Source organism: Microvirga sp. BSC39 (assembly GCF_000739015.1).
Taxonomy (GTDB): domain Bacteria; phylum Pseudomonadota; class Alphaproteobacteria; order Rhizobiales; family Beijerinckiaceae; genus Microvirga.
The window spans coordinates 169,436-225,956 of the sequence record NZ_JPUG01000060.1; the positions used below are offsets into that span (position 1 = coordinate 169,436).

Consider the following 56,521-nt stretch of genomic DNA (forward strand, 5'->3'; position numbering starts at 1 on the left):
TCTGAAGGGGCACAAGAACGACTATCGCGATGCTGAAGCCATTGCGGAGGCGGTGCAGCGGCCGACCATGTCGTTCGTGGCCATCAAGACGCCCGAGCGTGCGGTCGAGAACTGTATGGAAGCAGCCGGGACCCGTAATAGGGTCGTGCCGTTCCGCTTGAAGCAGTATTGAAGGTTATGATGCGGTGAACGCCCCCCCAGCGGCCTTTGTATGCCAAAGTGGAGGTATCAGGCTGTGAAAAGTCCAGGGATGTCCAGCTTGTCGACAGTGATGAACCGACCGTGGGTTGAGGGTCTGTGAATCGGCGCCGAAGATTGTCCTTTTTCAAGACAAGCGCAACACCTTGGCGTAGCGGCACAAAGTGGAGGTTCGGCAGGGTCACCGCGAATGGCCCTTCTTTCAGGCGCTGCTGTCGAACATGGATATGGTTCTGGCCAAGAGCAACATCGCCATCGCTTCCCGCTATGCCCAGCTGGTTGAGGGACGAGGATCTGCGCAAGGCGATCTTCCCACACATCAGGCGGGAGTGGGAGGACACGATCAGACGAGTGCTGTCGATCATGAACCAGCAGGCGCTGCTCGACCGCAATCCGCTGCTGGCACGCTCGATCCGCAACCGCTTTCCCTATCTTGATCCGCTCAACCACCTGCAGGTCGAACTCTTGAAACGTCACCGCTCGGGCGACACTGATGAGCAGGTCGTGCAAGGCCTTCACCTGTCCATCAACGGCATCGCAGCCGGCCTACGCAACAGCGGGTAGCAGGTTATGATCCCTCAATAAAAACCGACCGTGCTTGTCGACCGCACGAAACAGGTACTTCCAGCGTCCGCCGACCCGCACATAGGTTTCGTCCACTCTCCAGGAACCTGAGCGACGTCCCTGGTAGGACCGCACCCGCTTCTCAATCTCCGGGGCATAGCGCTGAACCCAACGAAAGATCGTGGTTGGATCAACGGCGACACCGCGCTCGGACATCATCTCGGCGAGGTCGCGATAGCTGATCCCATACTTGCAGTACCAGCGCACGCACAGCAGGATGATCTCAACCGGGAAGCGACAGCGCTTGAACAGAGACACGGGAGGGGATCCTTGATGAGCCGCTCCTCGCTATACGGCCGAGGTTAATGCAACGGTGCCAATCCTGCTGCGGATAACGGATCCGATCAAAAGCAGAGCGTTTCACATAAAGCTCCGTACCTTGAGCCCCGGACACTCACCAAGACTCAATACCAGTTCGATCATTTCTGTGCCGATGGCGGAGGGCTTAGAGCAGCAATAAATGTGCTTTTGGGCGGTAGCGCAACAAGCGCGTGCAACAAGTCTTCACGGCGGGTGGGCTTTTCAAGCCACGGCACCTCTTGCAGTTGGGTTGGCACCCCAAGATGCCGGGCGTATCCCGAGTAGACGATGAACGGAACGCCGCGACTATGAAGCTCGCTTGCAATCTGTGTTGCTGGACCATCCCTGAGCATAAAATCCAAGATGGCGAGTTCGGGTGTGTTGTCCTTCAGCCATGCTTGCGCTTGCGCAATTGAGGTCAAGGTATGCACCGCAAAGCCGACATCCTCAAAGTAAGCCTCTAAGGACATGGCAATGAGGGCTTGATCCTCAATGATCACGCAGAAGGGCTGAACAGATGTGTGTGCAGTCATGGTGGACATGGGTTCCACTGGTGCGTTGGCCAGTCTGACGGCTCGTAGGGCTGGAGGGGAGTTGTAGCGCGATGCCATGGCTGGAGCGCCACTCCGGCGCTCCAGCCAATCCTATTAGTTGGTTTAGGGGAGGATCACGCTGTCGATCACGTGGATTACGCCGTTCGTTGCGGTGATGTCGGTGGCAGTGACCTTGGCGTCGTTGATCATGACCCCGCCGCCCTTAGTGCTCACCATCAGCATCTTACCGTTGACCGTCTTGGCTTCTTGCACCTTGCCAACGTCAGCCGCCATCACGCGTCCGGGGACCACGTGATAGGTCAGGATGGCGGTCAGCTTGTCCTTGTTCTCCGGCTTCAGCAGGTTTTCAACTGTTCCGGCAGGCAACTTGGCGAATGCCGCGTCAGTCGGAGCGAAGACGGTGAAAGGCCCTGCACCTTTGAGGGTGCTCACGAGACCGGCTCCACCCAGCGCAGCCGCCAGAGTCTTGAACTGGCCCGCCGCGACGGCTGTATCAACGATGTCCTGTTCGGCTGCGTGGGCAGCGGTTGCCCCGCCAGCCACCACACCAAGCGTAGCTATTGCGGCGAAAGCCAGATTTGCAATCTCGAATTTCATAGCTCGTGCTCCTGTGCGTGGGTTTGGACGGTCCCTTACGGCAACCGATGAGACCACCACGCTGGCTCTCGTGAGTTGAGTGTGGGTCAAATCGGTTTTCTTACAACTCACTATTTCGTGTGGCGAACTTTCATTTTCACTGTGGTAGAAGATGGGACCATTCAGTTGATCCTGAAGAAAACGGAGTGCCGTCATGCTGTCGGATACCCTCACCGCTGGGCTGGAGCAGTATCGAATCGGCCCAAAAATCCGAGCGCTCCGCTTGAAGAAGAAGCTCGGCCTTGTGCAGCTTGGGGAGCACACCGGCCTCTCACCCGCCATGCTCTCAAAGATTGAGCGTGGTCAGCTTTTTCCTACGCTGCCGACGCTGCTGCGCATTGCCATGGTGTTCGGCGTCGGATTGGAGCACTTCTTTGCTGAGGCGTCGGAGCGGCCAACCATTGCAGTCGTCCGGAAGAAGGATCGGCTCCGCCTGCCAGATCGGGCTGGGGACGCTATCCCGTCTTACTTCTTTGAGAGTCTCGACTTTCCGGTCACCGACCGCAAACTTCAGGCATTCTATGCAGAGTTCCCCTCGCGATCAGACACGTCTGAGCCGCACCAGCACGCTGGAGCGGAACTGATCTATGTGCTCAAGGGACGGCTTGCTGTCGGCATTGCTGGAGATGATGTCGTTCTGGAGGAAGGCGATGCCATGTATTTCGATTCGGGTGCGCCGCACAGCTATCGGGGAGAGGGAACCTCCGAATGCTCAGCGATTGTGGTAACCGCGCCCAAGTAGGTTAATGGGCCGCTCAAATCCGCTGTATCACTGACTCGTCAGATGACGGAGCCTTCCCAAACAGGGCAAGCTAGATCAAAGGGTTCTGTTGCAGCTTTGAAGGTTCCTCTGCCCGGGCTATGACGGTGAGAGCGTTGAGAGGGGCTCCGTGTTGACAGCAGGCAAGAAGACCCCGTTTAAGGGCCGGCAGTTCACGGCCGAGATCATTCTGTGGGCGGGGCGCTGTCACCTGCAGTTCCCGATCAGCTATCGTGATCTCGAGTGCATGTTTGCTGACCGCGGCGTTAAGGTGGACCAAACGACCCTGTTTCGCTGGATCCAAGCCTATGCTCCTGAACTCGACAAACGGGTTCGTCCGCATCTCCGGATGACAAACGGCTCTTGGCGCGTGGACGAAACATACATTCGTGTAAAGGGCAAATGGGTGTACTTGTACCGGGCTGTTGATGCTGCTGGGCAGACCATCGACTTTCTGCTCTCACCCAAGCGGGATGCAACTGCCGCACGGCGGTTCTTCCGCAAGGCCATGAAGCAGTCGCACACGGTCAGTCGGCGCAGGATCACGGTCGACAAGAATGCCGCTTACCCCATTGCGACGAAAACCATGGAGCGGGGTAGGGAGCTCTGGCGCTTTGCCAAGCTCCGACAGGTGAAGGTCTTGAACAACATCGTCGAGCAGGATCACCGGCGCATCATGCGGCTGGTCAGACCGGGGCTGGGCTTCAAGAGCCTCGTGTCTGCCTCGTGGACGATTGCCGGCTATGAGGCAATGGCGATGTTCCGCAAGGGACAGGTTGTAGGTGCACCAGCGAATGACATGAGCGCTCAACCCGACTTCATTGCTGCCCTGTTCGGCGCAGCCGCATAACCTGCGCCCTTGTCTGGCCTTCGCTTGACCTATGTCAGGAGTTGCAACGGAACCCGCATCAGGTCCTGCGGCATCTGGGTCATCACCTGACCCGATCCGGCCATTAGGGCGGTCGCGGCGAGGCCTGCCGCCAAATGCATCTTCAGCATTGTTTGTCTCCTTGACATGTGCGTTCGGGGAACCAACCAAGCGTACGGACTGCTTTCAACATTGTTGCCTGGGTCACGCGGGCACAAATTGTAATGGCTTACTGAGCCCATTTTCTGAACGAAGCAGGAGTGAGGGCGTTTTGACCGCAGCCATGGTTTCCCGCCTTCCCCATGCTGAGAGCGCCCGATGTTCGACACCGCGATCCAATGGGCCAACACGCTGATCTGGGATTACCTGCTGATCTATGTCCTGCTCGGGGCCGGCACCTACTTCACGATCCGAACTCGGTTCATTCAGTTCCGCCTGTTCGGGCGGTTCTGGGCAGCCCTGGCCCATTCCCGCAGCGGGGCCGGGGAGGGGATCTCGGGTTTCCAGGCCTTCTGCATCGGCCTCGCGTCGCGGGTGGGGACCGGCAACATCGCGGGCGTGGCGATTGCCCTGACCCTCGGGGGCCCGGGAGCGATCTTCTGGATGTGGATGGTGGCCCTCGTGGGCATGGCGACTGCCTTCATTGAGGCCACGCTGGCCCAACTCTTCAAAGTGCCGCAGCCCGACGGCACGTTCCGCGGCGGGCCCGCCTATTATATTGAGCGCGGGCTGGGGTCCCGGCTCTGGGGCAGCGTCTTCGCCATCCTGCTGATCTTTACCTTCGGGCTGACCTTCAACGCCGTGCAGGCGAACACCATTGCCGACACCCTCAGCTCCACCCATGGCATTCCGCCGCTGGTGACCGCCATAGGTCTGGTGGTCCTTGCGGCTCCGGTGCTGTTCGGCGGCATGCGGGCCATCGCCCGTGTGGCGGAATGGCTGCTGCCGATCATGGCCCTGGCCTACATTGCGCTGGCAATCATCATCGTCGCGCTCCGTGTCAACGAGGTGCCAGGGGTGATCACCTTGATCGTCAGGTCCGCCTTTGGTTTTGATCAGGCCGCAGCCGGCGCATTCGGGGGCGTTGCGGCCGCCCTTCTGAATGGGGTCAGGCGTGGCCTGTTCTCCAACGAGGCGGGCATGGGCAGCGCCCCCAATGCCGCGGCGACGGCCACCATTGCGCATCCGGCGACCCAAGGCTTCATCCAGTCCCTGGGCGTTTTCGTCGACACCGTTATCATCTGCTCGGCGACAGCCTTCATTATCCTCGTGTCGGATGTCTACGATCCGGCCCAGCCGACGGCTGTGGCAGGTGCGACGCTGACCCAGGCCTCCGTATCCGAGTGGTTCGGCCGCTTCGGCACCCTGTTCATGACGCTAGCCATCTTCCTGTTCGCCTTTTCCTCCATCCTGGGCAACTACGCCTATGCGGATGGCAATCTCACCTATCTCGGCGCCTCAATGCCGATGACGCAGATCTTCAAGGTGGTCGTGTTGCTTGCGGTCGTCGGAGGCTGCCTGGGCGAGCTGCCGACGGTGTGGAGTTTAGCCGATGTCGCCATGGGCTTGATGGCGCTGGTCAACCTGACCGCCATCGTTCTCCTCGGGCGGTGGGCCTTTGGGACTCTGGCGGACTACGAGCAGGCCCTGCCGAAGGGCACCCCGTTGTTCAATTCGAAAGCGAACCCACACCTGCCCGCCCGGATTGGGACCGGGGTCTGGCGTCAAGACTGAGCGGGACAAAATGTAGGCTCATTGGCGCCGGGATCGCGCCTGTTGGGGCCACGCCACATAGTCCGGTGTTGGGGGACTCTTAGCCGGCACCTACCGGTCGGGGTGTTGACCAGGATCACTACCAATGCCGATTCAGGTCGAGCTGCGCTCATAGAACGTGCGGGCTCCGCGGACCTTACGGCTTTCAGCGTACCGCAACCTTCCCTGGCTGATGGGGTTGATCCTATCATTTTGTCGAAAATGGTGAGCCCAATGTCACGCACCCGCAGGGACGAAGCGCGACTGCTGAGCAGTCATGAGCACGAACTTGTTCAGCAGACACACCATCCAGCTGTTCAGGGCCTCAGCGATAGTGATCTGTCTGACCTGATCAAGCGCCTGCGCGAGCAGCGGGACCGTGCCCGCGACGTTTCCCGCCAGCAGCGGCGGGAGGTCAGAGGCAAGGCGGCACCGTCCGGCACGCGACCAGCCACGGACAACAGCGGCACAAAGGAGAAGGGCGCCATGCTGGCCGCAGCCCTCAAACGCACCAGCAAGGAAAGAGAGCGTCGTCGCGTCTCGGGCGCACGGCAGGAGTTGATGTCGAATGCGCGCCAGGCCCTGGCCATGAAACAGGCTGCCGGTGATCCGGCCACCGACAGGCCGTCTTCGAGAACAGCTGACGAGGGTATGCAGCCGGTGCCGAACGACGGCATCGCACCCTCTGGCGCCCTTGATGCCGAAGGACACCGGCCTGTCCTGGAGCGCAGCCGCAAAGTCCGCTGAGCGCATGGGGGAAGCTCCGAGCGACAGCCACTCGATAGGTTCAGTATCCTGACCGCCATGGCCCTGTCGATCCTTGACGCTGTCGGGCGGTTGGAAGGCGCAGGGCAAAGGGCACGGGGTCATCTTCGATGCTATCTGAGCCCGCTCGTCTTTGTTAGGAACCGTGCCGGAGCGGAGGAATTCAGCCCGATCTGATCCTGTGCTCGCCACACCATCCGAGGGGCGAGCCAATGGAACTTGGCGGGGGACGTCCCGTTGAGCATCGTAGCACTTGGCGCATCGACTCTGCCCTTGCTTTCCTGATGTTGCTCACCTGGACGAACAGGAACCCATCATAGCTTAGGTTGGATCATGGGCAGGGAACTCAGCTCTATGCCGGCCCACCGCTCCGCCGTTCAGTGGGCGGCGCAATTGGCAGCAGGCGTTGTCGATGCAGCCGACGCCATCAACGAGACACTGGCTGCCGTCGACGCCTGTGACGACCCAGCCATTTTCAGGCTGACAACACCAGAGCGGGCGCGCACAGCAGCACAAGCCGCCGCAGTTCGGCACCGGGACGGACGCCCCCTTGGATGGCTCGACGGCGTGCCCGTCGCGTGGAAGGATCTCTTCGACCTCTCGGGCCTGCCGACGACTGCGGGATCCCGCCTGCTTGCCGACGCCCCACCGACCGCTGACGACGCCGCCATCGTCATGCGGCTCGAAGCAGCGGGCATGGTCAGCATCGGACGCGTCAACATGACGGAGTTCGCCTTCTCCGGGATCGGTCTCAACCCGCACTACGGCACTCCGGTCAATCCATACGGGCAGCGAAGAGTGCCGGGCGGGTCCTCGTCCGGATCGGGCGTCGCCGTCGCGCGAGGGCTGGTGCCGATCTCTATCGGGACCGACACGAGCGGGTCGGTTCGCATCCCGGCCGCGTTCAACGGCATCGTCGGCTATAAGACCTCCGGCGAGCGCTGGCCGATGCGCGGCGCCTATCCCTTGTCTCACACGCTGGACACGCTCGGGGTTCTTTGCCTAAGCGTGCTTGATGCGGCTCTCGTCGATGCCGCAGCCCGAGGGCTGGCTGCCCCCGATCTCCGGCGAGGCAGCGTGAAGGATTTGCGCCTGATCGTGCCGACCAATGTGGTCTTCGACGAATGCGAGCCGGCTGTCATCGCGAACTTTGAGACCGCGCTAACCCGCCTAGAGAACGCCGGGGCACACATCGAGCGGCGAGCCTTACCCGCTCTCGATGAAGTCCTTACGCTAAACTCGCAGCATGGTCCCATCGTGAATGCAGAGGCCTACGCGCTGCACAGGGAACGCGTCGAGGGGGAAGCTGCGACCCGGATGGACCGGCGTGTCGCCTCACGGATCAGGCCAGCGGCTGCGACGCCGCTCGCTGCGTATATCGCCATTATGGAAGCACGCCGCAGGCTCGTGGCGGAAACGGCGGCGATGCTGGAGGAGGGCTGGCTCGTGGCTTATCCGACAGTCGCTCACGTAGCGCCGCCTATCGATGCGCTCGAAGCCGACGACGATCTCTTCGTGCGCACCAACATGAAGACGCTGCGCAACACGCTTCTGAGCAATTTTCTCGACTGGTGTGGGATATCCATACCCAACGGAGCCGATGCGGAGGGGATGCCGACGGGCTTCCTCCTGTCGGGCGGCCCTGGACGGGATGATCATCTGCTCACAGCGGCGCTGTCGGCGGAGGGCTTCATCCGTAGCGGGGCAGGATAGCTTAAACCATTTTGGTCTGAATATCACACCGGAGGAGAAGCACCCATGGCGAAGGAAATTCTCTGCAGCTTCGGCATCGACGTTGATGCCGTCGCAGGCTGGCTCGGAAGCTACGGCGGCGAGGACTCACCGGACGATATCTCCCGTGGCCTGTTTGCGGGTGAGGTCGGCAGCCTGCGCCTGTTGCAGCTCTTCGGCCGATTCGGCATCAAGACAACCTGGTTCATCCCGGGCCATTCGATTGAGACCTTCCCGGAGCAGATGAAGGCAGTCGCCGATGCAGGCCACGAGATCGGCATCCATGGCTATAGCCACGAGAACCCAATTGCGATGACCCGAGAGCAGGAAACCGAGGTTCTGGACAGGTGCATCGAGCTCGTGACTCAGCTCTCCGGCCGACGTCCCACAGGCTATGTCGCCCCCTGGTGGGAGTTCTCAACCGTGACCAACGAGCTGCTGCTCGAACGCGGCATCAAGTACGATCACTCGCTGATGCATCATGATTTCCAGCCGTACTACGTGCGCGTCGGCGACCGCTGGACGAAGATCGACTACTCGAAGAAGGCTTCCGAATGGATGAAGCCCCTTGTTCGTGGCGAGGAGACGGACCTCATCGAGATCCCGGCGAGCTGGTATCTGGACGACCTGCCGCCGATGATGTTCATCAAGGCCTCGCCGAACAGCCACGGCTTCGTCAATCCGCGCGATATCGAGCAACTCTGGCGCGACCAGTTCGACTGGGTCTACCGCGAGTATGACTATGCAGTATTCCCGATCACGATTCACCCGGATGTGTCCGGGCGACCGCAGGTGCTGATGATGCTGGAGCGCCTTTACCACCACATGATTGGCCATCCAGGCGTCCGCTTCGTCACCATGGACGAGATCGCCGATGACTTTGCCCAGCGCTTTCCGCGGCAGAAATGAGCCCGGTAGCTTCCCGTGACTTGCCAAGCTGCCGCATGAGGAGAGAGTGAACCATGTGTGCGCTGTGCGGCGTACTGGGCAATGCCGATCACTGGACGGACGCCATCGCCCGTCCAGGAGTGTTCAGCCGTCAATCGGATGCCGCGGAGCGGCGGCGCGAGCGCATGCGACGCGTGCAGTGCGCTAATCGGGTACTGAAGTTCTACGGTCTGAAGCTGAGTGACTGGCAGGGTTCCGCCTTTCTGCTGTCCACCGCTACTGGCAAGACGGAGATAGTTGATCATCTCGCCCACCTGTGGATCAAGGCCGAGAAGCTGACCGGTCGCCTCTGCGACCCTCTCGATCCGGCGCTGATCGCCCAGCTTGAGGCGGCGCATGACTGACAGTTCGGCATTGATTCCGGTCAATCTGATCACCGGCTTTCTGGGTTCCGGCAAGACGACCCTGCTACAGCGCCTGCTGCGGGAACCCGCCCTTTCCGACACGGCTGTCCTGATCAACGAGTTTGGTGAAGTGGGTCTCGACCATCATCTGCTGGAGCGCATCGACGAGACCATGGTGCTTCTGCAGTCCGGCTGCCTATGCTGTACGATCCGGGGGGAGCTCTCGTCCGCAATCAAGGACCTGCATTCCAAGCGCGAACAGGGACGCATACCGTTCTTCCGGCGGCTGGTGGTCGAGAGCACGGGGCTTGCCGATCCATTCCCGATCCTCTCAACTGTCCATGCCGATCCGGTGCTGAAGCATCACTTCAGGCTGGGCAATGTGATTGCGACCGTCGATGCCGTGAATGGTGAAACCCAGCTCGCCCTTCAGAAGGAGAATGCCAAGCAGGTGGCTGTGGCGGACCGGCTGTTCATCACGAAAACGGATTTGACCGAGGAAGCTGCGGTCGAGATGCTCATTTCGCGGATCCGTCAGCTCAACCCGTCTGCCCCGCTCTGGCGCACCCCGCGTGAACCGCTTGATGCAGAGGGGTTGCTCTCCCATGACGTGTTTGAACTCGCAGGCAAGAGCGAGACGGCGCAGCGCTGGTTCGCTGCTGAGATCAAAGGCAGATGGCAGTTGGGCAGGCAGAACCGTCCTGCGCAGGACCTCGACGGCGCCGGCGGTGATGGAGGGCAGGGGAATGACTTCAGCTGCCATAGCGGCAGCATTCATGCCTTTTCGCTGGTCTTCGATGCTCCACTTGATTGGACAGTGTTCGGGATCTGGCTGACCATGCTGCTCAACCGGCATGGAGCCAGGATTCTGCGCGTGAAAGGGATTCTCAATGTCGCGGACTCACCGGCTCCAGTGGCCATACACGGCGTCCAGCATCTTGTTCATCCGCCGGTTCACATGGTCCAGTGGCCTGATGAGGATCGCCGCTCGCGGATCGTTTTCATCGTTGATGGTCTCGAGCACACCATCATCGAGCAGTCGATGTCCACTTTCTTGCGCGCACAGAAACAATCATGGACGGAAAAGTACGACGCACTAGGCGTTTGATCCCGCGGTTTGATAGTGGGTGCCGGTGGACGGCGGCTACACGCTGGAGACGTTCGACATGATGGAGGTGCTGCGGGCGATCAATGCCCCGCTGATGATCCCGATGCACTTCTTCGGCTCCTCCACGCTCAACCGCTTTCTTGCCTCTGCCCGGAAGCACTTTCCGGTGGAGTTCAGCGACACGGCTGTCGTCACCCTCTCACGCGCCACATTGCCGAAGAGCCCGAAGATCCTGGTCCTGCCGGGCCACTGAATGGCCGCCGAGCACCCTATGGCGAGACTTCCTGACTTATAATCAGAGGGTCCTGGGTTCGAGGCCCAGCGCGCTCACCACCTCAAACCATTATACCGGCAAGGGTTTTATCAATTTTTCGCGTCTGCAGCCCTGCACTAATTCTCTCCCGGGTAACGCCAGACAAAACTCGCGCAATCCGCGCGAACACCGAGTCAGTTTGCGCTGGTAGCCAAAGGTCCGCAATTTCGCGATGAGCGGACCTTTATTCATCCACGCTAAAAGGCGGTTCCTGACCCAGAGCTGACTCTAGCTGTTCCAACACGGTTCGCGTTTGCCACCGTTCCGTAGTTCCCGTTGCGCGAAATCACAGACCTATATGCCTCTTCGCGCTGGGCACTTTAGTTCCTGTTCGGTGCATCCGTCTCCACGAAAAATGCTCCCTCGCCGCTGAGGGAGCAGGAGGGAGCCAAGTCTCAGGAGGAAGCGCCCAAAATCGGGCAAACCGAACATACGTGCCTGCTCTAACCGTCCCACCACTTAGGTTAATCGCGGCCGGAGATATCACCCGGTTCGGCGCGCCCGGGCGAGCGGTCGACGTGAAAACTCCCCCGTCGAGGGGCAATCGACGGGGGAGTTCTCTCAGGAGCTGACTTGCTTGTCGTTGGAGGCGGATCGATCCCAATGGCCAAGAAGGAGCAATCCACGGTCCTGAGAGTGCGCTCATCGCAGGGCCACGGCCTTCACCTAAGTAAAGCGAGGCCGAAGATTTAGGCCGGGGCGCCGCACAAGATCTCGCCAGTGTATTCATCGTCGCCAATGGCCCAGCGGCGACTTCCACTTAGGTTATACGGCTGTCTCTACTTAGGTTAAGCGTGGCAACAGTCTTTCGGCCTGATCGCTCATTCGAAGTCCAACCTTAATCTATGTGGTGGTGAAGCTTCCCAAGCGTCCAGAGATTGGGTTGGGCATCACAAGAGTCGCACCATGCCGCGTTACTTCTTTCACACAAGCATCCAAGACCGCTTGATCTTGGATGCGACAGGTCTGGATCTGCCGGAAATCACAAGTTCAGAAGATGCGGAGCTGACCTTAGCGCTTTGGTCTGAGGTTCTCTCCAAGCAGTTCCTGAAGGGCCGGGCTCCCGTGATCACGGATGCAGCAGGCAAGGTGCTGTTCGTCACGGCCAGATGACCGTCTTTTCCCTTTTCTTGACAGGAGAGCCGCAATGCTGAGGCTACCGATCTGTGGGTTTGCACGACGGGTTGAGGACACGGTGGCTCGGGCCATGGCTATTCTCAACACCCGGGAGGACTATACAGCCAGGAGGCCGGCTCCCCGGCTCGTGATGCCAGCTCCAACGTTCAAGAAGCCCGCTTACAGACGCGAGCAGTGACACCAAGGCGCTCGACCCTCAAGCCTGCTCCATGAGGGCCTTCCGCGGAATTCTATTCGCATGCCGTTGAGGCTTTGGCGTGTGAGATACTGGGATCCTGGAATGTCTTCAAATGGCACGGGACTGACCTAAGAGGAATGTCCGCTCAACCTGCGAACACCGGACGTTCCTGAGGGCCAGAGAATTTCCTGGGATGAACCACAACGGACATTGTGTGGGCTCCTGTTCCTCTCAATCCCCGTAAGAGACGCCGCTTGTCAGCGGGTACAGATTGCGGACAGTAAGTTCAACCAGGGGCGGTCATGAGCTGCAACCAAGAGCGGACTAGTAGGAGCGAGCCGACCTGTTCCGAAACTCCACTTTTAATCTTTAGGCCAACCAAATAAAGTGACACTCCTTTCATGTGATGAGCCCTCGGCGGCAACTGTTGCCCAACTACTCGGGAAGGCCGGCACCTCGAAGTTCGTCACAGAAGTATTCAAGCACGGGCCACCGTTTGAGTATCCGGTATCCCGGGTAGATGTTCATATACTCATGAGCCATCGCCCGCGCCTCGGTTACCCTGTCAAGACGCATGAGGCTGGCGATCGAGATCAGGAACGAGGGCGTGTGATTTGGATAGATCTGGAGCCCTTTCCGAGCACTGCTCAGCGCTTCGTTGTATTGCCCCTGCATCAAGAAGGCTCCTGCCTTGGCAGCAAACGCCATGACGCTAAGTGGGTCGAACGGCGATAGTCTCAATGCCCTGTCTGCAAGCGCATGGGCTCTGTCATACCGACCAGCCCAGGTGCTGATCACCGCTCCATGATCATGGGCATGGACGGAGTTGGGACTCAATGCAAGTGCTCTGTCTATCATTTCAAGGGCGGCTTCGAGATCTCGCGTTGCAAGTGCCAGCGCGATAGCAGCATGTGCCAAAGTCGTAGCATCCTCACTCTGGAGCGCCTGTACGGCACGCGCGTGCCGAAGCGCACTCTCGCGGTGATCGCTGGATAGTCCACCTTCCCAGAGCGTCTTAGCAAGATAGCACCAAGCTGCGACACCGTGCGCTTCAGCGTAGTTCGGGTCTATCAGCAATGCCCGTCCAACAAACGCGAGCGCCGCTTCTCGGCCCTGTGGTGTCGTCTCGTACATGTGAGCCACAGCCCTCAGGTAAAAATCGTAGGCATCAAGATCGTCGGGGCGTTTCCGCTTGACGCGTGCAATCTCCGCTCTGCGCAGCGTCGGTTCAAGCGCGAACACTACTCCCTCAGTAATCTGGTCCTGTAGTTCGAACACGTCCGCGAGAGAGCCGTCGAAGCGGTTCGCCCAGAGGTGCCCGCCTGTCTCGGCCTCAACCAATTGGCTGCTGATCCGAACCCGATCTCCCGCCCGCCGGATACTGCCCTCCAGCACATAGCGTACTCCCAGCTCTCGTGCGATCTGGCGAATATCCGAGGTTCGGCCTTTGAAGGCGAAGCTGGAGTTTCGGGCAATGACTGTCAGCCAGTGAATCTGAGCAAGGCCGGTGATGATTTCATCGACCATACCGTCCGCAAAATACTCCTCCCCTTGATCACCTCCGGGATTTGCGAAGGGTAGGACCGCAATCGTGGGCCTCGCGCGTGAGGCTGGAAGACTTGCTCCTTGAAGAGCAGATAGTTGCTCGTTTGGGTCAGCAGACAGAAGCATTGCCACGAATGCTCTGACAGGCTCATCGATGTTCTTAACCTGCTGCTCCCCTAAGTCTTTGAACGTGAGGGAGGTGATCTTTCTGACGTGCCGGTGAACCTCGTCCGACACGCATACGCCTCCAGGGTCTGCCAATGCCTGAAGACGCGCTGCGATATTAACCCCGTCACCCAGGAGGTCGCTACCTTGGACCATCACGTCACCAACGTGGATCCCTATGCGAAAGTGAAGCGGACGCCTGTTGTCCGCACCTTCGTTCAAATCCCTTAGGGTCTTTTGAACCTCCCCAGCGCACATGACAGCGTCAACAGCGCTGGGGAACTCAGCGAGAACACTGTCACCTGCCGTATTGGCAATGCGCCCACCATGCTCCCCGATAAGCCGATCCATGACCTCACGGTGGGCTGTGAGAGCTCGCATGGTTCCCACCTCGTCCTGGCCCATAAGGCGGGAGTATCCTGCGACATCGGCCGCAAAGATCGCCGCGAGCCGTCTCTCCACCCGCTTCGACGCGATCTCCATGGGTTCAAAGGCCTCCTCTGGACGATGGTGCGCATCGGTGCCAGACGACAAGGTACTCCAAAGCAAGGACGTAGCACAGCGCCCGGATCGAAGCTTCATATCGTTATAGGAGCTGGAGCCAGACAGGGCGAGGCACGCCGCTCACATGTGGCGATGTCAGCTCGTGGCATGCGGCCGAACTTAGCCCAAATTCCGTACTAAGGCTGTTAACAGTCCTCCACACAGTCACGCTTAAAAGCTCTGTTTGTCGTGACCCCAGCATTGCCGGTGCCAAAGCGTTTAGCCCATCTGGAATCCTGGCGTCGATCGCGATAATGCGATCTCCTCTTCAGTCATCTCCTCTGAAATCCCCTCGAAGAGCGGCGTCGAGAGGTAGCGCTCGCCAGTGTCGGGCAGCATGGCCAGGATCACTGATCCCTCGGGCGCTCTCTCGGCCACTTGTATGGCGACCGCGAACGTGGAGCCTCCCGAGACGCCGGTGAAGATGCCCTCCTTTTGGGCCAGCATCCTGGCCCATTTCATGCCCTCGGCGCCATTGATCGGGATCAGCTCGTCATAGAGCTCGTGGTCGATCGCCTCCTGAAGCACGAGCGGAATAAAGTCCGGGGTCCAGCCCTGGATCGGGTGCGGCTCGAAGGCAGGATGGCTCTCGGCCGGGGCGCCTTTCTCATTGCGGCCCTGCGCGCGACCGCTTCCGACGAGTTGCGCGTTCGCCGGTTCGGTCAAGATGATCTTGGTCTCGGGCCGCTCGCGACGCAGCACCCGGCCCACGCCGGTGACGGTTCCGCCCGTGCCGTACCCAGTGACAAAGTAGTCCAGCCGCCGGTCCCTGAAGTCGCTGAGGATCTCGCGCGCCGTCGTTGCTTCATGGATGTTGGCGTTTGCTTCCGTCTCGAACTGCCGGGCGAGGAACCAGCCGTTCGCCTCCGCAAGCTCCACCGCCTTCTGATACATCCCGAAGCCCTTGGCGGCGCGTGGCGTTAGCACAACCTTGGCGCCGAGCATCCGCATCAGCTTGCGCCGCTCGACCGAGAAGCTGTCGGCCATGGTCACGACCAGCGGATAACCCTTCTGGGCACAGACCATTGCCAGCCCGATCCCCGTGTTGCCGCTGGTCGCCTCGACAACCGTCTGGCCGGGCTTCAGCGCACCCGAGCGCTCCGCCGCCTCGATGATGCCGATGGCGAGCCGGTCCTTGACCGAGGCCGCAGGGTTAAAGGCTTCTGCCTTGATGTAGATCGTGGCATGCTTGGGCGCGAGATTGTTGACCCGGATGCAGGGGGTATCGCCGATTGTGTCGACAATGCTTTCGAACAGCCTGCCGCGGCCGTCGGTGGTCCGGATCGAAGGCTTCGGGTTGTCCATGGCTGGTCCTCCTCGTGCCCCCTTTCAGGGTAGTGAACTGGGCGGAAGCCGTCCAGGAGTTTCGGAGCGCCGCAGAGTGCGGCGATTGTCAGTGCCGCATCCGCGAACTACTCTGGCGTCTTGAGGTGAGGCAAGCGAGGCGGGCAAGGTGTCACACGCGGCAACACCGGGAAGTGGTAGGGTGCAGCGACGCCTCGCGGCGGTGCTGGCCGCCGATGTTGTGGGCTTCTCGCGCCTGATGGGCATCAACGAGACACGGACACTCCGCGACCTGATCGAAATCAGGCGAACGATCTTTGCGCCCATCGTCACTGACAATCGCGGTCGCGTCGTCAAGCTGATGGGCGACGGAGCGCTCGTCGAGTTCGCAAGCGTCGTTGATGCCGTGAACGCCGCCGTCGAGATCCAGAGGGCGCTGACAGCCCGCAACGGGGGATCGCCGCCGGAGCGCCGGATCGAGCTCAGGGTCGGCGTGAACCTGGGCGATGTCATCATCGAAGGCAGCGACATCTATGGCGACGGCGTCAACCTCGCCGCCCGCCTGCAAGAGGTGGCCGGCCCGGGGGAGGTCGTCCTCAGCGCAACGGCCCATGAGCATGCCGCCACCCGTGTGGATGTGCAGTTCACGGACGCTGGTGAACAGAGCCTCAAGAACATCGCCGCTCCGGTGCGGGTTTTCCGCTGGTCGGCTGCAGGAGGTGGGGCTCGGACGACGGGTGCAGCCGGGGAGGAGGCACGTGAGGTGCCGGAGCGGCCCTCGATCGCCGTGCTGCCTTTCGACAACATGTCTGGCGACCCTGAGCAGGAGTATCTTGCGGACGGCGTTGTCGAGTCGATCACGGCGGCGCTTTCCCGAATCCGCAGCTTTTTCGTCATCGCCCGCAACTCGGCATTTACTTACAAGGGTAGGCACAAGAACGTGCGCGAAATCGGGCGCGAGCTGGGCGTCGGCTATATCCTCGAGGGGTCGGTGCAGCGGGCCGGTGGCCGCGTGCGCATCACCGTCCAGCTGATCGAGACGGCGGGCGGCGCTCACATCTGGGCCGAGAAATACGATGGCGCGCTCGACGACATCTTCGAGCTGCAGGATCGCATCACCGAGCAGGTTGCCGGTGCGCTGCAACCATCGATCCGGCTGGCCGAAGTGGAGCGGGTCCGGCGCAAGCGACCGCAGGATCTGGGCGCCTACGGCTACACCATGCAGGCGATGCCGCGTGTCTGGGCACTGGAGAAGCAGGAAGCCGAGAGGGCGCTCGCGCTGCTGGACAAGGCCCTCGAGATCGATCCCGACTACCCACTGGCGCTTGCCCTGGCCGCGTGGTGCTGGGCACAGCGCTCGGTCTATTCCTGGGTCACGGATGTGAGCGACGCCAAGGCGCGGGCGCTGTCGCTCGGCGAACGGGCCGCGACACTGTCAAACGACGAGCCGTTGATCCTGGCGGTTCTCGGTGCCGTCCACACATTCGCGCGCAACTTTGGCACTGCACGCGTGCTGCTGGAGCGCGCCGTCGCACTGGACCCGAATGCTGCCTGGGCCTTGAGCCGTCTCGGCTGGCTGGAGGTCTACTCCGGTCGGCCGGAGGCGGCGCACGTGTATTTCGAGCGCGCCCTGCGTTTGAGCCCGCTTGATCCGATGAACTTCAACAATCATGTCGGCATTGCGTCTGCCTTCCAAGTCGCAGGGCAGTCCGCGAAAGCGGCCGACGAGTTCCTGCGCGCGCTCCATGAGCGGCCGAACGCGCTCTGGATTCACCGCAATCTGGCCCCGGCTCTGCTGGCCGCCGGGCGGGAGGAGGAAGCGAAGGCATCGCTTAATGCGCTGGCGGCGACCTACCCCGACTTCACGATTGCCCGTTTCAAGGAGGCGATGGTTTTCGACCCGGACACGCTGGAGCGGATCGCCGACGACCTGCGCAAGCTTGGCGTGCCGGAGGCCTGAGCCAGCGGCCTGAGCCGGCGGAACCGTCTGACTGGAACGCCGATTGGCTGTCAGTCGGAGTGCCTGCATCGGGATCTGCCGCAGAGCGAGTTCATCGCCCTGCTGGGGCTCGGTCACATGGTGCATCACCTTGATCCCGAAGCCGTCGCCAGTGCAGTGGAACGAGTCGCATAGAAGGCTGGTGCCGCCCTCTGAGCTCGGCATACCCAGGCTCCATGATCTCGGGCTAACCCAGCATGCGTCCCGTTTTCGATCTCAGCCCTACGGCACGACGTCATTCATCATCGCTGGAAAGCTGACACTCGCCCTTGATGTGGCTTGTGATGGCCGACATAACGCTGTCGAGCGACGGGAAGCTAGCCGTTGCCATGTTGAACAGTCCGGAGTTGCGATCTGCATTGATGACAAATAGCGATGGAGAAGTTTTGGTGATTGTTCCTAGAGGCCGCCCGAGCCTGTCGCTCAACGCCCGAATGCCTGGTTTGAACTTCACAGGCGTCACGACCGCATCCACAGCAGCTTCTCCGTCAATACAGCACAATACGACTTGTCTTGAGCTCAGAGAGTGGCTGTCAAGTGCTGTTCCAGAAGGTTCCGCTCTGATGTTCTCAGAGCACACCACATCCTTAGCTCATGAGAATTTAGCAACGGCTTTCCTCCACCTTGTACAGAGCTCGCCAATCAAGGTAGCGGGGCTTTAGATCAGCTGATCCTGAGGCACTTTGAGGACCGTTGCGAGGCTTTCGAGCATCTCCTCCTCGATATCCTTGTTGCCTTCCTCAATAGCTTCGATATCTCCCTTGGGAATGCCGCTCTTTGCGGCGAGGTCATCGCGCGAGATGTTTCTCCATCGACGGTAGGCCATCAAGGCGGGCTCGCCGCCGGCGATCGCATAGGTAACATCCATCGGTACGCGGAAGACATCAACCATCGTCGTCTCCTCCAGAATCCCAATCTAACACAAAACGAGCTGTCCATGCTGCGGATATGTCACAGCAACCAAGGGAGAGCGCACTGATGCTCGCTCCCGCCCGTCTAGGGGGACTTGCTGCGTGAGCCCGGACGCATGGCTGTATTTGTCGACACGTAGCAAACGGGGATCGAATAACGTTCACGTACAGCTTTGGAGCTTACATAGGGAACCGCTTCGATGCTTGTCGTTGGATATGGGGCAGTCCTTCCTAATACGAGGGGAGCCTTGATGGGGATTGCAATAAAGCGCCTTCATCCCAACGATCCCAAGAAGGCAAGACGCCATAAAGTTGACGGCCACAGGATGTTGGCCTGTCGATCTTCCAATATAGATGAAAGCTTAACTGAGAATAATGCTCACAATTTATCCTAGTTCGCGCTTTGTTCTGGCGCTCAGAGTTTGATTGCGATAGAGTCATTACTCAAAAATTACAGAAGCGGAACTGTGATGAGCATCGACAAGAACAAGGCTATCGAAACAGCGGTGGCCCAAATCGAGCGTGCCTTTGGAAAAGGCTCGATCATGCGCCTCGGTAGCGGTCAGGTCATTGAGGTGGAGACGATTTCGACTGGCTCTCTCGGGCTCGATATTGCTCTGGGTGTGGGTGGCCTTCCGATAGGTCGCGTCGTCGAGGTTTACGGACCGGAATCGTCAGGCAAGACGACGCTGGCACTGCAAACCGTTGCCGAAGCGCAGAAGACAGGCGGCGTCTGTGGGTTCATCGATGCCGAGCACGCACTCGATCCGGCCTATGCGCGAAAGCTGGGTGTGAACCTTGATGATCTCCTGATTTCCCAGCCAGACAATGGCGAGCAGGCGCTTGAGATTGCCGATACTTTGATCCGCTCCGGCTCTGTCGATGTGCTGGTCATTGACTCGGTTGCGGCCCTGACGCCAAAGGCCGAGATCGAGGGCGAGATGGGCGAGAGCCGTCCTGGCCTTCAAGCCCGCCTGATGAGCCAGGCCCTGCGGAAGCTCACCGGTTCGATCAGCCGCACTAAGACGATGGTGATCTTCATCAACCAAATTCGCATGAAGATTGGCGTCATGTACGGCTCACCTGAGACGACTACGGGCGGCAACGCGCTGAAGTTCTACGCCTCCGTGCGTCTCGATATTCGCCGGACTTCAACCTTGAAGGATCGGGACGAGCCGATCGGTAACCAGGTGCGGGTGAAGGTGGTCAAGAACAAGGTCGCTCCTCCCTTCAAGCAGGTCGAGTTCGACATCATGTTCGGTGAGGGCATCTCGAAGATGGGCGAGCTGATCGATCTCGGCGTGAAGGCTAACGTGGTCGAGAAGTCAGGTGCGTGGTTCTCCTACGACAGCCAGCGGCTCGGCCAGGGCCGAGAGAACGCCAAGACCTTCCTGAAGGACAATCACGAGATTGCGGCCGAGATCGAGGCCAAGATCCGGCAGAACGCCGGTCTGCTGATTAATGAGTTGCAGGCCAACGATACAGACGGTGCTCCGGTGGATGAGGATGCAGCGTAAGCCTGAACATAGAACACCGGTTCGGCTGGACCAATGTTTTACACCGCTCCCCCGCTGGGGTAACTTTGTGATCGAGTTGGTCCACATGAGAGGTAAGCAATAGGCGAAATATGCCTGTAACCTTCGGCTGTCACTCTCCGACCAGTTTGAGGCTCTCACCGCATAAGGCCTCATGGGCCGTTTAATGCCCCTATCGTCCCTTAGCCAAATTTGCGACGCATCTCTTTAAAAGCGTCATGTGATCCTCCACTTCGGGCAGTTCCAAGGGTGCTGTCGAATGGGATGCCACGAGAACTCCAGCAGTACTGCGATGAAAGGGACACGATCCAGTTCATGGCCCCTCTTGGGCTGACCGAGTGGCGCTTCAGTGCTGGTGTTCAGGGGGGGCGAACAAGATCAACTCCACGCGGTCGTTGCCTTCAACGTAAGCATCATGGCCAGGCGGGATTTCGAAGAAGTCACCCACACTGATATGCGTCTCGATCCCCGTATCAATCATGCGGACGACAAGCTTACCGCCGATGCAGTAGCCGGTATGACGCATTGGGCAGGAGTCAGGCGATCCAAGGAGCGGCTTCTCGTCGGCTTCCCAGGTCCAACCAGGTTCGAAGATCGCGTGCATGCCGGCCGTGCCATCGGCCATCTTGATGATGGAAATTCGGCCGTGCTCTTTCATATCGAGCAACTGGTCGGGACTCTCAAACCGTTTGATTTCAATCACAGAGGCCATCTTAGATCCTTCCGTAGAGGCGGAATGGAAGAGCCGCAGAGGCGAGTATCTAGCAAAGTGGGTGGCAGAACAAGCGAGCCTGCGGGCCGAGTTGGGAGGCCTGTTTGTCTTCGGGGACATCCCAGGTAGATGGTGAGTTCCGTAAAGGCAGTTACGCAAAATTAGAGCGACCGCTTGGGGCCGGTGATCTCCGAGGAAGCGGGCCGATGGAAGCCTGTCTATCCAGACTTTGCCACGTCAGGGGACACGGGCTCGACGACCTGGGGCGTGGCCATCTGCCGAACGACATTGATGATGCTATCTGGGAGATAGGGCTTGGACAGGAATGCGACCTTTTCTGACAGGTCGTCAGGACCGGGGCGCGCCCGGCCGGATGTCACAATAATCCCGATGCGGGGCCAACGTTCATGAACTGCTCTGGCCAATTCAAGACCATTGATTGAGCTCGGCATCTCGATGTCGGTCACAATGGCCTGAATATCAGGGCGGGCTTGCAGGATGGTCATGGCCTCATCCCCGTTCACGGCCTCAAAGACCTTGAACCCAGCCTCATCGAGGAAATCAGTTACAAACAGGCGCACCAGGGGCTCGTCCTCAACAACGAGGATCACCATGCGGGGTACAGGAGTGGACATGCTGGGCGGGGCCTGACGGAATAAACATATGTTAATCGTCAACCTATAGCGCGCAACCTCGTTCCAGAGAGCTTCTACAACCCCGTCCGACGCCATTCGACACTCGATTATGTCAGTCCGGTTCAGTTCGAAAGGCTGGCCGGGTAGCTACAAAACCGCTCTCCACTTAAGCGAAGCAAATCCACCAGCGTCTTGGCTCAATCTGGTGGAAGGCTGGTTCTCTCTCCTGACCCGGCGCTGCCTGCAGCGCGGCACCTTTGTCAGCACCGATAGCCTGAAAGCCGCGATCCAGGCCTACATCGACCGGACCAACCGCGATCCTAAACCGTTCGTCTGGACAAAATCCGCCGAGGAGATCCTGGCCAGCGTCAAACGCTTCTGCCAACGCACTTTGAACTCGCCCACTAGCGCAGGCGACAACCATGCGTTTACCGCGTGCCGCTACCTTGAAGGTCGGCCGCGTAGCGTATCAGGCTGAGGCAACAGGGAACCCCGTTCGGCTCTACCCCGGGCGGGGTTTCTCGTTGGACATCCCGCAAAGAGAAATGCTTCTGGAGCATCCCGCTCCCCAATGCGTTAAACGATGAGGGGCTGCTTCCAGCTAGGTCGGAGGCCTCTGCCATGGCACAGATCCAAGGAACACTTCAGCACCAAAACAACCGACTTTTGGCAGCTCTGGCTCCAGTAGATTTTGCCTACCTGGAGCCAGACTTGGCTATCGTTCGCCTACAACGAGGCCAGATCCTCTATGAGGCTGGGGAGGCGATCCAGCATACCTACTTTCCACATGATGCCATGGTGTCCCTCGTTACTATCATGCAGGACGGCAAGTCTGTTGAGATGGCTACGTTCGGCAGTGAGGGGTTGTTCGGCTTGGTGAGCGCCTTTGTGACCCGCCAGTCGTTCGGGCGCTACATTGTCCAACTGAGCGGCGCCGCCTCCCAGGTTGAACTCAGTCGGATGCACGCGGCCATGGCGGCTCGGCCGGCGATCCAACGTCTGGTCTTGCGCTTCACTGAGGCGCTGTTGGCCCAAACCCTTCAGACGGTGGCCTGCAACGCTGTTCACAGCGTTGAAGCCCGGTGCTGCCGTTGGATCCTCATGAGCCAAGACAGAGTAGGCAAGGCGGACTTACCGCTCACCCATGAATTCCTGGCGGAGATGCTGGGTGTTCAGCGCTCGACAGTCAGCGATGTTACCCGCACTCTTCAGAACAAGAGCCTGATACAGCAGGGAAGAGGTAGCCTGACCATCCTCAACCGTCCTGCTCTCGAGGAGGCAGCCTGTGAGTGCTATGGAATTATTCGGCAGAAATACCAGCAGCTCTTGCCGAATACCTTTGAGCGGGCCTGAACAGAAGGACCTCTTCAGGCCCGCTCGCCTCTAGCCAAGCGGGGCGCTTCTCTTTGTCGGACGTCATACAGAAGCGCCGCTTGGCCAGAGGCGAGCGGGGTTCTGTGGTGGGGCCAATATTTTGTGTGTCAGCCGAAGATGTGATGGCCGACCAGGGCCACGATCCCGAAAGATGCTAGCGATAACGTCAGCCATACTGGGCAATGATGTGTGCAATCCTCTGCGTCTAGGCGCGGATCGATCCCTAACTTCTCTTGCTTGCTCATGTCTGCTTTCAGTGCTGGCCGAGAGAAAGAGCGGTTAACGCGCCTTAATCATTTCAGACCGCAGACATGATGTCAAAGAAGAGAAGCTTAGACTTACGACTAGAGTGTCGTCACGCTGTAGCGGTTGGGACCACGAGGAGACATCTGGCATGCCACTGAGAGCGTCCGGACGCGGCCAAGGAGTGCAATCCGGCAGAGAGATGCCAACGCTGGCCTCCAACTCGTCCGTGAGGGTTTTCAGACGCTCCAGCGAGTGATTGACGTGGCCCAGGTGCTCCTTGACGATGGCTGAGAACACCTTCATCTTTAAGGTAAAGGATGTAGGATCCGACCGCATCGCCGACTTTTCGGCAATGTCTGACAAGATCCACATCGATTGGGCTAGTAGCAGGACCGGAGTAGGGCTCCACAACTTCGTCTATGGGCTCCAAGCTTCGGACTCCGAGGATAGGGTCATCTACGACAAAGCCAGCGACAGGGTCTATTTCGACCCAGACGGAACGGGATATAAACCTCAGATCCTTCTTGCGAAAGTTAAGCCGCGTCTCGGACTAACGGACGACAGTTTCCTCCTTATCTGAGGCTTCGTTCTCTAGCACCCGCACCATCATCGCGCTTCAACAAACCTGCTATTGGCAACTGGTTTCTGCCCACCTGCGTTGTCTACAATGTGTGACGGCTGGAGGGTTTGATGACCCGCAAGGATCGAGTTGCGCTCTACGGCAGGATCGGGCTTGTCCTAGCCTCCTTCGCCATCATCGGCGGGGTTGTTGCCGAGCCCCTTCTCCGACCGCTGTGGTCCCCACGACTGGCCTTGGCGCAGCGGTAAGGACAGTCCTGCTAGATCCGCCCCACGCCCCTCCTGCCGACGTAGGTGAGAATGAGGCCGCTATTGAACCCCAGAGGGCCACGCGGCAAAAAGGCAGGGGCGTTTCCAGATGATAAAATGATCCCGGGCAGCAAGGCCCAAATCTGGATCTCGCTCTAGGCGGGCAATCTGTGCTTCGACCGGTGTGAGCTTCAGCTCACGCCGCGATATGTAACGTCGTGAAGCGGACATTAGCTTTGGCTTTTTCGCCGGCATGTCGCACCCCCAATCCTTGTGGTAACGTCTTATTAACGAATGCAGTAGGGACCGCTGTGCCCTGCCGCACACCAAGGCGCCCGCCGAGCCCTTGGGTCGGCGTGGGGTTTCGCCCATCTTCAGGGGGCAAGGAGCTACTGGTGTCCATTACATAGTTCTTGAAAACTACTGGCTGCCATTACCGTTATGACCATGCAGACGGTCATCCAGACACCCACCTTCCTAGCACACGCCAAGGCGGCGGGCCTGGACTGCCACTTCCGGAGTCGACAACGGCCTATGCTGCAGCCAAGGCTGTGCTTTCTACCTACAGCAAGGCAATGTCAAAGGAGGTTATCTCCCAGAGGTGTACGGGTGGTCCGGGTGTCACCGGGCTGGATCGCGACGGAAGCATCCATTCATCTCGCCGAGCGCCTGGCGAAACAGGCGGGGACCGATCTCGAGGGCGGCAAGAGAATCATCCTGCTACACTCAGGCGGGTGCGTCCCATCCTCCAATTTGGGAATAGATCGCGTTACGGAGATGGCGCACGTCGCGATTTAGAGCCGCCAGCCTCTGCGGCGTTTCGGCCGAGGCTGCAAGCAAGGCGTCACTGAGGCAGCCCGCCTTGTGCTGCAGCGCGCGGCCTTCTCCGGTCAGAGCTATCACAACGTGTCGCTCATTGCTCAGATCTCGGGTCCGGCGCAGGAGGCCAGAAGCCTCAAGGCGCTTCAAGAGCGGCGTCAGGGTGCTGGACTCCAACGCAAGGGCGCGGGCAATCGCGCCCACGGTCTGCTCGTCCTTACTCCACAACACGTTGAGCACGAGGTACTGCGGATAGGTCAGGCCCAGCCCGTCGAGTAGGGGTTTGTAGGCACGCTGAATTGCAATCCCGGCAGTGTAGATCGCGTAGCACAGCTGGTTATGAAGAGGCGGGGGATCGTTGTTCTCAAGGCTCATTGTTCAGCTCCTAGACGCGTGAACATACCAGGAATATCGCGAAAAACAATATCGCGATAAAAATGCGTTGACGGGAGGCTTAAGATTTGAGACTTTTCGTTATCGCGATAATAGTTATCGTTCGATGAAAGGGGAATTGTTATGACCAAGATCAACAACAGCCTAGTAGCCGCAGCCATTGCCGCAGCAGCGATGTCGAGTGCATTCCCGGCGGCGGCTTCCGAGCCCATCCCTGTAAACCAAGCAATCAAGAACGTGGTGCTCGTCCACGGTGCATTCGCGGACGGCTCAGGGTGGAGAGGGGTTTACGACAACCTGTCCAAGCGCGGCTATCGCGTCACCATCGTGCAGAACCCGTTGACGTCTCTCGAGGACGATGTTGCCGCTACTCAACGCGCGCTTGAGCAGCAGGATGGTCCAGTCATCCTGGTGGGTCATTCCTGGGGTGGTACGATCATCACTGAAGCTGGCGTCGATGCGAAGGTTGCAGGCCTTGTTTATGTCTCTGCTCTTTCTCCGGATGCGGGCGAGACAACAGCTCAGCAGTATCAAGGTTTTGCACCTGCATCGGAATTCGTGATCGAGACGACAAAGGATGGATTCGGGTATGTTAGCCCGACAAAGTTCAAGGATGGTTTTGCCCATGACGTGAGTGATGCCGATGCCTCATTCATGAGGGACTCGCAGGTCCCGATCAACATGTCGGCGTTCGGCACGAAGCTCCAGAATGCTGCTTGGCGCTTGAAGCCTAGTTGGGCCGTGATCGCGACGGAAGACAAGGCATTCGATCAGGCGATGCTGATCCATATGGCTGAACGCATCAATGCGAGGATCACGAAAGTCTCGGCAAGTCATGCTCTCTTCATGACGCAGCCCGAAGTCGTTGCGGATACCATTGATCAGGCCGCCAAGGCTGTCTCGGCGAAAGCGCAACGATGATGGACGCCACCTCGCCGGGACACTCGGCGGTGTCCCGGTGACGGCCGGCAAGGTCTATCAGGGCAGCACAGTCGGACGATAGCAAGCACGAATATGCAGCCCTGTGTCTGATTGCAATTGGATGCAGGACCGAGCCGCCGACCAGCATTTTCAGTTCCTTCCTCGTCTCGTTCACGGAGATCAGTCACGTGAAGCTGAATACCTATGAGCAAAATACACTTGTTAATTCGGTCGCTTCCCGCGCTGAAGTCGGCAACGTCTTCGATTTCATCGTCTGCGGCGCCGGCTCCAGCGGCTCGGTTGTCGCCGCGAGGCTGGCAGAAGATGAGCGTGCTCGCGTACTGCTGCTTGAGGCGGGCGGAGACGATTTGGCCGAGACTGTCACAAACCCAGCGCAATGGCCGCTCAACCTTGGCTCTAATCGAGACTGGGGTTTCATTGGAGAGCCGGCGCCTGGACTCAACGGTCGACGTCTTCCTCTCAGCATGGGCAAAAGGGCTTGGCGGCGGGTCAAGCATTAATGTCATGGTATGGGCGAGGGGACACAAGGAAGATTGGGAGCATTTTGCCGCCGAGTCTGGCGATGAAGCTTGGGGTTATGAGTCGATCCTTCACTATTACCGCCGGATAGAAGATTGGAACGGAGATCCCGACCCGATCCGCCGCGGCGTGGGAGGACCGGCATATGTTGCTCAGCCTCCAAAACCCCAGCCAATCGCAGAGGCTTTGCTGAAAGCGGCATCTGCTATAGGTATTCCTGTCTTCGATACTCCGAACGGTGCGATGATGGAGAGCCCCGGAGGCGCATCAATCGCCGAGCTGCGGATTCGCAATGGCAAGCGGGAATCCGTCTTTAGCTCCTATGTTCGTCCGCTCCTAACGCGACCAAACCTTGCAGTTGTCACCAATGCGCTGGTCACGCGTCTCAATCTCGATGGGAGACGAGTGATAGGGGTCGAGGCTGTCGTCGATGGCCAGCAGCGTCAATTTACTGCCCGATGTGAAACTGTCCTGTCACTTGGCGCGATCAACACGCCGAAAGTCCTGATGCAATCAGGGATCGGGCCGGAACATGAATTGAGAGCTCACGGTATTCCCGTCATTCAACACCTGCCGGGCGTTGGTCAAAATCATCAGGACCATCTCGCATTCGGCTGCACGTGGGCCTATAAAAAGCCAGAGGGCGTTGGCGGTAGTGGCTGCGAGGCGAAACTCTATTGGAAAAGCGATGCGCGGCTGGCTCAGCCTGACATCCTGCAGTGCCAGCTAGAGTTCGCTGTTCCTTCGCCAGTTGAGACGGAACTCAAAACGCCTGAACACGGCTGGACGATGTTCACGGGCCTTGCCCAACCCAAAAGCCGTGGTCGGCTACGATTATCAGGGTCGAGCTTCGCAGATCCCATATTGATCGAGCCGAACGCACTCAGCGAACCGGAAGACATGGCTGCCGCCCTGGCCGCGGTGGAACTGTGCCGCGATCTCGGAAACAGCGAAGCGTTCACGCCCTTGGTGACAGGCGAGACTGCTCCGGGCGCGCGCGACCGAGCGGGAATGGTTCGTTTAATCCGGCGGTCCGCGGTGACCTATTGGCATCAGTCCTGCACCGCAAAGATGGGAAGAGACGACATATCGGTCGTCGATAACCAGCTGAAGGTCTATGGCGTCGAAGGGCTTCGCATTGCAGACTCGTCGATTATGCCACGGATCACCACTGGCAACACAATGGCACCCTGCGTGGTCATTGGAGAGCGGGCCGCCGATCTGATCCGGGAGCAACACAGTCTGTCTCGTCCCAGCGAGGCTCTGTTCCAGCACTCTTAGCGGCACTTTCGGTCTTGCGGCTGCTAGACGACCCTATGAGCGGGTCGTTGGACAGCGCGAGGGCTATTGCCAATTACGTGAAATGGATTAGGACACCAATTGCAGTCTGGGATTGGGGCATGACCCCGTTCCCCATGCTTGGAAGCAATTGCACCCTCATCACCTCCGGCACTGCGGGTGCCGGAGGTGATGAGGGTGCGCAGGCCCTGACAGCAGCGCACTCCCGGCCAGACACGCTCCCAGAGAGTATGGTCGTTGCTGGCAACGTGCGGCTTGCCCCTGTCCTTGGGCGGGAGGATCGGTTGTCCAATCCGCTTGACCCTTCAGCCCGGTAGCTGGGCCAGCCACTTGCGGGCGGTGCGCTCGCTAACGCCAAAGCCTCTGGCCACCGTGCGAATAGGCTGGCCGTCCTCAAGGATGCTGCGGATCATTTCCGCTCGGCCCAAGCGAGGCGTGCGGGCATTCTGATGCGGGTTGTTCATTCCTCAGGTCCGACAGCGGTTCGTGTCACAACGACCACCTTCAGGCCCTCAGACGGGATTAACAACCTCCTCAGATCCCACAGCTAGGCGGCCTTGCGGCACGCCTCGCTGATGGTCTCACTGATTTGTCGGCGAACTGCCTCAATGGCCTGCTCGCGGGCTTCCGGCCCGAAAGCAAGCTTCTCTGCCCGCAGGAAGGTCACGTCGGTGATCCCCATGAAGCCGAGAAGGTTGCGCAGATGAGGCTCCTGCGAGTCCATCGCCTGCGCCGGTCCCTCGCTGTAAAATCCGCCGCGGCTCTCGATGACCATGGCACGCTTGCCCTTGAGAAGGCCCTCGGGGCCGCTCTCGCTGTAGCTGAACGTGATGCCGGCCCGCAGCACGTGGTCAAACCAGGCCTTCAGGGTCGAGGGCATGCCGAAGTTGTACATGGGCGCACCGATAATAAGCGTATCGGCGGCCTTGAGCTCGGTGATCAGCCCATCCGAGAGGGATCGGGCGGCAGCTTGAGCCGAATTGCCGGGCTCATTCCCGCGCAGCGCCGTGGCGGAGTCGATGGTCAGGTGCGGAACGGGATCGCGGCCAAGATCCCTGGCGATGACCCGCATGGCGGGATCATGGGACCGCAGGCGGGCGACGGTTTCCTCAACAAGCTGGGTGGAGACGGAGGCCTCGCCGAGGGCGCTGCTGGTGATCACGAGAGCTGTGGACATGAGACAATCCTTCCAAGGGTTCTGGTCCTTGCGGTACGACCGAGTTAATGGTTCATCGGATGCAGCAGAAGGCGCATAGTTTGCACCATGCTGTTGCCAACGGAGGAACACTGCTGTGACAGAGCTGGAGGAGCTGAGAACTTTCGTGGAGGTCATCGAGAGCGGCGGCCTCAACCGCGCCGCGGCCCGCCTGGGGGTCTCGAAATCCATCATCAGTCGGAGAATTACGCGTCTGGAGACGGATCTCGGCACCCGACTGCTCAGCCGCAGCACGCGCGGCATCATCCCGACGGAGGCCGGCATGGAATTCAAAGCGCGGTGCGACCGGATCCTTGCGGAACTGAACGAGGCGCGCGATGCGGTGGCGCAGCAGGGGCGATCCGTGCGTGGGCGTCTGCGGCTGTCCGCACCGCTGGCGTTTGGCGTGCGGCACCTGGTGCCGGTCCTGGCGGACCTCGCCTCGGCCCACCCTGACCTTGAGATTGACGTGTCCTACACCGACCGTGTGGTCGACCTGCTCGGCGAGCGGTTCGATGCTGCGGTCCGTATCGGCTCCCTCAGGGACTCCAGCCTCGTCGTCCGCAAAATAGCGCCCGTTCACGCGGTACTGGTCGCAAGTCCCGGCTACCTGGCCCGTCATGGGCGGCCGAGGACACCGCAGGATCTCGTTGGCCACAAATGCCTGATCTACACGGGAAGCCTAGTGCCCGAGTGGCAATTCCTGTCGGGCAAGCGCCGGATCTCGATCCGACCTGAGGGACGACTGAGGTCGGACAGCGGGGAGGCCATTCTCCAATGGGCGATCGCGGGCATCGGGATCGCCGACTCTCCATCGTTCCTGGTTTCCGACGCGATTGAGGATGGTGCCCTCGAACCCCTTCTGCTGAGGTATCCCAGGCCCGAGTACGGCATCCACGTCGTGCGCCCGCCAGGCTCCCACGTCCCGGGCAAGGTCCGGGTTCTGATCGACACGCTCGTCGAACGTTTCGGAGGAACGCCTGACTGGGATCGATGCTTGGCCGCTCGGAGCAATCGTTAGTCCTTTGACGAGAGAAATCGTTATCCGCCATACCAGCGAAGTTGCCGCCAGGCGACACATGCATGAGCTTTAGAAATCCGCCGGCGGAGTGGCTCTAGTCGGCGAAGCCGCAGGGAGCGGCGATTGACTTAAAGGCCCGGTCCTGTGTGGGAAGCAGGTGTACGCCTGTTCAGCTTTAGCGAAGGGCCGCTTCTGGCACTCCTGCGACGTAAGCCTTTGGTCAGCTTTGGTTGATCAGAGCTGACGTTCTTTGAGCGGCTGGATTATGAACGTGTGACCCAGAGCCAGTATTTGAGGATGTGCTAGTGGTGATCTAGCCGCTGTTCTCAGCAGGCTAATGGGCATCCAGGTTCGTGCGAAGCCGGTCGAGTTGATCCTTGAGGACACTCAGTTCGTCAGCCGCAAGTCCCGTCGCGCAGAGTAGCTCATCCCACTCAACTGGCTGACCCTTGATACTTGAATTCTTGGCTATTTCCTCCCATCTCGCCGACCGCGAGCACAGAGAAGGATGCCCGAAGCCATGACGACTGCAGAAGCCACTGTCCCCGAGAAACACACCTTCGAGGCCGATGTCGCCAAGCTGCTGCACCTGATGGTGCACTCCGTCTATTCGGACAAGGACGTCTTCCTGCGCGAGCTGATCTCCAATGCGGCCGACGCCTGCGAGAAGCTGCGCTATGAGGCGATCGCCATTCCAGCCCTGCTTGGCGACGATCCCAAGGCCAGGATCACGCTGCTGGTCGATGCCGAGAACCGCCGCCTGACGATCGAGGATAACGGCATCGGCATGAGCCGGGATGAGATGATCGAGGCGCTCGGCACCATCGCACGCTCGGGCACCAAAGCCTTCATGGACCGGATTCAGGCCGCTCAAGGCGGGGAAGGGGCCCAACTCATCGGGCAGTTCGGTGTGGGCTTCTACTCGGCCTTCATGGTAGCCGACCGGGTCGATGTCATTTCACGCCGGGCCGGCAGCGATGACGCCGCCCTTTGGTCCTCCGACGGTAAGGGCTCCTATACGATCGGCACCACTGACATTGGCAACGCGCCGGTCCGTGGCACCCGGGTCACCCTGCACCTAATGGAGGACGCCGCCTCCTACACGGAGCGCTTCACGCTGGAGCGCATCGTCAAGGAGCAGTCGGGCCATGTTCCGGTTCCGATCGCCATCATTGAGAAGCCCGGGGCGGAGCCCCAGGAGGTCGCCGACGGGGCTGCGCTCTGGGTGAAGCCCCGCAGCGAGATCACGGCGGAGGACTATACGGATTTCTATCGCAGCGTGGCTGGCCAGTTCGATGAACCGGCCCTGACGGTGCATTTCCGGGCTGAGGGTCGCCACGAATATACGACGCTCGCCTTCGTGCCGGGCGCCAAGCCCTTCGACCTGTTTGATCCCGACCGCCACGGGCGGGTGAAGCTTTACGTGAAGCGGGTCTTCATCACCGATGAGGCCGAGATCCTGCCACGTTACTTGCGTTTCGTGCGGGGGCTGGTGGATTCCGCCGACCTGCCGCTCAATGTGTCGCGCGAGATGATCCAGGAGAGCCCGATCCTGGCAGCCATCAAGAAGGGAGTGACCAGCCGGGTTCTAAACGAGCTCGACAAGCTCGCACAGAGCAATTCTGAGGCTTATGCCAAGATCTGGGACAACTTTGGCCCTGTGCTGAAGGAAGGTCTTTATGAAGATTTCGAGCGCCGTCAGACCCTGCTGGGGCTGGCCCGATTCAAGACCACAGCATCAGGAGGTGGTTGGCGGTCGCTCAAGGACTATGTCGGTTCTCTCAAGGAGAACCAGAACGCGATCTACTATGTGACTGGCTCTGATCTTTCACGCCTTGAAAATTCCCCTCAGCTTGAGGGTTTCCGGGCGCGTGGCATCGAGGTGCTGCTACTGCGAGACCAAGTTGATAGCTTCTGGGTCACCGCACCTATCGACTTCGAGGGCAAGCCATTCAAATCAGTCACCCAAGGCGCGGCGGACTTAACATCCATCCCGCTGATCGATGCGGAGGGTGGCTCCGACGTGGAAGCTCCGGAAACGGTGAAGAGCTTCATTGTTACTCTCAAGGCCACGCTCGGCGAGGCGGTCTCCGACGTCCGCCCTTCCGAACGACTGACCGAAAGCGCTGTATGCTTGGTTGCACCTGAAAGTGGCATGGATCGCCAGTTGGAGCGTTTGCTGGCGAGAGCGGGGCAATTGCCATCAGCCACCAAGCCTATTCTCGAGATCAACCCGCGCCACGATCTAATCGTTGCCCTGGCGAATTTGGGCGATGATGAGGGGACACTCCGCGAAGACGTGGCACACTTGCTCTTGGATGAGGCGCGCATCCTGGACGGAGAGCTCCCAGCCGATGCCAAGGCATTCTCGCAGCGCCTCGCTCGTGTTATGCGGCGGTCTGCTCCCTGACCGCCGGATGACGCGAGGTGCTCAGCGCAGCGTATTCGCAGGCCCTGCCGCGGTTGTGCCTGAGCAGGGCGGGCATCTCGGCCCGGTGATACAGCGTGTAATCTCCTTTATGCCGGCCGCCGGAAAGTGAGGTTCAAGCTGAGAAGATGCCTTAGACGTAACCTCGAGGTGTATGGCGTTTAGTCTCCTCTGATCCGGCGGAGGCCCCCCGCGGCGACAGGATCAACCCTCAAGATTGGGTGCCCTCCCGGCGAGCTGCGCTGTGAAAATTGTAACCGCTCATAGCCGCCACTCTCTAAAGGCAGAAAGTAAAGCCCGTTTGTTTCGCCCTTCAGAAAGCAGCGCAGGCCAATGTAGAAGCTCTCCTCATAACCCTTTACGGCTCGACGGATGGCGGGATGAACAACAAGAGTGATGCTCTTGCTCTCGCAGACCTCTTCGACGGTTTCGAAACTCAACACGGCTGAACCTCGCTGCCAAGGCGGCTGACCACCCGCCTCTGAGGGTTAACGCATCTCTTAGACCGCTGTTCGCCCCACCTTCAGCTTATCCACTAAGGGATTAGCTTGCCTGACCAAGAGCATTGGAGTATCAACTCGCGTTAGCACTCTCATGCGTCGAGTGCTAACCGTGCCGCTCGGCGCAGATGAGTGCCCCCAATTCCAAAAACAAGGAGGCACACCCATGACCTTTCGCCCATTGCACGATCGCGTTGTCGTCCGCCGTATCGAAGCCGAAGAGAAGACGGCCGGCGGCATCATCATCCCGGACACCGCCAAGGAGAAGCCGCAAGAGGGCGAAGTTATCGCTGTCGGCCCGGGCGCCCGTGACGAGAGCGGCAAGGTTGTCGCCCTCGACGTGAAGGCCGGCGACCGCGTCCTGTTCGGCAAGTGGTCCGGCACCGAGGTGCGTATCGACGGTCAGGATCTCCTGATCATGAAGGAATCCGACATCATGGGCGTGATCGAGCAGTCCGCCGCGGCTCAGAAGGCCGCTTAACAGCTCAGCCCGACCAGATAGAACCAACAGGAGGTTAGCTCATGGCTGCCAAAGACGTAAAATTCTCCTCCGACGCGCGCGATCGCATGCTGCGCGGCGTCGACATCCTCGCCAATGCGGTGAAGGTCACGCTTGGTCCCAAGGGCCGCAACGTGGTGCTTGAGAAGAGCTTCGGCGCTCCGCGCATCACCAAGGACGGCGTCACTGTCGCGAAAGAGATTGAACTCTCCGACAAGTTCGAGAACATGGGCGCTCAGATGGTGCGCGAAGTGGCCTCGAAGGCGAGCGATGTGGCCGGTGATGGCACCACCACCGCAACCGTGCTTGCCCAGGCTATCGTCCGCGAGGGCGCCAAGGCGGTTGCCGCCGGCATGAACCCGATGGACCTGAAGCGCGGTATCGATCTCGCTGTAGCTGAGGCTGTGAAGGACATCCAGGCCCGCGCCAAGAAGGTTGCTTCGTCTGAGGAGATCGCTCAGGTTGGCACCATCTCGGCCAATGGCGATGCCTCCATCGGTGAGATGATTGCTCAGGCGATGCAGAAGGTTGGCAACGAGGGCGTGATCACCGTCGAGGAAGCCAAGACCGCTGAGACCGAACTCGATGTCGTGGAAGGCATGCAGTTCGACCGTGGGTATCTGTCTCCCTACTTCATCACCAATGCGGAGAAGATGATTGCGGAGCTTGAGGATCCCTACATCCTCATCCACGAGAAGAAGCTCTCCTCCCTGCAGTCGCTCCTCCCGATCCTTGAGGCGGTGGTGCAGACCAGCAAGCCGCTGTTGATTGTGGCGGAAGACATCGAGGGCGAGGCTCTCGCCACCCTGGTGGTCAACAAGCTGCGTGGCGGCCTGAAGATCGCCGCCGTCAAGGCGCCTGGTTTCGGCGATCGCCGCAAGGCCATGCTGGAGGATATCGCGATCCTGACCGCCGGTCAGACGATTTCCGAGGACCTCGGCATTAAGCTCGAGAACGTCACCCTCGACATGCTCGGCCGCGCCAAGCGCATCCGCATCGACAAGGAGAGCACCACGATCATTGACGGTGCTGGTGCTACGCAGGACATCGAGGCCCGCGTGGCCCAGATCAAGGCGCAGATCGAGGAGACCACCTCGGACTACGACCGTGAGAAGCTCCAGGAGCGTCTCGCCAAGCTCGCAGGCGGCGTCGCGGTGATCCGCGTCGGAGGCTCGACCGAGATCGAAGTCAAGGAGAAGAAGGATCGCGTCGACGATGCCATGCACGCCACCCGCGCTGCGGTGGAAGAAGGCATCGTCCCCGGCGGCGGCACGGCTCTGCTGCGCGCCAAGGCTGCGGTGGCCAAGCTCACCAGCGACAACCCGGACGTGAAGTCCGGTATCAACATCGTGCTGCGCGCTCTTGAGGCTCCGATCCGCCAGATCTCCGAGAACGCCGGCGTCGAAGGGTCGACCGTGGTCGGCAAGATCAACGACAACACCGCGTCTGACACCTTCGGCTTCAACGCCCAGACGGAAGAGTTCGTGGATCTGCTCCAGGCCGGTATCGTCGATCCGGCAAAGGTCGTCCGCACGGCTCTGCAGAATGCGGCGTCTGTGGCTGGTCTGCTCGTCACCACCGAGGCCATGGTTGCCGAGGCTCCCAAGCGCGAAAGCGCTCCGGCGATGCCGGGCGGTGGCATGGGCGGCGGCATGGGCGGCATGGACTTCTAAGTCCTGCCCTCCATCATCCCAATGGAATGGCCCCGGAGAAATCGAAATCCGGGGCCTTTTCGTTTGTGCTGTGAATTTGAATAGGCGGTCACGCCGGTGAAGATTGAGCGGACAGGTGCGTCGCACGATGCGGCTGTGAGACCAAGTCGTTGGCCGTTCTCCATCCTTTGGAACTGTCGCGCCAATTCTGGCATAGCGAACGCGCTCGGTTGTCGAGCCGGCCAAGCGCTTCTTCGCCTAACCACACCCGAGGCAATAGTCGCATCAGCGCTTATTCAGCGGGACCACGTTGGATCCAGCCGTGCTGGTGCCCGTGGCGGGCTTGATCCTGCTGAGGAGGGTGGGCGAGACATTCCACCTCTGCCCGATGTCGGTGATCACCGTCACGGTCTTCTTGTTGTAGCGCGTTAGCATGCCCTCAAATGGACCCTGGCTGGTAGGCTGGAAGGTGACCCAGTCCCCAATCTTGAAGTCCAGCATCTCCACATGAGCGCGCATCTGGTCGAGAAAGCGCAGACGCTCGACAATGCGGTGGTTGAGATCGATGAGCTCGGCCTCGGTCAGTTGGTCAATGTCGATCTTCATAGCAGTGCCCTCGACTAAGCCGGGCTAGGATTAGTGAGCGACTGTCTGGCCAGCGATTTTGCATGTCAAGGGCGCGATGCACCCTTTAAGCGGTGTCGTGCAGAAAGGCTGCGTTCCATAGATCGGAGCAGCAGGTCCATAAGTGCCGTCAGAACATTTGATTATCGTCTCTGCCGGAAGTTGCAGTGCGTGCTCGTGTGCGACGAGGGACCTCAATTCTTGTATCTGCAGATCTTTTCGCAGACACCGACACCCGCTTGTGTCCATCACTGGCATTGCCCGTCCGCACAGCGGGAAGCCGGCCTCTGGGAGTGCCAGTCCGGTTCCTCGCCTGAGAATGCTGTGCCTTTGGTGAATGCTCGTCGAGAAAAGCGCGGCAAGCCGTGAAATCGGTGATCACATCTGGTGGGCAGTCGACTGCCTGCTGCTCGGCAAGCGACCGAGCATAGCGCACCATTGCTTCACTCGGAGGACGCGACCCCGTCTGCGGTGCGTCCTTTGCAGGCCCAGATGATCGTTGCGGTGCATGTTGGTCAAGGAAGGCTCGACAGATTGCGCTATTGCTTTTGAGTCCGCGGGGGAGCTTCAGTCCACGTTGGGCAGCAATGGAGGTCGCGAAAGCAATCATCGCCTTGGTTGGCGGTTTTCCATCCGCGCCGGTGGGTGTCGGGAGATACGTTGGATCAAGAGCAACAGCGTCCGACTGACTAATCGTTGTGATCAGCTCTCTGACACGGATGCGGGTTCGCTCCTGATAGGCCGTGGCTCTGCCGATCGCCTCGGCTCGCGTGGATGCACGTCCGATCTCGGCAAGATCCGCCTCGAACATTGCCCGGCCAACCGGGTCGCCATAGGCAGGAAAGACACGACGAACAGCAGCGATGAACGCGAGTCCAACTTCCGTCACCTGGATCGGCGGGTCCTTGCCCTTCAGCAACTCAACATACTGGCTCTTCTGGAGCTTGGGCAGGATCGTGTCGCGGGTCGCCGCGGTCCCGAGGCCTTTGGGCTCGTTCGGATTCGCCGGGTTCTCGAGAGCAGCTTTAAGTGTGGGGTCTTCCACCTGATCGACGAGGTGCCCCATCACGACCGGCAACTCGCCGCGGGTGATGCGGCGGGGTGGCTCGGTTTTAGCGGTCTCGATCCGAGTATCGGTCGCTTTCCCAGGCTCGTTGTCCTGGATTGACGACGGCAGGCGTCCCGTGGTGGGCTCCTCGTCCGGCTTGGCCTTGCCGGGAACAGTCTCGCTCTCCTCGTCGGCCTCGGCTCCATAGACCGCCCGCCAGCCAGGCGACTTGATCACGCTGCCTCTGACTGAAAACCGCTTTGGACCGAGTGACGTCGCAACTTGCACAGCAATGGTGGTCCGAGCGTCAGTACCGTCAGGCAGGTGGGCTGCCAGGAAGCTCTTGGCCACCAGCTCCCAGAGGCGCAGCTGATCCCCGTTGATGCTCCCGGGCTGAGGCACCTTGCGTAATGGCACGATGGCGTGGTGCTCGCCTGGATCCTTTACGTAATGGCCCTTGTTCCCCTTGCGAAACACCAGTTCGCCAGCGGCTGGCACGAGGCTCGCAAGATCAGTCAGAACTGCGACGACGCTTGCGATCACTGTGCTAGCGTCGCCGGTTTGGCTCTCCGGTAGGTGCTCGGACTCGGTGCGAGGATAGGTCAGGTATCCCTGATCATAGAGCTCCTGTGCCAGCTTCGCCGTGTGTTGGGGATCCCAGCCAAATCGTTTGGCGCAGCGGCGTGCGAGAGTATCCTTGGAGAACAGGCGAGGGGGCGACCGGCGCACATCTTTCTGCTCGACACTAAGGGGCCCCGACCAGGAGGCGGCTGCCTGCTGGATGGTCTCTGCCACCTGCTTGTCGAGGATCTTGTCCTTTGGCGCGTGCCAGAGGGTGATCTCGGCCCCGCTGTCCGCCGTAACGGCCAGGGCAATCTTGAAATAGTCCTGCGGGACGAAGTCACGGATGCGCTTCTCGAGGTCAGCAAGGATCGCAAGCGTCGGAGTCTGCACGCCGCCAAAGCGCCAGGGCTGTCGGAAAGCCGGCGGCCGGAGTCGTAATGAGATGGCACGCGTGCCGTTGAGCCCCAGGTGGTAGTCCTCATATTGGCGGCACAGGGCCTCTAGATAGGCGGCATAGTCCCGCTCCCCCGAGTCTGGCTCCTTGGCCATGGTCGCAAAGGCACGTCGAATCGAGACTTCATCGAGAGCACCAAGCTTCAGACGGTCCACCCGACCCCGATAGCCAAGATGTTCGAGCACCTCCCAGGCTATCATTGAGCCCTCCCGGCCTGGGTCGGTGGCGATGATGACACGCTCCACGCCCTGAAGAGCTTGCTTGATCGCCTCGATCTTGGGCCTGTGGGACTGCCCAGAGCGGCTGGTGCCGTATGTAACAGGGATATGCTTGAGCATGATCGGGAGGGTGTCAAAGCGCCAGGGCTTCCATTCCTCCCGCACATTGCCAGGCTCCTCGGCAGCTAGGAGGTGGCCCTCAGCCGAGACACAGATCGTCGTAGGCGATTTGAAGAACCGCTGCAGCTGGCGCATGGCCGAGGGCTTCTCGAAAAAGAACAGCGTGCGCGATGCCGATTGAGCAGTCATGGCCTACAGTCATGCAATCCAATTGCGATGTGCTGCCCAAAGCCTACCGCGTGGAACGAATAGAGAACATTACTCGCGGGGACATCGCTGGTCAAGGAAAGGATAGAGCGAAAGCTGAGCGGCCCTTAACGGCATTGTCACCGAGGCGCTGGATGCCGGGATGATCGCGGCTGCCCAGGCGGTGGAGCATTACGAGATCACCCGCTACGGCACCCTGCTGGCCTGGGCCAAGCAACGGGGCCTGTCCGAGGCCGAAGGACTCATCAAGGAGACCTTGGTGGAGGAAGAGAATACTGACCAGATCCTCTCTGAACTGGCCGAGGACGCCATCAACCCGGCCGCTGCAACCTAGAAGGCCTTGAGAGGACCAGATCCGGCCACCAGGGATCAAGGGCACGTGGAGGAAACGCTACCTAGGTCGTTCTTCGCCCGCGACGCGGTGACGGTCGCCCGTGACCTGATCGGACCCGTCATGCTTGTGGACGGGACCGGTGGCATGATCGTGGAAGCTGAGGCGTACACCAGCGACGATCCTGCCTCCCACAGCTTCCGTGGCTCGACCTCCCGGAATGCGGCCATGTTCGGTCCCGCCGGGCACGCCTACGTATACCGGTCATACGGAATGCACTGGTGCCTCAACTTCGTCTGCCTGCCGGGCAGCGCGGTGCTCATCAGAGCCGTCGAGCCAACAAACGGCATCGGGATCATGAGCGCGCGGCGCGGTGTCGACTACCCGCGCCTTCTCTGCTCGGGGCCTGGTCGCCTGTGCCAGGCCCTGGGCCTGACCATAGCCCACAACGAGCTGCCTTTGGATCAAGCCCCCCTTCAGGTTTTCAGCCGCGAGGGGCCGGTCGATGTTAGGGCAGGCGTGCGTGTCGGCATCACCCGCGCCGCTGGGATGCCTTAGTGCTTTGCTCTTGCAGGTTCGCGCTTCGTCAGCCGGAAGATATGATCGACGTCATAGCCGGCAGAAGCGCGGCTTCGAACATTGAGGCCGTCCTCGACAAGCCCGTGCCCCGACGCGAAGATCCGCAACGAGCTGTGATCTCGCTCACCGCGTGTCCAAGCGGTGTTGCCGATCACGCCCGCGCAAGCACCATGCTGTCCAGCACTGCACCATAATGGCAGGTCGCGCCAATCAGCACGAACGCGTGCCAGATCGCGTTGCGAAAGCGCAGGCCTTCCCACACGTGGAAGACCAAGCCCACCTTGTAGAGAAGACCACCTGCTGCCAGAAGGGCGAGGGTCGAGCCCGGCAGGGCATCGAGCACGGCCTCGTACGCCATGACGCCGCTCCAGCCGAGAAGCAGGCGCCTGATCCAAGCCTACACCCAGAATAGATGCGTCCTTCTCCGGTAACCTGACGGTGCCACTTAAGCCGTTCGCAGGCGCCGTGCATTGGCTTGCACGCGCCTTCGATAGTCCTCGACGACCGCATGGGCCGACCCGCCGGACGCAACAGTCGTGGCAGCATCCATGAAGGCGAGCATCTTCTCTGTCATCATCAGATGCGCCTCGGCCGGAGTGCCCTGACCCATGGCTATCTGCGCCAAGCGCAGACCAATGACGCTCTGCGCTTCCAAGGTGAGAAGAGTTGTATTGATGGTAAGCTTAATCCATGGCTCCAGCATCGCTTTTCTCCAGCCGCGCGAAACTGGCAGCCAACGTCTTACGGTTTGCCGGACACTGAGCCTGCCGTGAGGCTGATCAAGTGTCCGCCCGGACCACATCAGTGGACTTGAACAGCACCAAATGCATGAGAACGCCCAGCCTGTTGGCGGGCGTTCTGAACTGGCTGATCGAGTCGTGTCTTTACTTTGCGCGAGCGGCCGACTTGGTCGGGGCGACTGCTGCCTCTGCGGCAGAGCGCAGGAAGCCGTAGGGCGCGAAGCTGTCCTGGACGAGCTTGGTGTAGAGCTCACGGCTCTTCGTGGCATGTGCGACGAAGCCCTCGTAGGCGCTCTTGAAATAGTCGCTCTGGATCTGGATGGCCTGGTCAAGCGACTTGGCGCCGGCCAGCTTCTCAAACGTAGCTGCGTTCTGGTCAAAGGACTTCTTGGCGTAGTCGGCCGTCTCGACCACGATGGCCTTCGTGCCGGTGGAGGCGACATCAAGAGCCTTCACGGTGGCATCGAAACTGTCTTTGCCGAACTTCTGAACGGCCTCGAACTGCTGGTTCATAAAAATCTCCGAAAGGTGAGGGCGCCTGGCGCTTCTCAGAGGTTGAGCCGTATCATATTCCGGCATACTCTTATTGTGCACCGCACAATAAATGTCAAGATATATTGTGCGATGCACAATCGACTGAGCTTGCGCCGCCCCTCTCTCCTTAACGGCTTCGTTGAACCAAGATGCCGCAGCTCTTCTCCGGGATCAAATTCCACGTTGCCAAGTTATGCTGCGGTGCAGTATGGATCCTGTGCCATACGGCCAAGGCAGCCCTCTGCGGCCCCACAGCAGCCTCTCGGCACCTGTTCTGTGCGTCAGTCTATCCAGTTCAGTGTACCGATCCGACGTTCTTTCCCCGAGGGAGAGGTCCTGGCCTTGTGATCAGCGCAGCTAACCTCAGCGCCGCTGATGGTCCGGGTCGCTCCCTCCACCTTTGCGAGGAATGATGACCCCCAACCGAACCATCGTCCAAACCCCGCCCGATCAAGCCAACGAACTCTTTGCCCAACTCCTCGACACCTCCCATGAGGCGGTCGAGCTCCGCAACCGGCTGCTTGCGGCGCTAAGCCAGGAGTTGGAGCTTCTGGCCAGCTTGCAGGAACAGCATCTGTTTCCCGTGCTGGAGCAGAACCCGGAGACGGCAGACCTGGTCCGTGGGGCTCGGGACGACCACCAGCAGACCAGGGCTCTCCTGAATGAACTCGCGGCCACCCCGAAGGACAACGATGCGTTCCTGACCAAGGTGGCAGAGCTGAGGAAGGTATTCCAGCAGCATATCCGCAACGACAAGAACGAGCTGCTGCCGGTTGTGCTCAAGGTCCTGAGCGCGGAGGAGGTCGAGGCTGTCGTCGAGAAGGTTGAGGAGGAGGTCGCGGAGACCCGGCAGGCAGCTGAACCACGGCGAACGCGGCGCGGCCGCAAGCCGGCCGGTGCTGAGGAGGAAACATCCGGGACCTTACTGGCTGCCGTCGAGGCTAGCTCGGAGAGCGTCAGGGTCCTCGAGCAGTCGGTGGAGGAGGCTGTTGAGGACAGTGCCCAGGCGGCATCTGAAGTGAGCGGCCGCTCGCTGGAAAGCTTCAGCCGTCAGGGCCGGGAGGCTCTGACCCTGGTCGATCAGATGCCAGACTATCTTCAAGTGGTGGCCCGCTCCAATCGGATCCTGGCCGGTGGGGCAGGAAACATCACGCTGGAGTGGTTCGGGCTCCGGCAGGAGCGTCTGCTGAAGAATCTGGAGGGGATGACCGATCTTCTGAGCTGCCGGACGATCCCAGACTTCGTCAACCTCCAGAGTGCTCTGGTTCGCGGCAACGTTGAGCGCATGCTCGAGAACAGCCAGCGCTTGGCGCAACTCACTGCCCAAGTAGCCCATGAGGCCACCCGGACCCTCACGGCGCAACCCGAGCACGACCGGCGCGGGCGCTAAGGGTCTGTCTGACGACGCTCCCGGCTTGCGAGCCGGGAGCACCACATTATCGATCGGGCAACATCACAGGACTGTCCTTGGCATCCGACGTTCCATCGATTTCGTGTGGTGCCTGGCATGAGACGCTCTTGTCTCGAAACCTTCCCAGCGGGTGGGCATGCGACTGAAGCTTTCGATTGCCCCCCTTCTGAAAGCCCAGCGCCGCTGGGAGAAGGCCCTCGTCAAGGCCACGGCGACGTCGCGCAAGTTCATCACCAAGCCGCGCAAGACCCGACTCAAGAAGAGCAAGCTGACCGAGGTCAGCGCCTTCGGCTCCAATCCCGGCAATCTCCGGATGCTGACTTACGTGCCCCCGCAATTGCCCGACAGCGCGCCCCTGGTTGTGGTGTTGCACGGCTGTCTGCAGACCGCCCGCGCGTACGACGAGGGCAGCGGCTGGTCGCTGCTGGCGAGACGGCACGGTTTTGCACTCGTCTATGCCGAGCAGTCCCAAACCAACAACCCGAACCGCTGCTTCAACTGGTTCCAGCCCCACGATGCCCGGCGGGGCTCAGGCGAAGCCTTGTCGATCCGCCAGATGGTCACTCGTATGCGGCGGACCTACAGCATTGATCCTACCCGTATCTTTGTCACGGGTCTCTCGGCAGGCGGTGCCATGACATCAGTGATGCTGGCCACCTACCCGGAGGTCTTTGCCGGCGGCGGGATCATCGCCGGTCTACCCTATGGTGCTGCCTCTGGCATGCGTCAGGTCATGTCCGCCATGAAGCGGCCGCAACCGCGGAGCACCCAGCAATGGGGCGACCTCGTCCGCTCCGCGTCGTCCTATACGGGCCCACGGCCGAGGGTGTCGATCTGGCATGGTACAGAGGACCGGACGGTTGCAGCTGCCAATGCAGCCGCGTTGCTCAGCCAGTGGACCAATGTGCATGGTGTCAGCGAGGAGGTGTTTGGTCAGACGTCAGTCGCAGGCCACCGCCGACGGGCATGGTCGAACAGGAAGGGTGACACGGTCATTGAACTGTACCTGATCGATGGCATGGGCCACGGCACGCCGGTGCGCCGGACGAAGGCTCAAGTCGCGGCGGGAGGAGCCGGACCGTTCATGCTGGATATGGGCATCTCATCCTCGCTGCATCTGGCGAGGTCGTGGGGCCTTGTTCGCCGGAAGGCAGCCTCCCGCCGGACCTGAGCGGCAGTCCAGCCCTTGAGCCCAGCATACTGGCAGCCACTGAGAAACTTCTTGCTGACTGTCTTTGATCATGGAGACCGCATACCTTTCTCATGGCGATCATCCAGGCCAGCGGAGCGGCGACATACGGCAACGCAGCCTTTGTTAATCCAATCGGTATCAAGCGTGGGCTAACCCAGCTGAAAATTCGGGCTTCTCTTTGGGCCTGCTGCCAGTTTAGCTTGAAGTATGAAAACGCATGACTACGCCCTCGCTCCAGTTCTGAAGGTCAATCACCGCGCCAATCGGCTGCTGGCAGCCTTGGAGCCGGACGATTTCGCGGCACTCGAACCGCACTTGCATGGGGTTTCCTTGCAGCAGGATCAGGTGCTGTATGAGGCCGGCGATGCCCTGCGCCACGCCTACTTTCCCCATGACACGGTGGTGTCGCTGGTGGCTATGCTACAGGACGGCCGCTCGGCCGAAATGGCGGTCTACGGCCGGGAAGGAGCCTTGGGCCTTGTCAGTGCCATTACGACCAACCAATCGTTCGGGCGCTACATTGTGCAAGCCACCGGCAACGCCTCCCGGATCGATCTAGAGCGTCTGCACGAGGTGGTCGGCCAGCGCCCGAAGGTGCGCCAGCTGGTGCTGCGCTTCACTGAGGCCATGATGTCCCGGGTTCTGCAGAACGTGGCCTGCAATGCAGTGCACAGCGTCGAAACCCGCGCCTGCCGCTGGATACTCAGCATGCACGACCGGCTCGACCGGGACACCGTGCCGCTAACGCATGAGTTCCTGGCGGACATGCTCGGTGTCCAGCGCTCCACCGTCAGCAAAATCACGAGATCACTTCAGCACGCAGGTTTCATCAGACAGGGCCGGGGGGTGATTACCGTGACGGACCGCGCCGGCCTAGAGGCAGCTTCCTGCGAGTGCTATGGCACCGTGCGTCGCAGCTTCGAGCGGCTGCTCCCTCACACCTACAGGACTGTCACAATACTCGACCCGCGTTCGCAGCGTCGCTGCTGCTAAACTCTGAGGGTAAAGAGGACATCGAGATCCGTTAAGGGTAGAACTGCTCAGGAGACAACCGCACTCTTGGCCCGCTGTGTCGTTCTTGATATAGCGGAAGAACCGGCGAGCCAGCATGGCTCCTGTAGCTCAATGGTTAGAGCCGGCCGCTCATAACGGTCTGGTTGGGGGTTCAAGTCCGTCCAGGCCCACCACAGACGGCTCGGCCCAAGCAACGCCGACCCTGTCATGGCCTCAGATCGCGCTGCGGCCCTCGCCCAAGCCTATGAGTGCATTGATCTCCAGCTTGCATCTGACAAGAACCGAGAATGACCTACCGCCTGATCCAGCTGGCGCCCGGCGCCTATGACCTTCTCCTGCGCGACACTGTTGTTGCCAGTGTTGTCAGGAACGGCTCGCGCCAGCCCTACACCTGGACGGCCGAGCTGCTGGAGGATCTGCCGCGGAACAGGAGGCCTTCGCCTTTCCGGGAGATCGAGCACGACTTCCCGTCCCAGGAAGAACTGTGTGCCTGGCTCGGGTGTTCGACCGTGAAGACCAACAATCGGCACAACACGGCTCCAGGCTTGTGAGGGTGTGGCGACGGCCTCGCTGCGAGCGCTTGGGTGCTACAGGGGAGGGCTGAGATCATTCCAGCACTTGTGCAGTTCGCAGAAATCACAAACATCGCCGCGGCCGCGGGACAACTTACTATGCACCTGGCGCGGGTGTGCCCCGCGCAATAGCACGAGTTCAGTTTAGACAACTTTCAGCAATGTCGGCTATTCCTGCTGGCTCACCAGAGCGCGTGAAGCCCCATGCTCTCATTGGAATTGCCCCAGCACCCATGAGCCCTCCTCCCGCCGTCTCCGCCGCTGCGGATTGTTCCTCCATCGCCGAAGCCAACCCCGCGAGACCAGGCGGGAGGACCGGCGCTCCTGCCAAGGACGCGACATTCGCCGCCATCGGCCTGGCCCTCTTGTCGACCGTCTTCTTCGCCATGGGCGATATCGCAGCAAAGGTCCTCACGCACACGTTGCCTGCTATCGAAGTCACTTGGCTGCGCTACGTCGTCTTCTGCCTCATTGTCGTACCGACTGTCTTTGTCGCCCGTGGTGCGAGGGCAATGCACACGCCGCGCCTGCGCCTCCAGATCATCCGGGCGCTGGCGGTGGCCGGCTCATCCGTCCTCTTCATCCTGGGACTGGGCCACCTTCAGGTCGCCGAGGCAACAGCGATCAACTTCATCTCGCCGATCTTCATCACCGCCCTCTCGATCCCGCTTCTCGGCGAGAAGGTGGGCATCCGGCGCTGGGCCGCCGCGGCGGTGGGCTTTCTGGGCGTGATGCTTGTCGTCCAGCCCGGCGGCTCGGCCTTCCACGTGGCCGCCCTGCTGCCGATCGGCGCGGCGCTTTCCTGGGCCGTGGCTGCCATCGCCACCCGCCTGATGAGCTCTGAGCGGCCTGACGTGACCCTGGCGTGGTCGGCCGTGGTTGGCCTGATCGCCCTGACGGCCTTCGTGCCGTTCCACTGGCGCACCCCCACGGCTGGCGAGAGCGGCCTGGCCGTGCTGATGGGCGGCTTCTCGACCATGGGGCATTGGCTCATCATCCTGGCCTACCGCAAGGCCGCAGTGTCTACCATCGCGCCGTTCTCCTACGCCCAGCTCCTGTTCGCCGGGCTGCTCGGCTTTGGCGTGTTCGGCACCGTGCCGGGAGCCATGACTCTCGTGGGCGGGCTCGTCATCGCGGCGAGCGGCCTCTACACCGCTCATCGCGAACGGATCAGAGCCAGGGAGGCGAGGCTTGCCGTTGCCGGAATCCGCCGCCCTTAAGTTGCTGGCAGGACCCCGTTCGGGAGCATTGCTCGACAATGCCGCTTGAGAAGACCAGGGGCTTGGACGCGATGTGGGGCGGAGTGCCGGGTATGAGACCGGCGCTATGGTGAGGTCCGACGAGGAGCCCGGGAGAGCAGTGCATCCGTGCCCGGCCTGGGGCTCATCGACCGCTGTCGGTGTAAGGCAGCTGAGGTCAGAGTCAGATGATTTGCTGAAGGGCACAAGCAGCCCAGAAGGGGCGCGGCGCCTTGGCGCAGCGGTGGACCACCAGAACCTGACCTGAAACGCCTCGGCCGAGGCGCTGTCGACAAACCTCAACCAGGGCGCTCGTGTGCAAAGGGAATGACCCACATCCTGGATGTCGGCCGCTCCGGGTGCCCGACAATCCCGTACTCCATTCACGCGCCGGCGGGCGTGGCTCAGTGACATGACCGTGCTAAGAGCGGCAGCCGTCCCGCATCCCATCACGCAATTTGTTGGAATGACCGATACTCAGATCTTCACCTTTCTGGTGATACCGTTCCTGTTCGCCTTGTCCTGCAGCATGGTGTTCGTCAGCAGTCAGACAATGAAATCGAAGAAACCCGCCGATCCGCCCGTGCCTGTGACCAGGCCGAACTGATATACGCGTAAGTCACGCAAAAAGATCACTGTCAGCCAAGTAGACTGATGCGACAGGGGATGAGGCATGGTTCGTCAGGCTCCCGGCTCTTGGTGCTGTCAACCACTGGAAGGCATGCGGAACCATGCTCGTGTCTGAGGCTAGGTCCTTTCTGCTCCCTGTGAGCCAGGACTGTCGACGATCAGCCGTATCAAGGCGGCCGTGTGTCCCGCCGGCTACAGACACCAGCGTGAAAATCGCACAGAGAAACACCCGCCAAGTGGCGCGATTGCTCGTCCCTATGGCGCTTTCCCAGAACCAGCTGATTTCCTGAAGGTTTTCACCATGCGTCAGACAGAAGTCGTAGCGCCTCCTTTTGCTCCTATGCCGGCGCCAACGTTCACATGGGCTGCTATCAGATTTGTTGCATCCCTTGGCATGTTGGTCGGCATCAGCCTGCTGTTGGCCAGCCTCTGAGGGCACATCTGCTAGTACCTGTGCCCTTTCTGGGACAGCCACGGCCTTGCTGATCAGGCATTCTGATGTAGTCCATGAAGGAGCGGCTGGGGGGCTGGTCCTCCCTGGAACTCAAGCGCCTCTGTGATGCGGGGCGCTTCTCTTTGTTCGAAGTGTGGACGGCGGCCTGAAGCGCTTTTTGCTTTCTCTCCTAAGGTTGTGCCCTAGGTTAAGGGCAGGGCGGATGCCCGTCACCAGACCATGAGAGAGGCCGCCGCGTGCCCATACAGCGCCTGTTCGTCATCGCTCCGTCTCTGGCGCGCCTGATCCGGAAGGAGAGCGGAGGCGAGCGCGTGGTGGAGGGCTACTTTCCCGATCAGCTGAACCGCGGCGCGTTTGTGCAGGTTGAGGAGGCCCGCAGCAGCCTGATTCTTCAGGCAGGGGCTGACGGGGCGGCCGAGGAGCGGGCCGACCTACCCCCGGCTCATGCGCAGGCTCTGCTCGCCGTCAGCCAGAGCCAAGTGGAGTACTTGCGCACCCGGCTTTCGGTTGGCTCATACGAGATCCAGGTTCTTCATTTCGTCAGGCCCGCTCCTCTCGATTTGGTAGCTCTAGTCGTTCCATCAGAGGACGAACAGGACTTTCATCCTTTGCCCTGGTTTGGCCCGGAGGTCAGCGCCGAGCCTGCCTATCGGCGCCGGCGCCTGGCTCTTGAGGGCGCTCCAGAGGCCCCCGAGGTGGATGTCTCGAATGCGGCTCTCAACAACCTGCTCGACCTTCTCGACGGCCGGTTCTCCACTTGGTCACGGTCGCTGGAGGCCATGATATCCGACGTGCCAGCGGCTGATGCGTCTCCACCCGTGGCCGCTACTGTGCCTGAGCGGGAGACTGAGACGCAGGAGGAGATCGATGCACTCGGCATCGAGGATGATGTCATTCGCGGGCTGGCGCGGTCGCTGCAACCGCGACGCGGCAGATGATTGTGCCACGTCCGTTAGGCCTGGCGTACACTGCCTTCTGCTTGTCACGGCCGCTCGTGCGCACCTGAACCTTGTTAGGTTGTTCCCAGAACCTTGCTAAGGGGTGCCGTGTGCAGGCCGGGTGCGACCCTCTGCCAGAGAGGGGGATGAGATGTCCGACTGTTTGCACTGCGAGATCAATCAACTGGTGCAGGAGCGCTTCGAGCGGCGAAACTGACCTGGTCGAGATGGCATCCATGATCGTCGGGAGCCTCGCCGACCTGATCCTGCTCGCACCTGAAAGCGACCAGCCCAATCTAAAGCGGATTTCGGATCAATGTAGAGCATAGCCGGCATGCCTGAACCAGCCTCGCGCATTCTGGGCCGTGATACTGTCAAGGGCGGGTTTGAGCTCGGCCTCCAAAGCTTCGAGACTGCGGGCGGCTTTGGCCTTGAGGCGCGCTTTCATCTTGGCCCAGGCCTGCTCAATCGGGTTGAACTCCGGTGAGTAGCGCGGCAGGTCCAGTAGTCCGATCCCAGCTCGGGCGAGCAACTCTCCCACTTTGGTGGCGTGATGCGGACGCAGGTTGTCCATCACCAGAATGGCATCTGGCCGCGTGCGTTTGAGGGCCGGCACCAGCACCTGTTCGAGATAGCCCAGGAACACTGGCGTGGAGGTCGACGCCTCAATGCTCATGGTGGCCACCAGACCCTCACAGGAGAGCGCACCTAACACCGTCAGCCGCTGCCAGGAGCCTAGGGGAATGGAGCCATACGCCCGCTGCCCACGCGGAGCTCGGGCGTGGGTTCGGGCCATCTTGGTCGTCACCCCGCTCTCATCCAGAAAGACCAGGCGGTCCGCGGGAAGCGCGCTCATCTGCTGGCGAAAGGCCTCACGCTCACTGGCGATCTCGGGCCGCTCCTGCTCGGCTGCCCGGAGCGTCTTTTTTTCACCGTCAGCTTGAGACGCTGGAGCGTCCGGCACATCACCGGACGGCTGACCCGCTGGCCGGTGATGTGCCGGACGCTCCGCATACTGATCCAGGTAGGCGTCGTTGGTCTCAGCCACGAGTTCCTGCAGCAGCGCGAGATCATGGGATCCCAACCGACCGGTAGGCCCGCCGCGGTGCGGCTTGGGGCAGCGCCGGCCTTCCTGGCGGGCTTGGCGGATCCAATTGCAGACCGTGGCGGGGCACACGCGAAAGCGGTGCGCAATGGCCACCTGACTGCCCTCTCCTTGCTCATAGGCAGCCAGAACGCGCTCACGCAGATCGGCGGAATAGGGCTGGGGCATGGCTCGCCTCCCGTGCCATATGCTGATCAACGCGCAGCCCGCCGCTTTCGATTCACATCAGCTCGAATTCCGCTTTAATGGCGCACGCGCCGCGACACAGGTCTCGGGAGACCTGCCGCTGATGGACGAACGTGACGACGGGAAAGCCAGCACAGTCCAAGCTGCCGAAACCTGTGTCGCTTGCGAGAGCCAGTTAAGGCGGAGTGACGAGGATGAACTACGAGCGGCAGTGGAGCTCATCGTTTCAGCTCAGGTGAAACAGTCCGCTCTGCACTGAACGAACAGCCCTCAAAACCTGGTTGGGCGAAACGGCGCAGCGTCATGTCCACGGGTGGCCTTCGTGTGGCGGCTGGGCTTGACTTCAGGATGCTCTGGTCGGGCGTGCCCGTGTGTCCCCTGGCGTTTCGCTCCATCGCTCCCGGTAACATCGATAAAACCAGGAGAGATCATTGAAGCCGCAGCCGAATGCAATATCGGCGATGGTACGCCCCTTCTGCCGCCTGTCGCTCAAGGCATGGTAGCTAGCCTCTAACCGTGCAGACACAAGGGTCTCGGTGAATGTTCGCCCGGTGCACTCGAACAGCTTCTGCACGTAACGACGTGAGACGCCGAGACGTTCTGCTACCCTGCCAATACCGAACTCAGGATCTGCTAGATTTTTCGCGATGAGCTGTTGGGCCGCTGCAAGCTTTGCCTGTCGAATCCCAAGCTGGCATAGATCTGGCTGCGCGGACGGCTGGAATGCAGCCACAACTAAATCACATAGGATCGACTCAGCCTTACCCATAGCCTGTGGCGGCAAGGTGGAGGCAGCCTGTGAGAGTGAGCTGATATAGCCTGCAAGAAGGGCTCCCATTCCATCACGGCTATGCAGTCGAACTGAGGCCCGCCTTAGACTAGCGTATTGATCATCAATCAGCTTACGAGGATAATGAAGGATTGTTGTCCTAAGAGGCTGATCGATAACAAAACTTTCACATGGGTCTGCCGTGTCGAACAGTAAGAGATCGCCAGCGCCGGCTTGGTACTCGACTCCTCGGTACTGTCCATGCACAGCACCCTCATGCAGCTGATGCAAACAGTAGGCACTTTGGGGCAGGCGAGCCATTTCCGTTGCGCCACGGCCCATCCGATGTCGGGGAAGGTAGGCCTGCGCCACCTGCACAGAGCCCAGTTCGTGTAGCTCAATGCGTGCATCAAACGGACCTGAGTTGCTCCGCTCGGCCCACAGCCCGAACCAAGTCTCACAAACAACTTCGCGCCAATACCTGAACTGCTCGGCTGGAGTTGCCAGAGTGCTTATCTCGATTGTTACTCCCATGGACCGTTCCACCCGTTTACAACCGTGCCGGACATTACAAGCAGCTTGGCGCCTTGGATGATACTCCTGGGCGAGAGACCGTAGGGATCATCCAGACGAACAATGGGGCCGAACTCATTGGGAGCAGTTCGCTGACGTCCAAGCCCCAGTTCGCTCCACACCAAGACACTCCTTGCTCAAGTGATAATCGTCCCTTGCTCAAGTGATAATCGTCAAGCTTGTGAGAGCGACGTCATAACGTCAAGTCAGGTGGGGCATTCATACTGGCGCGTGCTGATACAGATCTGATCAAACGCTACTTTGTAGCGCAGGATGGCCGCGGCTGGCCGGTCCGAAGATCCGACTTCGCTTGAAATGGGACTATCGCTCGATCGTAAGATCGCATTCGGGAAGCTCAATTGCAGGATGGCTGCATGATGGCATGAAAGCTCACCTCAAAATGGCGGGTCACCGGGCCAACCGGCTCCTGTTTGCTATGCCGCCCGATGATCTTTCCTACCTTGAGCCGCATCTCGAAATCGTCAGTCTTCGAAAGGGTCAAGTTATCTACGAAGCAGGCGAAACTCTGCACCACGCCTACTTTCCTCATGACACGGTGATATCGCTGATTACTGTCATGGAAAACGGCAGCACTGCCGAGGTGGCCATTTGCGGCCGTGAGGGCGTGATGGGCCTTGTTCCGGCAACGGTCACCCGTCACTCCTTTGGAAACTACGTCGTGCAAATGACGGGAACAGCCTCGCGGATATCTCTGGATCAGATGCAGGTGGCAGTCGGAGCACGCCCTGGGATTGCGCAACTCATCCAGAACTTCGCTGAAGCCATGCAGGTGCGAATCCTGCAATCAGTCGCCTGCAACGCGATCCACAGTGTTGAAAGCCGCATGTGCCGCTGGATTCTGAGCGCCAACCATAGGACTGATCAGGCTGTTCTGCCACTGACGCATGAGACTTTGGCGGAACGACTCGGCGTCCAGCGGTCCACAGTCAGCGCCATCATGGGGAGGCTCCAGGTGGCCGGGCTGATCAGTCAGGTGAGAGGGGGCATTGTCATAACCGACAGCAGCAAACTCGAGCAAACAGCTTGCGAGTGTTACCGCAAGCTACATGCCACCTTCGAGCGCCTCTTACCTCATACATTCACGAGACTGTGAAGGGAACCGCTTGCGGACTATACCAGTGAGCGGGCACGAGCCAGCTTACAGCAACCCTTTGCCTTTGATGACTATATAAGACCCCATTGCCGAACCCAAACGTACAACCGGAACTGCGAGTGTGCGGAACAAGAGGGTGCGTGTTTGCTCTTCTTTTGGACTTTTGAGGATCTGGATATGTCTCCTAATGGGATGGTCCAGCCGTGCTTCTGCCCCGCATGTTCGTAAGCTGTGGGGCTCCGAGCCACGCAAGGAGCACGTCCCATGACACAGTCTTCTTTCTCTGCTGCGATTGCCACCCTGGGCATCGATCTGGGCAAGAACAGCTTCCACCTTGTCGGCCAGGATGAGCGTGGCGCCATCGTGCTGCGCCTTAAGCTCTCCCGGTCCCAGCTCACGCAGCGGCTGGCCAACATCCCACCCTGCCTGATTGGCATGGAAGCTTGTGCCGGCGCCTGGCTCGGGCTGGTGCCCAGGCAGGAATCGACCGGCGACCGCACCATCCTGGGCAGGATCTCCAAACGCGGCAACACGTACCTGCGCACGCTGTTCGTGCAGGCGGCCCACATCGTGCTGGTGCGCCGCCCATCTGGCGCGAGGCTCGGCCTGTGGCCCTGGATCGAGACCGCAGGCCGGCGGCTGCATCGCAACATGCTGTTGGTGTATCCAAGGCTGCCTTGAAAAATATTTCCGAAATTATGCTGCAGCTAAGACAGTTTAGATTCCCATTCGCCCTGTGAGAAATTAGTTACAATCTAAGCTTTCAAAAGAGCAAAAGGATACGCGAAGAAGCACTTCGTGAGAAAGCTCATCAAGTGCTGGAACCTGTTAGGCGCGACTGGATTATCAACACATGTGGGCCCGTCATATCCCCTGCATTCCCTTGTGCGGCGGGTCTAAGACTTACGAGATGCAGATTGCTCGACCCGGCGCTTGAAAAGGCAGTCGGGTTCTTTTTGGCCTCATCTTGCAAAATCGATCCGGCTCAGACGCGATCTCTGCCAGGGGCCGAACGAGTCCTTGAGCGTCAAATTAGCCTTTGGACTTCCTGTGCGCCCCGGATGAGACTTTCCTGGACGAACTGCGCTTCGTGGCAGGCCGCGCTGTCGGTTTCGACATCGCGCTCAACATGGCCCTCTGCTGGCGGTGCATCTCTGTCGTCCAGAAACCACGGGCAGCACCAGCCCAGGTGTTTGCGGCGCTCAGCCAGAGGCTCATCCAGGAGTTCTTTGCCATATCGATCTCGATTCTCGTCTCCTGGTTCACGGTGCCCGACAGCATCAATCGAGGTCAGTAGACTTGGCCATTCGCGCGAGGAAGGCTGCCGGTCTCCTCCGGCTCGAAGCGCCTTTGCCGCCTTGGGTCGGGAGCCCACTCTCGGTTATCCAAACCATCGCGCCCCTCCTGCTGACCCCGCGCAAACGACCCACCCGATGTGTGACCGTCCCGTCCAAGGTTCCGATCACCCATACGATCTTCACTTCTCGTGGCCTGCTCACGGGTGGGGCGGCGACCAAGGTCAATTCCAAGATCCTCATAGGGACTGGTGCCCTCCTGGCGAGGCAGGGGAATGCGATTGGCGCTCCGGTCCTGGTTGTCGTAGCGGTTGTCCCGCTCCGGTATGGGCGCGGGGTGGCGCTCTGGAAGCCTGTTCCTGATTTCGTTCTGCTCTCTAACCTCGCGCTCGTACTGTCGGCGCTGATAGATGCCGAGGGCACAGCCCGCGAGCGCTCCTTTGATCCGGTGCCCGCCTGCGAAATGACCGGCGACAGCCCCGCCGAGCCCGTACTTAAGGCACCCACCTGGACGGCTCTGAGCTTCTGCCGAGCCTGCGGCGATGCCAATCGAGAACATGACAATAGCGGTGAGCGCTATCTTCCTCATCAATACGACCTCTTCAGATCCCAGCCAACGTAGGCCCCTTCAGAGAGGTTCCTGCTGGGGAGATCGCTATTGGACGCATGCCCTCACGACCAGACTTGGATTGAGCATCGACTCTGCCGATGTGACCTGGGTTCTTGCCCTTGGGGAGTCCGAATGGCCTCACCAGAGACGACAAGCAGGGTTGCCCAATCCCTTGCCCGCACAAAAGCCACAGTATCCCGCTGCATTGCGCGCACGAGACTCCGAATAGGGGCAAGGGCATAGGGGCATTCATCGGCCATTCGCGCCGCCAACGAGAGTGTCTCAATGCGAGCTCTGCTCCTGACCGAGGTCCCACCATCCACGCTTCCTCTCCAAAGCGACAGCACATCTACTCAAGGACTGGACATCGATGAGCTTCAGTGGCTAGGCGAGCGAATGCGAGTGGCCTATGGGCCGGTTGAGGCTCCCCTTCCGCCGCGTTTGTCGGAGCTTGTGGAGCGGCTCGCGAGGCGTCAGCAGTCAAGGTAGCTGAGTAGCTATATACCCAGGCTGTTGTGGGCTCCTGCTTGACAGAGAAAGAAACAAGATCATGGCCGGGAAAGTTCGTGCAGGACCCTCGTTCAATAAGCACGCCCGCCGCTACAAGGAGGTGATTGCTCTAGCGAAGACGTTAGAAGGATGGAAGTACCTCGCTAAGAAGCGCCGCTATGCTAAGGGCCACGGTTAGCCGAACACGATTCCTGTCAAGCTTTTCAGAGCGTGATTGCATCGCTCGACCTGATTGGCTCGCCGCTGCATCTCCACTGTGTTCTGGCACGGTTCATCGACCTCTTGCTTGCAGAATGGACACATCATCTGACCAGCCTTCCTGATAGTGTGAGAATGTCGAGCCAACAAAGGGCCGGGGCCGGAGTTCCCATTTCGAGGGTCGTGGTCCATGGCTGAGCTTCAGGGATGTCACATTAAATGCGAATACTGCCCTGTACCCGTCAGGGAAAACTCTCGTCGAGGGAAATCAACGACTTGGGCTGTGCAGAAGCTGACCTTGGTGGGCGACCCAACTGCTATACTCAATCAGTGTGACATCCCCTTCCCACAGCCGCCTAACGAGGCCGAGCGTCTCGCTGCCCTTTACAGTCTGGCCATTCTCGACACGCCATCTTCGCCTGCCATTGATCGCATCTGCCGGATCGCAAAGCAGCTCTTCGATGTTCCAATGATTCACGTGACTTTGACCGATGCACACCGCTACTTCCTCAAGGCAAAGCCGGAGGGAATAACAGTGTCGGAGGTGCCTCGGGAGCATGCGTTCTGTAATTAAACAATATTGCACGACGACGTATTCGTGGTGCCGGTTGCTTTGGTGGAGCGGACCTTTGCGAAGAACCCTTATGTCGTAGGGAAGCCTCACATCCAGTTCTATGCCGGAGCTTCGGTGACGATCCGGCCTGGAATCCGGCTTGGGGCCCTTTGTGTTTCCGACCTGAAGCCGCGGGAGTTCAGCCCGCACCAGACGACGTTGCTTCGTAGCCTGGGACGGCTCGCCGTCGATGAACTCTGGTTGCACCATCTGGAGGCCTCCGGTCAGGCTGACACGCAACCGCTTCCATTGGACATCAGGGAGGCATCTCTCGACTTTGAAACGTGGATTACTCCTACAAGTGCTCAAATCAGAGCGGCCCGAGGACTCTTGAACTGGTCGACGCGTGAACTGGCAGACGCAGCCAATATCTCTCCGACATCAGTCAAGCGCGTGGTGATCCATGGGGAAACCTCGGGGCGCCGCGACAGCTTGGAGGCCATTGTGCTGGCGTTCCGGAGCAGGGGGTGAAGTACACCCGTGCGCCGGATGGCACGTTGGGGGTGGCCCAGAGATCGCCCAGGAGGAGCGCACCGGTCTCAGATGAGGCGAGGGATCATTCGTCATTTAGATAAACTGAGGGTCACGTTGGGAGGCGGTGAACGACATTGGTTCGCGACTCTGACATGGCTTCCCATCCGAGTTCGGCCAGGACGCCAAAGCGCTCCTTGTGATCGGAAGAGGCCCAGATCACCTCGAGCTGTCCGCTGGTGTCCCGCAGAGCAATGACCGCACCGTCCCAGCGGGTATGGATCAGCCCTGGTTCGGTGGAGCCGAAGCCTGTTTCCTCGCGCCAGACCATGCGGGCGATGGCGCACATGACCCCAAAAGCCTCATGCAGGCGCGAGATCCGGTCCGGCTCGGTCTCTTCGTTGTGAGCCGATATCGCGGGGTATTGGTGCAGGCTACTTATCGTTATCTTGGCTCACGTCATCGGGGTCCAGAGGTTCCTGGAGCCTATTACCTTACAGCGCCTTTGAAGACGACAGCCCAACACTTGTTAGCGTCAGGTACAATAGAGGAAGCCTCCTCACCCGCCGTTGCCAGGTAGATGAGGAGGCCTCCTGGTCTTGAGGACTGAAGCAGCCCTCGCTCGAATAACCGGCATCAGGCCAGAACGTTTCCGCCCAAGAGTGGAATGGCCTCCAGCAGCCGTGCCCGCACAGTGCCACTCACCTGATACCCGGAAGGATTAGCCCATTTGGAGCCCTTACCCGGCTGGAACTGCCCCGGTTCGGAAGGGTTAACGCCAAGTCGAGCCTGATCTCAGGACAGCTCTCCCACACAGTTGCGTCTCGTCCACGCTCCACTGCACGAGCAGGGAGTGGGCGTTCGCGCTTGTGCTGGACCAGAAACTATCGCAAGGGGCTAAAAACTTATGGACCAAGACGTCGTGTACAAGGCGCAAATCCTTCCGCTT

51 protein-coding genes and 11 pseudogenes (2 of these 62 cut by a window edge) are annotated in these 56,521 nt (G+C 60.2%); 41 read left to right on the forward strand and 21 right to left on the reverse strand.

What is annotated here, in order from left to right; translation table 11 throughout:
- Both MA07_RS10845 and MA07_RS10850 read left to right on the forward strand, forming a co-directional pair.
- Positions 1–97, forward strand: a pseudogene (locus MA07_RS10845) (transposase); its annotated part reaches 262 nt to the left of the window's first position; the annotation flags it as partial.
- 271 nt (positions 98–368) lie between these two features.
- A pseudogene (locus MA07_RS10850) lies at positions 369–762 on the forward strand (phosphoenolpyruvate carboxylase); the annotation flags it as partial.
- Positions 763–789: 27 nt separating this feature from the next.
- Here the strand turns inward: MA07_RS10850 and MA07_RS10855 are convergent.
- The 3 genes and pseudogenes from MA07_RS10855 to MA07_RS10865 form a co-directional block, all read right to left on the reverse strand.
- Positions 790–1,080: pseudogene (locus MA07_RS10855) on the reverse strand (IS6 family transposase); the annotation flags it as partial.
- A gap of 161 nt (positions 1,081–1,241) precedes the next feature.
- Positions 1,242–1,664 carry a response regulator gene (locus MA07_RS10860; RefSeq protein WP_052003063.1) on the reverse strand — a complete coding sequence of 141 codons (423 nt, stop codon included), beginning with the start codon at positions 1,662–1,664 and terminating at the stop codon, positions 1,242–1,244.
- Positions 1,665–1,778: 114 nt separating this feature from the next.
- Positions 1,779–2,273: a fasciclin domain-containing protein gene (locus MA07_RS10865; protein ID WP_036350364.1), complete on the reverse strand. Its 495-nt coding sequence runs from the start codon at positions 2,271–2,273 to the stop codon at positions 1,779–1,781.
- Positions 2,274–2,466: 193 nt separating this feature from the next.
- Between MA07_RS10865 and MA07_RS10870 the strand changes: the two genes are divergently transcribed.
- The 10 genes from MA07_RS10870 (at position 2,467) to MA07_RS10915 (ending at position 12,014) form a co-directional block, all read left to right on the forward strand.
- Positions 2,467–3,054 carry a cupin domain-containing protein gene (locus tag MA07_RS10870; RefSeq protein ID WP_036350366.1) on the forward strand — a complete coding sequence of 196 codons (588 nt, stop codon included), beginning with the start codon at positions 2,467–2,469 and terminating at the stop codon, positions 3,052–3,054.
- A 151-nt stretch (positions 3,055–3,205) separates the two neighbouring features.
- On the forward strand, positions 3,206–3,922 hold the full coding sequence (locus MA07_RS10875) for an IS6 family transposase (RefSeq protein ID WP_036350368.1): 717 nt from the start codon (positions 3,206–3,208) through the stop codon (positions 3,920–3,922).
- A 336-nt stretch (positions 3,923–4,258) separates the two neighbouring features.
- Positions 4,259–5,674, forward strand: a complete 1,416-nt coding sequence (locus MA07_RS10880; protein ID WP_036350370.1) for an alanine/glycine:cation symporter family protein — start codon at positions 4,259–4,261, stop codon at positions 5,672–5,674.
- A gap of 252 nt (positions 5,675–5,926) precedes the next feature.
- Positions 5,927–6,439, forward strand: a complete 513-nt coding sequence (locus tag MA07_RS10885; RefSeq protein WP_036350372.1) for a hypothetical protein — start codon at positions 5,927–5,929, stop codon at positions 6,437–6,439.
- 372 nt (positions 6,440–6,811) lie between these two features.
- Complete coding sequence (locus tag MA07_RS10890; RefSeq protein ID WP_036350374.1) at positions 6,812–8,170, forward strand: amidase; 1,359 nt, start codon at positions 6,812–6,814, stop codon at positions 8,168–8,170.
- Between the two features lie 45 nt (positions 8,171–8,215).
- Complete coding sequence (locus MA07_RS10895; protein WP_036350376.1) at positions 8,216–9,097, forward strand: polysaccharide deacetylase; 882 nt, start codon at positions 8,216–8,218, stop codon at positions 9,095–9,097.
- A gap of 53 nt (positions 9,098–9,150) precedes the next feature.
- The gene (locus MA07_RS10900; RefSeq protein WP_036350378.1) at positions 9,151–9,480 is read left to right on the forward strand and encodes a hypothetical protein; all 330 of its coding nucleotides are present in this window, start codon (positions 9,151–9,153) and stop codon (positions 9,478–9,480) included.
- Positions 9,461–10,588, forward strand: a complete 1,128-nt coding sequence (locus tag MA07_RS10905; protein WP_244445230.1) for a GTP-binding protein — start codon at positions 9,461–9,463, stop codon at positions 10,586–10,588. Before MA07_RS10900 ends, MA07_RS10905 begins: the two co-directional genes overlap by 20 nt.
- A 19-nt stretch (positions 10,589–10,607) precedes the next feature.
- Positions 10,608–10,841, forward strand: a complete 234-nt coding sequence (locus MA07_RS10910) for a hypothetical protein (RefSeq protein WP_036350382.1) — start codon at positions 10,608–10,610, stop codon at positions 10,839–10,841.
- 966 nt (positions 10,842–11,807) lie between these two features.
- Positions 11,808–12,014, forward strand: coding sequence for a hypothetical protein (locus MA07_RS10915; protein WP_036350384.1), 207 nt, complete (start codon positions 11,808–11,810; stop codon positions 12,012–12,014).
- A gap of 637 nt (positions 12,015–12,651) precedes the next feature.
- Here MA07_RS10915 and MA07_RS10920 read toward each other — a convergent pair.
- Together MA07_RS10920 and MA07_RS10925 are read right to left on the reverse strand one after the other, a co-directional pair.
- Positions 12,652–14,409 carry an adenylate/guanylate cyclase domain-containing protein gene (locus MA07_RS10920; RefSeq protein ID WP_036350386.1) on the reverse strand — a complete coding sequence of 586 codons (1,758 nt, stop codon included), beginning with the start codon at positions 14,407–14,409 and terminating at the stop codon, positions 12,652–12,654.
- Between the two features lie 279 nt (positions 14,410–14,688).
- The gene (locus MA07_RS10925) at positions 14,689–15,774 is read right to left on the reverse strand and encodes a pyridoxal-phosphate dependent enzyme (RefSeq protein ID WP_036350388.1); all 1,086 of its coding nucleotides are present in this window, start codon (positions 15,772–15,774) and stop codon (positions 14,689–14,691) included.
- Positions 15,775–15,955: 181 nt separating this feature from the next.
- Between MA07_RS10925 and MA07_RS10930 the strand changes: the two genes are divergently transcribed.
- Positions 15,956–17,713 (forward strand): adenylate/guanylate cyclase domain-containing protein, encoded by a 1,758-nt coding sequence (locus MA07_RS10930; protein WP_244445231.1) that lies wholly within the window; start codon positions 15,956–15,958, stop codon positions 17,711–17,713.
- 274 nt (positions 17,714–17,987) lie between these two features.
- Here the strand turns inward: MA07_RS10930 and MA07_RS28940 are convergent, their stop codons facing one another.
- Entirely contained in the window at positions 17,988–18,227 is a 240-nt protein-coding gene (locus MA07_RS28940) for a hypothetical protein (protein WP_081928918.1), read from the reverse strand.
- A 183-nt stretch (positions 18,228–18,410) separates the two neighbouring features.
- Positions 18,411–18,644: a helix-turn-helix transcriptional regulator gene (locus tag MA07_RS10935; protein ID WP_036350392.1), complete on the reverse strand. Its 234-nt coding sequence runs from the start codon at positions 18,642–18,644 to the stop codon at positions 18,411–18,413.
- Between the two features lie 489 nt (positions 18,645–19,133).
- Between MA07_RS10935 and recA the strand changes: the two genes are divergently transcribed.
- Positions 19,134–20,180 carry a recombinase RecA gene (gene recA / locus MA07_RS10940; protein WP_052003064.1) on the forward strand — a complete coding sequence of 349 codons (1,047 nt, stop codon included), beginning with the start codon at positions 19,134–19,136 and terminating at the stop codon, positions 20,178–20,180.
- 364 nt (positions 20,181–20,544) lie between these two features.
- Here the strand turns inward: recA and MA07_RS10945 are convergent, their stop codons facing one another.
- Both MA07_RS10945 and MA07_RS10950 read right to left on the reverse strand, forming a co-directional pair.
- On the reverse strand, positions 20,545–20,910 hold the full coding sequence (locus tag MA07_RS10945; RefSeq protein ID WP_036350393.1) for a hypothetical protein: 366 nt from the start codon (positions 20,908–20,910) through the stop codon (positions 20,545–20,547).
- A 218-nt stretch (positions 20,911–21,128) separates the two neighbouring features.
- The gene (locus MA07_RS10950) at positions 21,129–21,524 is read right to left on the reverse strand and encodes a response regulator (protein WP_081928926.1); all 396 of its coding nucleotides are present in this window, start codon (positions 21,522–21,524) and stop codon (positions 21,129–21,131) included.
- Between the two features lie 208 nt (positions 21,525–21,732).
- On the opposite strand from MA07_RS10950, the pseudogene MA07_RS10955 reads away from it, so the two are divergent.
- The 5 genes and pseudogenes from MA07_RS10955 to MA07_RS28950 all read left to right on the forward strand — a co-directional run.
- Positions 21,733–21,945 (forward strand): annotated as a pseudogene (locus MA07_RS10955) (IS630 family transposase); the annotation flags it as partial.
- A gap of 221 nt (positions 21,946–22,166) precedes the next feature.
- The gene (locus tag MA07_RS10960) at positions 22,167–22,898 is read left to right on the forward strand and encodes a Crp/Fnr family transcriptional regulator (RefSeq protein WP_036350398.1); all 732 of its coding nucleotides are present in this window, start codon (positions 22,167–22,169) and stop codon (positions 22,896–22,898) included.
- 550 nt (positions 22,899–23,448) lie between these two features.
- The gene (locus tag MA07_RS10965; protein ID WP_036350399.1) at positions 23,449–23,745 is read left to right on the forward strand and encodes a hypothetical protein; all 297 of its coding nucleotides are present in this window, start codon (positions 23,449–23,451) and stop codon (positions 23,743–23,745) included.
- A 110-nt stretch (positions 23,746–23,855) separates the two neighbouring features.
- On the forward strand, positions 23,856–23,993 hold the full coding sequence (locus MA07_RS30475) for a hypothetical protein (protein WP_200879353.1): 138 nt from the start codon (positions 23,856–23,858) through the stop codon (positions 23,991–23,993).
- Positions 23,994–24,499: 506 nt separating this feature from the next.
- Positions 24,500–24,713: pseudogene (locus MA07_RS28950) on the forward strand (SDR family oxidoreductase); the annotation flags it as partial.
- Between the two features lie 6 nt (positions 24,714–24,719).
- On the opposite strand, the gene MA07_RS10970 reads toward MA07_RS28950, so the two are convergent.
- Entirely contained in the window at positions 24,720–25,187 is a 468-nt protein-coding gene (locus tag MA07_RS10970) for a MarR family transcriptional regulator (protein WP_036350401.1), read from the reverse strand.
- A 141-nt stretch (positions 25,188–25,328) separates the two neighbouring features.
- On the opposite strand from MA07_RS10970, the gene MA07_RS10975 reads away from it, so the two are divergent.
- Both MA07_RS10975 and MA07_RS31185 read left to right on the forward strand, forming a co-directional pair.
- On the forward strand, positions 25,329–26,126 hold the full coding sequence (locus tag MA07_RS10975; RefSeq protein WP_036350403.1) for an alpha/beta hydrolase: 798 nt from the start codon (positions 25,329–25,331) through the stop codon (positions 26,124–26,126).
- 188 nt (positions 26,127–26,314) lie between these two features.
- Positions 26,315–27,947: pseudogene (locus tag MA07_RS31185) on the forward strand (GMC family oxidoreductase).
- Between the two features lie 286 nt (positions 27,948–28,233).
- Here MA07_RS31185 and MA07_RS28955 read toward each other — a convergent pair.
- Positions 28,234–28,378 (reverse strand): annotated as a pseudogene (locus MA07_RS28955) (leucine zipper domain-containing protein); the annotation flags it as partial.
- Positions 28,379–28,512: 134 nt separating this feature from the next.
- Complete coding sequence (locus tag MA07_RS10985; protein ID WP_036350405.1) at positions 28,513–29,142, reverse strand: FMN-dependent NADH-azoreductase; 630 nt, start codon at positions 29,140–29,142, stop codon at positions 28,513–28,515.
- Positions 29,143–29,257: 115 nt separating this feature from the next.
- On the opposite strand from MA07_RS10985, the gene MA07_RS10990 reads away from it, so the two are divergent.
- The 4 genes from MA07_RS10990 (at position 29,258) to groL (ending at position 35,281) form a co-directional block, all read left to right on the forward strand.
- Positions 29,258–30,181 (forward strand): LysR family transcriptional regulator, encoded by a 924-nt coding sequence (locus MA07_RS10990; protein WP_036350407.1) that lies wholly within the window; start codon positions 29,258–29,260, stop codon positions 30,179–30,181.
- Positions 30,182–30,701: 520 nt separating this feature from the next.
- Positions 30,702–32,591 carry a molecular chaperone HtpG gene (gene htpG, locus MA07_RS10995; protein WP_036350409.1) on the forward strand — a complete coding sequence of 630 codons (1,890 nt, stop codon included), beginning with the start codon at positions 30,702–30,704 and terminating at the stop codon, positions 32,589–32,591.
- A gap of 684 nt (positions 32,592–33,275) precedes the next feature.
- On the forward strand, positions 33,276–33,590 hold the full coding sequence (gene groES / locus MA07_RS11005; protein ID WP_036350413.1) for a co-chaperone GroES: 315 nt from the start codon (positions 33,276–33,278) through the stop codon (positions 33,588–33,590).
- Between the two features lie 41 nt (positions 33,591–33,631).
- Positions 33,632–35,281 (forward strand): chaperonin GroEL, encoded by a 1,650-nt coding sequence (gene groL / locus MA07_RS11010; protein ID WP_036350414.1) that lies wholly within the window; start codon positions 33,632–33,634, stop codon positions 35,279–35,281.
- A gap of 264 nt (positions 35,282–35,545) precedes the next feature.
- On the opposite strand, the gene MA07_RS11015 is transcribed toward groL, so the two are convergent.
- Positions 35,546–35,866 carry a hypothetical protein gene (locus MA07_RS11015; protein ID WP_036350416.1) on the reverse strand — a complete coding sequence of 107 codons (321 nt, stop codon included), beginning with the start codon at positions 35,864–35,866 and terminating at the stop codon, positions 35,546–35,548.
- Positions 35,867–36,014: 148 nt separating this feature from the next.
- On the reverse strand, positions 36,015–38,477 hold the full coding sequence (locus tag MA07_RS11020; RefSeq protein ID WP_244445232.1) for a DNA topoisomerase: 2,463 nt from the start codon (positions 38,475–38,477) through the stop codon (positions 36,015–36,017).
- Positions 38,478–38,619: 142 nt separating this feature from the next.
- Between MA07_RS11020 and MA07_RS11025 the strand changes: the two are divergent.
- Both MA07_RS11025 and MA07_RS11030 read left to right on the forward strand, forming a co-directional pair.
- Positions 38,620–38,829, forward strand: a pseudogene (locus MA07_RS11025) (DUF892 family protein); the annotation flags it as partial.
- A 45-nt stretch (positions 38,830–38,874) separates the two neighbouring features.
- The gene (locus MA07_RS11030; RefSeq protein WP_052003065.1) at positions 38,875–39,384 is read left to right on the forward strand and encodes a DNA-3-methyladenine glycosylase; all 510 of its coding nucleotides are present in this window, start codon (positions 38,875–38,877) and stop codon (positions 39,382–39,384) included.
- 172 nt (positions 39,385–39,556) lie between these two features.
- Here MA07_RS11030 and MA07_RS11035 read toward each other — a convergent pair.
- From MA07_RS11035 to MA07_RS11045, 3 genes and pseudogenes are all read right to left on the reverse strand, one after another.
- Positions 39,557–39,787, reverse strand: a pseudogene (locus MA07_RS11035) (hemolysin III family protein); the annotation flags it as partial.
- 63 nt (positions 39,788–39,850) lie between these two features.
- Positions 39,851–40,108 carry a hypothetical protein gene (locus MA07_RS11040; protein WP_036350419.1) on the reverse strand — a complete coding sequence of 86 codons (258 nt, stop codon included), beginning with the start codon at positions 40,106–40,108 and terminating at the stop codon, positions 39,851–39,853.
- Between the two features lie 181 nt (positions 40,109–40,289).
- Positions 40,290–40,658, reverse strand: a complete 369-nt coding sequence (locus tag MA07_RS11045; protein WP_036350421.1) for a phasin family protein — start codon at positions 40,656–40,658, stop codon at positions 40,290–40,292.
- Between the two features lie 433 nt (positions 40,659–41,091).
- Here MA07_RS11045 and MA07_RS11050 point away from each other — a divergent pair, with 433 nt between their 5' ends.
- The 6 genes from MA07_RS11050 to MA07_RS11080 all read left to right on the forward strand — a co-directional run bounded on the left by MA07_RS11050 (position 41,092) and on the right by MA07_RS11080 (position 48,128).
- Positions 41,092–42,069: a hemerythrin domain-containing protein gene (locus MA07_RS11050; RefSeq protein WP_160195429.1), complete on the forward strand. Its 978-nt coding sequence runs from the start codon at positions 41,092–41,094 to the stop codon at positions 42,067–42,069.
- Positions 42,070–42,226: 157 nt separating this feature from the next.
- Positions 42,227–43,261: a PHB depolymerase family esterase gene (locus MA07_RS11055; RefSeq protein ID WP_036350423.1), complete on the forward strand. Its 1,035-nt coding sequence runs from the start codon at positions 42,227–42,229 to the stop codon at positions 43,259–43,261.
- A 228-nt stretch (positions 43,262–43,489) separates the two neighbouring features.
- Positions 43,490–44,275, forward strand: coding sequence for a Crp/Fnr family transcriptional regulator (locus MA07_RS11060; protein WP_052003067.1), 786 nt, complete (start codon positions 43,490–43,492; stop codon positions 44,273–44,275).
- A gap of 308 nt (positions 44,276–44,583) precedes the next feature.
- Complete coding sequence (locus MA07_RS11070) at positions 44,584–44,847, forward strand: hypothetical protein (protein WP_036350424.1); 264 nt, start codon at positions 44,584–44,586, stop codon at positions 44,845–44,847.
- A gap of 254 nt (positions 44,848–45,101) precedes the next feature.
- Positions 45,102–46,088 carry a DMT family transporter gene (locus MA07_RS11075; RefSeq protein WP_052003068.1) on the forward strand — a complete coding sequence of 329 codons (987 nt, stop codon included), beginning with the start codon at positions 45,102–45,104 and terminating at the stop codon, positions 46,086–46,088.
- A gap of 1,338 nt (positions 46,089–47,426) precedes the next feature.
- Positions 47,427–48,128 carry a hypothetical protein gene (locus MA07_RS11080; protein ID WP_052003069.1) on the forward strand — a complete coding sequence of 234 codons (702 nt, stop codon included), beginning with the start codon at positions 47,427–47,429 and terminating at the stop codon, positions 48,126–48,128.
- Between the two features lie 313 nt (positions 48,129–48,441).
- On the opposite strand, the gene MA07_RS29615 is transcribed toward MA07_RS11080, so the two are convergent.
- Complete coding sequence (locus MA07_RS29615) at positions 48,442–49,401, reverse strand: IS630 family transposase (RefSeq protein ID WP_152568827.1); 960 nt, start codon at positions 49,399–49,401, stop codon at positions 48,442–48,444.
- On the opposite strand from MA07_RS29615, the gene MA07_RS11090 reads away from it, so the two are divergent.
- The gene (locus MA07_RS11090; protein ID WP_036350426.1) at positions 49,400–49,678 is read left to right on the forward strand and encodes a hypothetical protein; all 279 of its coding nucleotides are present in this window, start codon (positions 49,400–49,402) and stop codon (positions 49,676–49,678) included. The genes MA07_RS29615 and MA07_RS11090 overlap by 2 nt on opposite strands.
- Before the next feature lie 84 nt (positions 49,679–49,762).
- Here the strand turns inward: MA07_RS11090 and MA07_RS28965 are convergent, their stop codons facing one another.
- A complete protein-coding gene (locus MA07_RS28965) occupies positions 49,763–50,722 on the reverse strand; it encodes a helix-turn-helix domain-containing protein (RefSeq protein ID WP_081928921.1) in 960 nt (319 codons plus the stop codon).
- A gap of 349 nt (positions 50,723–51,071) precedes the next feature.
- Between MA07_RS28965 and MA07_RS11095 the strand changes: the two genes are divergently transcribed.
- The 4 genes and pseudogenes from MA07_RS11095 (at position 51,072) to MA07_RS11105 (ending at position 53,172) form a co-directional block, all read left to right on the forward strand.
- On the forward strand, positions 51,072–51,875 hold the full coding sequence (locus MA07_RS11095) for a Crp/Fnr family transcriptional regulator (RefSeq protein ID WP_244445233.1): 804 nt from the start codon (positions 51,072–51,074) through the stop codon (positions 51,873–51,875).
- Positions 51,876–52,139: 264 nt separating this feature from the next.
- Positions 52,140–52,337 (forward strand): annotated as a pseudogene (locus MA07_RS31325) (IS110 family transposase); the annotation flags it as partial.
- Positions 52,329–52,454, forward strand: a pseudogene (locus MA07_RS30865) (transposase); the annotation flags it as partial. The pseudogenes MA07_RS31325 and MA07_RS30865, both read left to right, overlap by 9 nt.
- A gap of 460 nt (positions 52,455–52,914) precedes the next feature.
- On the forward strand, positions 52,915–53,172 hold the full coding sequence (locus tag MA07_RS11105; RefSeq protein WP_036350432.1) for a hypothetical protein: 258 nt from the start codon (positions 52,915–52,917) through the stop codon (positions 53,170–53,172).
- Here the strand turns inward: MA07_RS11105 and MA07_RS27760 are convergent.
- Positions 53,166–53,759 carry a hypothetical protein gene (locus tag MA07_RS27760; RefSeq protein ID WP_052003071.1) on the reverse strand — a complete coding sequence of 198 codons (594 nt, stop codon included), beginning with the start codon at positions 53,757–53,759 and terminating at the stop codon, positions 53,166–53,168. The genes MA07_RS11105 and MA07_RS27760 overlap by 7 nt on opposite strands.
- A 1,012-nt stretch (positions 53,760–54,771) precedes the next feature.
- On the opposite strand from MA07_RS27760, the gene MA07_RS27765 reads away from it, so the two are divergent.
- Together MA07_RS27765 and MA07_RS27770 are read left to right on the forward strand one after the other, a co-directional pair.
- Positions 54,772–55,062 carry a hypothetical protein gene (locus MA07_RS27765; protein ID WP_052003072.1) on the forward strand — a complete coding sequence of 97 codons (291 nt, stop codon included), beginning with the start codon at positions 54,772–54,774 and terminating at the stop codon, positions 55,060–55,062.
- 6 nt (positions 55,063–55,068) lie between these two features.
- Positions 55,069–55,572 carry a hypothetical protein gene (locus MA07_RS27770; protein ID WP_052003073.1) on the forward strand — a complete coding sequence of 168 codons (504 nt, stop codon included), beginning with the start codon at positions 55,069–55,071 and terminating at the stop codon, positions 55,570–55,572.
- 112 nt (positions 55,573–55,684) lie between these two features.
- Here the strand turns inward: MA07_RS27770 and MA07_RS11120 are convergent, their stop codons facing one another.
- Complete coding sequence (locus MA07_RS11120; RefSeq protein ID WP_036350434.1) at positions 55,685–55,921, reverse strand: hypothetical protein; 237 nt, start codon at positions 55,919–55,921, stop codon at positions 55,685–55,687.
- Between the two features lie 558 nt (positions 55,922–56,479).
- Here MA07_RS11120 and MA07_RS30870 point away from each other — a divergent pair.
- On the forward strand, positions 56,480–56,521 hold the beginning of the coding sequence (locus MA07_RS30870; protein ID WP_036350436.1) for a response regulator transcription factor. The gene runs 702 nt beyond the window's last position; 42 of the gene's 744 nt are visible here — the first part of the coding sequence; its start codon is at positions 56,480–56,482; the stop codon falls past the right edge of the window.

Excerpts from the sequence above, each read along its gene's own strand:
- MA07_RS10935 (WP_036350392.1), bottom strand. The coding sequence starts at position 18,644 with ATGGTTGATGTCTTCCGCGTACCGATGGATGTTACCTATGCGATCGCC.
- MA07_RS11020 (WP_244445232.1), bottom strand. The coding sequence starts at position 38,477 with ATGACTGCTCAATCGGCATCGCGCACGCTGTTCTTTTTCGAGAAGCCC.
- MA07_RS11045 (WP_036350421.1), bottom strand. The coding sequence starts at position 40,658 with ATGAACCAGCAGTTCGAGGCCGTTCAGAAGTTCGGCAAAGACAGTTTC.
- MA07_RS10870 (WP_036350366.1), top strand. The coding sequence starts at position 2,467 with ATGCTGTCGGATACCCTCACCGCTGGGCTGGAGCAGTATCGAATCGGC.
- recA (WP_052003064.1), top strand. The coding sequence starts at position 19,134 with ATGAGCATCGACAAGAACAAGGCTATCGAAACAGCGGTGGCCCAAATC.
- MA07_RS10950 (WP_081928926.1), bottom strand. The coding sequence starts at position 21,524 with ATGGTGATCCTCGTTGTTGAGGACGAGCCCCTGGTGCGCCTGTTTGTA.
- MA07_RS10975 (WP_036350403.1), top strand. The coding sequence starts at position 25,329 with ATGACCAAGATCAACAACAGCCTAGTAGCCGCAGCCATTGCCGCAGCA.
- MA07_RS10865 (WP_036350364.1), bottom strand. The coding sequence starts at position 2,273 with ATGAAATTCGAGATTGCAAATCTGGCTTTCGCCGCAATAGCTACGCTT.
- MA07_RS10925 (WP_036350388.1), bottom strand. The coding sequence starts at position 15,774 with ATGGACAACCCGAAGCCTTCGATCCGGACCACCGACGGCCGCGGCAGG.
- MA07_RS11075 (WP_052003068.1), top strand. The coding sequence starts at position 45,102 with ATGAGCCCTCCTCCCGCCGTCTCCGCCGCTGCGGATTGTTCCTCCATC.
- MA07_RS10895 (WP_036350376.1), top strand. The coding sequence starts at position 8,216 with ATGGCGAAGGAAATTCTCTGCAGCTTCGGCATCGACGTTGATGCCGTC.
- MA07_RS10965 (WP_036350399.1), top strand. The coding sequence starts at position 23,449 with ATGGCTGAGAACACCTTCATCTTTAAGGTAAAGGATGTAGGATCCGAC.
- MA07_RS11055 (WP_036350423.1), top strand. The coding sequence starts at position 42,227 with ATGCGACTGAAGCTTTCGATTGCCCCCCTTCTGAAAGCCCAGCGCCGC.
- MA07_RS11090 (WP_036350426.1), top strand. The coding sequence starts at position 49,400 with ATGGCTCGCCTCCCGTGCCATATGCTGATCAACGCGCAGCCCGCCGCT.
- MA07_RS10890 (WP_036350374.1), top strand. The coding sequence starts at position 6,812 with ATGCCGGCCCACCGCTCCGCCGTTCAGTGGGCGGCGCAATTGGCAGCA.
- MA07_RS29615 (WP_152568827.1), bottom strand. The coding sequence starts at position 49,401 with ATGCCCCAGCCCTATTCCGCCGATCTGCGTGAGCGCGTTCTGGCTGCC.
- MA07_RS11015 (WP_036350416.1), bottom strand. The coding sequence starts at position 35,866 with ATGAAGATCGACATTGACCAACTGACCGAGGCCGAGCTCATCGATCTC.
- MA07_RS10885 (WP_036350372.1), top strand. The coding sequence starts at position 5,927 with ATGTCACGCACCCGCAGGGACGAAGCGCGACTGCTGAGCAGTCATGAG.
- htpG (WP_036350409.1), top strand. The coding sequence starts at position 30,702 with ATGACGACTGCAGAAGCCACTGTCCCCGAGAAACACACCTTCGAGGCC.
- groES (WP_036350413.1), top strand. The coding sequence starts at position 33,276 with ATGACCTTTCGCCCATTGCACGATCGCGTTGTCGTCCGCCGTATCGAA.
- MA07_RS10860 (WP_052003063.1), bottom strand. The coding sequence starts at position 1,664 with ATGTCCACCATGACTGCACACACATCTGTTCAGCCCTTCTGCGTGATC.
- MA07_RS11120 (WP_036350434.1), bottom strand. The coding sequence starts at position 55,921 with ATGTGCGCCATCGCCCGCATGGTCTGGCGCGAGGAAACAGGCTTCGGC.
- MA07_RS11070 (WP_036350424.1), top strand. The coding sequence starts at position 44,584 with ATGACCTACCGCCTGATCCAGCTGGCGCCCGGCGCCTATGACCTTCTC.
- MA07_RS10945 (WP_036350393.1), bottom strand. The coding sequence starts at position 20,910 with ATGGCCTCTGTGATTGAAATCAAACGGTTTGAGAGTCCCGACCAGTTG.
- groL (WP_036350414.1), top strand. The coding sequence starts at position 33,632 with ATGGCTGCCAAAGACGTAAAATTCTCCTCCGACGCGCGCGATCGCATG.
- MA07_RS10900 (WP_036350378.1), top strand. The coding sequence starts at position 9,151 with ATGTGTGCGCTGTGCGGCGTACTGGGCAATGCCGATCACTGGACGGAC.
- MA07_RS10915 (WP_036350384.1), top strand. The coding sequence starts at position 11,808 with ATGCCGCGTTACTTCTTTCACACAAGCATCCAAGACCGCTTGATCTTG.
- MA07_RS30475 (WP_200879353.1), top strand. The coding sequence starts at position 23,856 with ATGACCCGCAAGGATCGAGTTGCGCTCTACGGCAGGATCGGGCTTGTC.
- MA07_RS10970 (WP_036350401.1), bottom strand. The coding sequence starts at position 25,187 with ATGAGCCTTGAGAACAACGATCCCCCGCCTCTTCATAACCAGCTGTGC.
- MA07_RS10920 (WP_036350386.1), bottom strand. The coding sequence starts at position 14,409 with ATGGAGATCGCGTCGAAGCGGGTGGAGAGACGGCTCGCGGCGATCTTT.
- MA07_RS10985 (WP_036350405.1), bottom strand. The coding sequence starts at position 29,142 with ATGTCCACAGCTCTCGTGATCACCAGCAGCGCCCTCGGCGAGGCCTCC.
- MA07_RS27760 (WP_052003071.1), bottom strand. The coding sequence starts at position 53,759 with ATGAGGAAGATAGCGCTCACCGCTATTGTCATGTTCTCGATTGGCATC.
- MA07_RS11050 (WP_160195429.1), top strand. The coding sequence starts at position 41,092 with ATGACCCCCAACCGAACCATCGTCCAAACCCCGCCCGATCAAGCCAAC.
- MA07_RS28965 (WP_081928921.1), bottom strand. The coding sequence starts at position 50,722 with ATGGGAGTAACAATCGAGATAAGCACTCTGGCAACTCCAGCCGAGCAG.
- MA07_RS11060 (WP_052003067.1), top strand. The coding sequence starts at position 43,490 with ATGAAAACGCATGACTACGCCCTCGCTCCAGTTCTGAAGGTCAATCAC.
- MA07_RS10960 (WP_036350398.1), top strand. The coding sequence starts at position 22,167 with ATGGCACAGATCCAAGGAACACTTCAGCACCAAAACAACCGACTTTTG.
- MA07_RS11040 (WP_036350419.1), bottom strand. The coding sequence starts at position 40,108 with ATGCTGGAGCCATGGATTAAGCTTACCATCAATACAACTCTTCTCACC.
- MA07_RS10880 (WP_036350370.1), top strand. The coding sequence starts at position 4,259 with ATGTTCGACACCGCGATCCAATGGGCCAACACGCTGATCTGGGATTAC.